60 protein-coding genes, 1 tRNA gene, 1 other RNA gene and 1 pseudogene (1 of these 63 only partly in view) are annotated in these 54,987 nt (G+C 62.7%); 28 read left to right on the top strand and 35 right to left on the bottom strand.

Annotation, left to right across the window (positions count from 1 at the left end; all coding sequences use genetic code 11):
- Window positions 1-75, bottom strand: the 5' portion of a protein-coding gene (locus tag MRY75_RS14065; protein WP_292308633.1) for a DUF302 domain-containing protein. The gene continues 378 nt to the left of window position 1, outside the view; only the first 75 of its 453 coding nucleotides appear in the window; it begins with the start codon at window positions 73-75; its stop codon lies off the left edge, out of view.
- 75 nt (window positions 76-150) lie between these two features.
- Window positions 151-909: an SDR family oxidoreductase gene (locus MRY75_RS14060; RefSeq protein ID WP_292308632.1), complete on the bottom strand. Its 759-nt coding sequence runs from the start codon at window positions 907-909 to the stop codon at window positions 151-153.
- A gap of 88 nt (window positions 910-997) precedes the next feature.
- On the opposite strand from MRY75_RS14060, the gene hisF reads away from it, so the two are divergent.
- Both hisF and MRY75_RS14050 read left to right on the top strand, forming a co-directional pair.
- Entirely contained in the window at window positions 998-1,759 is a 762-nt protein-coding gene (gene hisF / locus MRY75_RS14055) for an imidazole glycerol phosphate synthase subunit HisF (RefSeq protein WP_292308631.1), read from the top strand.
- Complete coding sequence (locus MRY75_RS14050; protein ID WP_292308630.1) at window positions 1,756-2,064, top strand: phosphoribosyl-ATP diphosphatase; 309 nt, start codon at window positions 1,756-1,758, stop codon at window positions 2,062-2,064. Before hisF ends, MRY75_RS14050 begins: the two co-directional genes overlap by 4 nt.
- A gap of 136 nt (window positions 2,065-2,200) precedes the next feature.
- On the opposite strand, the gene MRY75_RS14045 is transcribed toward MRY75_RS14050, so the two are convergent.
- From MRY75_RS14045 to MRY75_RS14030, 4 genes are all read right to left on the bottom strand, one after another.
- Entirely contained in the window at window positions 2,201-2,668 is a 468-nt protein-coding gene (locus MRY75_RS14045; protein WP_292308629.1) for a CoA-binding protein, read from the bottom strand.
- Between the two features lie 188 nt (window positions 2,669-2,856).
- Entirely contained in the window at window positions 2,857-3,915 is a 1,059-nt protein-coding gene (locus MRY75_RS14040; RefSeq protein ID WP_292308628.1) for a DUF2235 domain-containing protein, read from the bottom strand.
- A complete protein-coding gene (locus tag MRY75_RS14035) occupies window positions 3,893-6,190 on the bottom strand; it encodes a xanthine dehydrogenase family protein molybdopterin-binding subunit (protein ID WP_292308627.1) in 2,298 nt (765 codons plus the stop codon). The genes MRY75_RS14040 and MRY75_RS14035 overlap by 23 nt, the downstream gene beginning before the upstream one ends.
- 41 nt (window positions 6,191-6,231) lie before the next feature.
- A complete protein-coding gene (locus tag MRY75_RS14030) occupies window positions 6,232-7,413 on the bottom strand; it encodes a type III PLP-dependent enzyme (RefSeq protein ID WP_292308626.1) in 1,182 nt (393 codons plus the stop codon).
- 103 nt (window positions 7,414-7,516) lie between these two features.
- On the opposite strand from MRY75_RS14030, the gene MRY75_RS14025 reads away from it, so the two are divergent.
- Window positions 7,517-7,957, top strand: coding sequence for an Lrp/AsnC family transcriptional regulator (locus MRY75_RS14025; RefSeq protein ID WP_292308625.1), 441 nt, complete (start codon window positions 7,517-7,519; stop codon window positions 7,955-7,957).
- Here the strand turns inward: MRY75_RS14025 and MRY75_RS14020 are convergent.
- From MRY75_RS14020 to MRY75_RS14005, 4 genes are all read right to left on the bottom strand, one after another.
- Window positions 7,954-8,553: an inner membrane-spanning protein YciB gene (locus MRY75_RS14020; protein ID WP_292308624.1), complete on the bottom strand. Its 600-nt coding sequence runs from the start codon at window positions 8,551-8,553 to the stop codon at window positions 7,954-7,956. The two genes, MRY75_RS14025 and MRY75_RS14020, sit on opposite strands and share 4 nt — an antisense overlap.
- A gap of 3 nt (window positions 8,554-8,556) precedes the next feature.
- Window positions 8,557-9,459 carry an EamA family transporter gene (locus MRY75_RS14015; RefSeq protein WP_292308637.1) on the bottom strand — a complete coding sequence of 301 codons (903 nt, stop codon included), beginning with the start codon at window positions 9,457-9,459 and terminating at the stop codon, window positions 8,557-8,559.
- Window positions 9,460-9,556: 97 nt separating this feature from the next.
- The gene (ftsY, locus tag MRY75_RS14010) at window positions 9,557-10,969 is read right to left on the bottom strand and encodes a signal recognition particle-docking protein FtsY (RefSeq protein ID WP_292308623.1); all 1,413 of its coding nucleotides are present in this window, start codon (window positions 10,967-10,969) and stop codon (window positions 9,557-9,559) included.
- Between the two features lie 63 nt (window positions 10,970-11,032).
- Window positions 11,033-12,718, bottom strand: a complete 1,686-nt coding sequence (locus MRY75_RS14005; RefSeq protein WP_292308622.1) for an NAD(P)H-dependent oxidoreductase subunit E — start codon at window positions 12,716-12,718, stop codon at window positions 11,033-11,035.
- 189 nt (window positions 12,719-12,907) lie between these two features.
- On the opposite strand from MRY75_RS14005, the gene MRY75_RS14000 reads away from it, so the two are divergent.
- Window positions 12,908-13,309 (top strand): hypothetical protein, encoded by a 402-nt coding sequence (locus tag MRY75_RS14000; protein ID WP_292308621.1) that lies wholly within the window; start codon window positions 12,908-12,910, stop codon window positions 13,307-13,309.
- Window positions 13,310-13,564: 255 nt separating this feature from the next.
- Here MRY75_RS14000 and MRY75_RS13995 read toward each other — a convergent pair whose 3' ends face one another.
- Complete coding sequence (locus MRY75_RS13995; RefSeq protein ID WP_292308620.1) at window positions 13,565-14,308, bottom strand: Bax inhibitor-1/YccA family protein; 744 nt, start codon at window positions 14,306-14,308, stop codon at window positions 13,565-13,567.
- 197 nt (window positions 14,309-14,505) lie between these two features.
- Window positions 14,506-14,724: a DUF1127 domain-containing protein gene (locus MRY75_RS13990; RefSeq protein ID WP_292308619.1), complete on the bottom strand. Its 219-nt coding sequence runs from the start codon at window positions 14,722-14,724 to the stop codon at window positions 14,506-14,508.
- A gap of 124 nt (window positions 14,725-14,848) precedes the next feature.
- Between MRY75_RS13990 and MRY75_RS13985 the strand changes: the two genes are divergently transcribed.
- Entirely contained in the window at window positions 14,849-15,724 is an 876-nt protein-coding gene (locus tag MRY75_RS13985; RefSeq protein ID WP_292308618.1) for a LysR family transcriptional regulator, read from the top strand.
- 27 nt (window positions 15,725-15,751) lie between these two features.
- Here the strand turns inward: MRY75_RS13985 and MRY75_RS13980 are convergent, their stop codons facing one another.
- Window positions 15,752-16,717: an NADPH:quinone oxidoreductase family protein gene (locus MRY75_RS13980; RefSeq protein WP_292308617.1), complete on the bottom strand. Its 966-nt coding sequence runs from the start codon at window positions 16,715-16,717 to the stop codon at window positions 15,752-15,754.
- Window positions 16,718-17,012: 295 nt separating this feature from the next.
- Between MRY75_RS13980 and MRY75_RS13975 the strand changes: the two genes are divergently transcribed.
- From MRY75_RS13975 to rpmG, 9 genes are all read left to right on the top strand, one after another.
- Window positions 17,013-17,393 (top strand): helix-turn-helix transcriptional regulator, encoded by a 381-nt coding sequence (locus MRY75_RS13975; RefSeq protein WP_292308616.1) that lies wholly within the window; start codon window positions 17,013-17,015, stop codon window positions 17,391-17,393.
- A gap of 53 nt (window positions 17,394-17,446) precedes the next feature.
- Window positions 17,447-18,247, top strand: coding sequence for a histidinol-phosphatase (hisN, locus tag MRY75_RS13970; RefSeq protein ID WP_292308615.1), 801 nt, complete (start codon window positions 17,447-17,449; stop codon window positions 18,245-18,247).
- A gap of 118 nt (window positions 18,248-18,365) precedes the next feature.
- Entirely contained in the window at window positions 18,366-19,697 is a 1,332-nt protein-coding gene (locus tag MRY75_RS13965; RefSeq protein WP_292308614.1) for an 8-oxoguanine deaminase, read from the top strand.
- A 109-nt stretch (window positions 19,698-19,806) separates the two neighbouring features.
- Window positions 19,807-20,940 (top strand): cobalamin-independent methionine synthase II family protein, encoded by a 1,134-nt coding sequence (locus tag MRY75_RS13960; protein ID WP_292308613.1) that lies wholly within the window; start codon window positions 19,807-19,809, stop codon window positions 20,938-20,940.
- A gap of 3 nt (window positions 20,941-20,943) precedes the next feature.
- Window positions 20,944-21,654 (top strand): alpha/beta hydrolase, encoded by a 711-nt coding sequence (locus MRY75_RS13955; protein ID WP_292308612.1) that lies wholly within the window; start codon window positions 20,944-20,946, stop codon window positions 21,652-21,654.
- A 51-nt stretch (window positions 21,655-21,705) separates the two neighbouring features.
- Window positions 21,706-21,942, top strand: a complete 237-nt coding sequence (locus MRY75_RS13950) for a type II toxin-antitoxin system ParD family antitoxin (RefSeq protein ID WP_292308611.1) — start codon at window positions 21,706-21,708, stop codon at window positions 21,940-21,942.
- A gap of 3 nt (window positions 21,943-21,945) precedes the next feature.
- Complete coding sequence (locus tag MRY75_RS13945) at window positions 21,946-22,239, top strand: type II toxin-antitoxin system RelE/ParE family toxin (protein WP_292308610.1); 294 nt, start codon at window positions 21,946-21,948, stop codon at window positions 22,237-22,239.
- 33 nt (window positions 22,240-22,272) lie between these two features.
- Window positions 22,273-22,647, top strand: an RNA gene (gene rnpB / locus MRY75_RS13940) — RNase P RNA component class A.
- A gap of 122 nt (window positions 22,648-22,769) precedes the next feature.
- Entirely contained in the window at window positions 22,770-22,937 is a 168-nt protein-coding gene (gene rpmG, locus MRY75_RS13935; protein ID WP_028958297.1) for a 50S ribosomal protein L33, read from the top strand.
- 122 nt (window positions 22,938-23,059) lie between these two features.
- Here the strand turns inward: rpmG and MRY75_RS13930 are convergent, their stop codons facing one another.
- The 3 genes from MRY75_RS13930 to guaD form a co-directional block, all read right to left on the bottom strand.
- A complete protein-coding gene (locus tag MRY75_RS13930) occupies window positions 23,060-24,010 on the bottom strand; it encodes a hypothetical protein (RefSeq protein WP_292308609.1) in 951 nt (316 codons plus the stop codon).
- 418 nt (window positions 24,011-24,428) lie between these two features.
- Complete coding sequence (locus MRY75_RS13925; RefSeq protein WP_292308608.1) at window positions 24,429-25,403, bottom strand: quinone oxidoreductase; 975 nt, start codon at window positions 25,401-25,403, stop codon at window positions 24,429-24,431.
- 177 nt (window positions 25,404-25,580) lie between these two features.
- A complete protein-coding gene (gene guaD, locus MRY75_RS13920; protein WP_292308607.1) occupies window positions 25,581-26,870 on the bottom strand; it encodes a guanine deaminase in 1,290 nt (429 codons plus the stop codon).
- Between the two features lie 130 nt (window positions 26,871-27,000).
- Between guaD and mgtE the strand changes: the two genes are divergently transcribed.
- Together mgtE and MRY75_RS13910 are read left to right on the top strand one after the other, a co-directional pair.
- Window positions 27,001-28,395: a magnesium transporter gene (gene mgtE, locus MRY75_RS13915; RefSeq protein WP_292308606.1), complete on the top strand. Its 1,395-nt coding sequence runs from the start codon at window positions 27,001-27,003 to the stop codon at window positions 28,393-28,395.
- The gene (locus MRY75_RS13910; protein ID WP_292308605.1) at window positions 28,392-28,952 is read left to right on the top strand and encodes a 5-formyltetrahydrofolate cyclo-ligase; all 561 of its coding nucleotides are present in this window, start codon (window positions 28,392-28,394) and stop codon (window positions 28,950-28,952) included. Before mgtE ends, MRY75_RS13910 begins: the two co-directional genes overlap by 4 nt.
- 67 nt (window positions 28,953-29,019) lie before the next feature.
- Here the strand turns inward: MRY75_RS13910 and MRY75_RS13905 are convergent, their stop codons facing one another.
- The 13 genes and pseudogenes from MRY75_RS13905 to MRY75_RS13845 form a co-directional block, all read right to left on the bottom strand.
- Window positions 29,020-29,334: a DUF1272 domain-containing protein gene (locus MRY75_RS13905; protein ID WP_292308604.1), complete on the bottom strand. Its 315-nt coding sequence runs from the start codon at window positions 29,332-29,334 to the stop codon at window positions 29,020-29,022.
- A 69-nt stretch (window positions 29,335-29,403) separates the two neighbouring features.
- Window positions 29,404-29,778, bottom strand: coding sequence for an STAS/SEC14 domain-containing protein (locus MRY75_RS13900; protein WP_292308603.1), 375 nt, complete (start codon window positions 29,776-29,778; stop codon window positions 29,404-29,406).
- 68 nt (window positions 29,779-29,846) lie between these two features.
- Window positions 29,847-30,356 carry a GNAT family N-acetyltransferase gene (locus tag MRY75_RS13895; protein WP_292308602.1) on the bottom strand — a complete coding sequence of 170 codons (510 nt, stop codon included), beginning with the start codon at window positions 30,354-30,356 and terminating at the stop codon, window positions 29,847-29,849.
- Window positions 30,357-30,416: 60 nt separating this feature from the next.
- Window positions 30,417-31,385, bottom strand: coding sequence for a cupin domain-containing protein (locus MRY75_RS13890; RefSeq protein ID WP_292308601.1), 969 nt, complete (start codon window positions 31,383-31,385; stop codon window positions 30,417-30,419).
- 21 nt (window positions 31,386-31,406) lie between these two features.
- Window positions 31,407-32,369, bottom strand: coding sequence for a nuclear transport factor 2 family protein (locus MRY75_RS13885; RefSeq protein WP_292308600.1), 963 nt, complete (start codon window positions 32,367-32,369; stop codon window positions 31,407-31,409).
- Window positions 32,366-33,379, bottom strand: coding sequence for a LacI family DNA-binding transcriptional regulator (locus MRY75_RS13880; RefSeq protein ID WP_292308599.1), 1,014 nt, complete (start codon window positions 33,377-33,379; stop codon window positions 32,366-32,368). Before MRY75_RS13880 ends, MRY75_RS13885 begins: the two co-directional genes overlap by 4 nt.
- The gene (locus MRY75_RS13875) at window positions 33,376-34,134 is read right to left on the bottom strand and encodes an SDR family oxidoreductase (protein WP_292308598.1); all 759 of its coding nucleotides are present in this window, start codon (window positions 34,132-34,134) and stop codon (window positions 33,376-33,378) included. Before MRY75_RS13875 ends, MRY75_RS13880 begins: the two co-directional genes overlap by 4 nt.
- Window positions 34,135-34,210: 76 nt before the next feature.
- Window positions 34,211-34,819 carry a hypothetical protein gene (locus MRY75_RS13870; RefSeq protein ID WP_292308597.1) on the bottom strand — a complete coding sequence of 203 codons (609 nt, stop codon included), beginning with the start codon at window positions 34,817-34,819 and terminating at the stop codon, window positions 34,211-34,213.
- Between the two features lie 14 nt (window positions 34,820-34,833).
- Window positions 34,834-35,262 carry a VOC family protein gene (locus MRY75_RS13865; protein ID WP_292308596.1) on the bottom strand — a complete coding sequence of 143 codons (429 nt, stop codon included), beginning with the start codon at window positions 35,260-35,262 and terminating at the stop codon, window positions 34,834-34,836.
- Window positions 35,241-36,241 (bottom strand): annotated as a pseudogene (locus MRY75_RS13860) (ester cyclase). The gene MRY75_RS13865 and the pseudogene MRY75_RS13860 overlap by 22 nt, the downstream one beginning before the upstream one ends.
- A gap of 111 nt (window positions 36,242-36,352) precedes the next feature.
- Window positions 36,353-37,678 (bottom strand): histidinol dehydrogenase, encoded by a 1,326-nt coding sequence (hisD, locus tag MRY75_RS13855; protein WP_292308595.1) that lies wholly within the window; start codon window positions 37,676-37,678, stop codon window positions 36,353-36,355.
- A gap of 91 nt (window positions 37,679-37,769) precedes the next feature.
- On the bottom strand, window positions 37,770-38,510 hold the full coding sequence (locus MRY75_RS13850) for an alpha/beta hydrolase (RefSeq protein ID WP_292308594.1): 741 nt from the start codon (window positions 38,508-38,510) through the stop codon (window positions 37,770-37,772).
- A 60-nt stretch (window positions 38,511-38,570) separates the two neighbouring features.
- On the bottom strand, window positions 38,571-39,818 hold the full coding sequence (locus MRY75_RS13845) for an MFS transporter (RefSeq protein WP_292308593.1): 1,248 nt from the start codon (window positions 39,816-39,818) through the stop codon (window positions 38,571-38,573).
- A 165-nt stretch (window positions 39,819-39,983) separates the two neighbouring features.
- Between MRY75_RS13845 and MRY75_RS13840 the strand changes: the two genes are divergently transcribed.
- Window positions 39,984-40,727: a metalloregulator ArsR/SmtB family transcription factor gene (locus tag MRY75_RS13840; protein WP_292308592.1), complete on the top strand. Its 744-nt coding sequence runs from the start codon at window positions 39,984-39,986 to the stop codon at window positions 40,725-40,727.
- On the top strand, window positions 40,727-41,143 hold the full coding sequence (locus tag MRY75_RS13835) for an MAPEG family protein (RefSeq protein WP_292308591.1): 417 nt from the start codon (window positions 40,727-40,729) through the stop codon (window positions 41,141-41,143). The genes MRY75_RS13840 and MRY75_RS13835 overlap by 1 nt, the downstream gene beginning before the upstream one ends.
- Before the next feature lie 130 nt (window positions 41,144-41,273).
- On the opposite strand, the gene MRY75_RS13830 is transcribed toward MRY75_RS13835, so the two are convergent.
- Window positions 41,274-41,519 (bottom strand): hypothetical protein, encoded by a 246-nt coding sequence (locus tag MRY75_RS13830; protein ID WP_292308590.1) that lies wholly within the window; start codon window positions 41,517-41,519, stop codon window positions 41,274-41,276.
- A 308-nt stretch (window positions 41,520-41,827) separates the two neighbouring features.
- On the opposite strand from MRY75_RS13830, the gene thrS reads away from it, so the two are divergent.
- The 6 genes from thrS (at window position 41,828) to MRY75_RS13800 (ending at window position 47,409) form a co-directional block, all read left to right on the top strand.
- Window positions 41,828-43,807 (top strand): threonine--tRNA ligase, encoded by a 1,980-nt coding sequence (gene thrS, locus MRY75_RS13825; protein WP_292308589.1) that lies wholly within the window; start codon window positions 41,828-41,830, stop codon window positions 43,805-43,807.
- A gap of 235 nt (window positions 43,808-44,042) precedes the next feature.
- Complete coding sequence (locus MRY75_RS13820; RefSeq protein WP_292308588.1) at window positions 44,043-44,348, top strand: DUF2282 domain-containing protein; 306 nt, start codon at window positions 44,043-44,045, stop codon at window positions 44,346-44,348.
- A gap of 67 nt (window positions 44,349-44,415) precedes the next feature.
- Window positions 44,416-45,273 carry a DUF692 domain-containing protein gene (locus MRY75_RS13815; protein WP_292308587.1) on the top strand — a complete coding sequence of 286 codons (858 nt, stop codon included), beginning with the start codon at window positions 44,416-44,418 and terminating at the stop codon, window positions 45,271-45,273.
- Window positions 45,270-46,004 carry a DNA-binding domain-containing protein gene (locus MRY75_RS13810; RefSeq protein WP_292308586.1) on the top strand — a complete coding sequence of 245 codons (735 nt, stop codon included), beginning with the start codon at window positions 45,270-45,272 and terminating at the stop codon, window positions 46,002-46,004. The genes MRY75_RS13815 and MRY75_RS13810 overlap by 4 nt, the downstream gene beginning before the upstream one ends.
- A 25-nt stretch (window positions 46,005-46,029) precedes the next feature.
- Window positions 46,030-46,602 (top strand): DoxX family protein, encoded by a 573-nt coding sequence (locus tag MRY75_RS13805; RefSeq protein ID WP_292308585.1) that lies wholly within the window; start codon window positions 46,030-46,032, stop codon window positions 46,600-46,602.
- 57 nt (window positions 46,603-46,659) lie between these two features.
- Entirely contained in the window at window positions 46,660-47,409 is a 750-nt protein-coding gene (locus MRY75_RS13800) for a folate-binding protein (RefSeq protein ID WP_292308636.1), read from the top strand.
- Between the two features lie 371 nt (window positions 47,410-47,780).
- Here the strand turns inward: MRY75_RS13800 and MRY75_RS13795 are convergent, their stop codons facing one another.
- Entirely contained in the window at window positions 47,781-48,254 is a 474-nt protein-coding gene (locus MRY75_RS13795; protein ID WP_292308584.1) for a GNAT family N-acetyltransferase, read from the bottom strand.
- An 89-nt stretch (window positions 48,255-48,343) separates the two neighbouring features.
- Complete coding sequence (efp, locus tag MRY75_RS13790) at window positions 48,344-48,907, bottom strand: elongation factor P (RefSeq protein WP_292308583.1); 564 nt, start codon at window positions 48,905-48,907, stop codon at window positions 48,344-48,346.
- A 215-nt stretch (window positions 48,908-49,122) separates the two neighbouring features.
- Here efp and MRY75_RS13785 point away from each other — a divergent pair, with 215 nt between their 5' ends.
- Window positions 49,123-49,446 carry a DUF6280 family protein gene (locus MRY75_RS13785; RefSeq protein WP_072776460.1) on the top strand — a complete coding sequence of 108 codons (324 nt, stop codon included), beginning with the start codon at window positions 49,123-49,125 and terminating at the stop codon, window positions 49,444-49,446.
- A gap of 100 nt (window positions 49,447-49,546) precedes the next feature.
- On the opposite strand, the gene MRY75_RS13780 is transcribed toward MRY75_RS13785, so the two are convergent.
- The 3 genes from MRY75_RS13780 to MRY75_RS13770 form a co-directional block, all read right to left on the bottom strand.
- A complete protein-coding gene (locus MRY75_RS13780; RefSeq protein ID WP_292308582.1) occupies window positions 49,547-50,881 on the bottom strand; it encodes a hypothetical protein in 1,335 nt (444 codons plus the stop codon).
- Between the two features lie 70 nt (window positions 50,882-50,951).
- Window positions 50,952-52,361, bottom strand: coding sequence for a TolC family outer membrane protein (locus tag MRY75_RS13775; protein ID WP_292308581.1), 1,410 nt, complete (start codon window positions 52,359-52,361; stop codon window positions 50,952-50,954).
- 53 nt (window positions 52,362-52,414) lie between these two features.
- Window positions 52,415-53,068, bottom strand: coding sequence for a protein-L-isoaspartate O-methyltransferase (locus MRY75_RS13770; RefSeq protein ID WP_292308580.1), 654 nt, complete (start codon window positions 53,066-53,068; stop codon window positions 52,415-52,417).
- Window positions 53,069-53,230: 162 nt separating this feature from the next.
- Between MRY75_RS13770 and MRY75_RS13765 the strand changes: the two genes are divergently transcribed.
- From MRY75_RS13765 to MRY75_RS13755, 3 genes are all read left to right on the top strand, one after another.
- Window positions 53,231-53,304, top strand: a tRNA-Cys gene (locus MRY75_RS13765).
- 391 nt (window positions 53,305-53,695) lie between these two features.
- Window positions 53,696-54,580 (top strand): zincin-like metallopeptidase domain-containing protein, encoded by an 885-nt coding sequence (locus MRY75_RS13760; RefSeq protein ID WP_292308579.1) that lies wholly within the window; start codon window positions 53,696-53,698, stop codon window positions 54,578-54,580.
- A gap of 13 nt (window positions 54,581-54,593) precedes the next feature.
- On the top strand, window positions 54,594-54,860 hold the full coding sequence (locus MRY75_RS13755; RefSeq protein ID WP_292308578.1) for a hypothetical protein: 267 nt from the start codon (window positions 54,594-54,596) through the stop codon (window positions 54,858-54,860).
- The last annotated feature ends 127 nt before the right edge of the window (window positions 54,861-54,987 follow it).

The following is a 54,987-nucleotide window of genomic DNA, read 5'->3' as shown; positions in this document are numbered from 1 at the left end:
CATCATTCCATTGTCGCCTGCCGTGACGCTTGTGGCCGCAAGGGCCAAACTGGTGGCGAAGATCAGGTGTTTCATAAGTTTCCCCCTCTGGCTGATCCCATCAGCCTCCGCGAGATGCAGGTCACTTGAAAGGCACGTTGCCGTGACCGGTCAGATCGACCCGGCTTCCACCATGAAATTGTTGGCCGTGCACATCGCCGCGTCGTCGGAGGCGAGGAACAGCACCATCCGCGCCACATAGACCGGCTCGATCAGGTCGGGCAGGCACTGGTTCTGTCTGTGCGCCTCCAGCGCGTCGGGCGTGGCCCAGAGCTCTTTCTGCCGCTCGGTCATGATCCAGCCCGGCACCACCGTGTTGACGCGGATGCGATGCCCACCCAGATCGCGCGCCATGGTGCGGGTCAGCCCATGCACGGCCGCCTTGGCCGTGACATAGGCTGGCATGTTGCCGACGGCTTCCCACCAGCTGTTGGAACTGAGATTGATGATCGACCCACCACCGGCTTCGATCATGTCGGGGGCCACCGCCTGAATGGCAAAGAACATATGCCGCAGGTTGGTCGCCTGCCGTTCATCCCAATACTCGGGCGTGACCTCGCGCCAATCGTGGCGGTCGTCGCGAGCGGCGTTGTTGACCAGGATCTCGGCTGGACCAAAGCGGTCTTTCAATCGGGCAAAGGCGGCCTGCAGCGCCGGGATGTCGCGCAGATCGGCCTCTTCCCAGGCCACGTCTCCCTCTGTCGCCTCCACCAGCGCCTGCGCCCGGGGGCCGTCCAGATCGACAAAGCCCACCTTGGCCCCCTGCGCGGCGAACGCCGTGACGATTTCGGCGCCGATGCCCGACGCACCGCCGGTGATGAACACGGTCTTGCCGGACAGGCTGGGATAGCGCGCAAAACTGTCGGACATGGGAAACCTCCTTCTTTTCGATGGGTCCCACGCATAATGCGACATGCGCAGGCTTCACAAGCGGCGATCTTCGGGGTACGCGACAGGCATGTTGAAGACCCGCATCATTCCCTGTCTCGATGTCGCTGATGGCCGTGTGGTCAAGGGCGTCAATTTCGTCGACCTGCGCGACGCCGGTGATCCCGTGGACGCCGCCCGCGCCTATGACGCGGCAGGGGCGGACGAGATCTGCTTTCTCGACATCCACGCCACCCATGAAAACCGCGGTACGATGTTCGACGTGGTGACGCGCACGGCGGAACAATGCTTCATCCCGCTGACCGTGGGTGGCGGCGTGCGTACCGTTGCGGATGTGCGCGCTCTGCTGCTGGCGGGGGCCGACAAGGTGTCGTTCAACTCCGCCGCTGTCGCCAAGCCTGACGTTGTGGCCGAGGCGGCAGACCAGTTCGGCAGCCAGTGCATCGTGGTCGCCATCGACGCCAAGACGGTGGAGCCAGGTCGATGGGAAATCTTCACCCATGGCGGCCGCAAACCCACGGGCATCGACGCGGTGGAGTTCGCGAAGACCGTGGTCGCCAAGGGCGCAGGGGAGATCCTTCTGACCTCGATGGACCGCGACGGCACCAAGGCGGGGTTCAACCTGCCGCTCACCCGCGCGATTTCCGATGCGGTGGATGTCCCGGTGATCGCGTCCGGCGGCGTCGGCACGCTGGATCACCTTGTCGAAGGTGTGACCGAAGGCGGTGCCAGCGCCGTGCTGGCCGCCTCGATCTTCCATTTCGGCGAATACACGATTGGCGAGGCCAAGGCCCACATGGCCGCCGCTGGCATCCCGGTGAGGCTGACATGACGCTGGAAGAGCTAGAACGGATCGTCGCCGCACGCGCGAGTGCCTCTACCGAGGAAAGCTGGACCGCCAAACTGCTGGCCAAAGGCCCCGAGAAATGCGCCGAGAAATTCGGTGAGGAATCCATCGAGGCGATCATTGAAGCCATCAAGGGCGACCGCGACCGCCTGACATCGGAAGCGGCCGACGTGCTGTTCCACCTGCTGGTGTTGCTGAAATCCCGCGATGTGGCTCTGGCCGACGTGATGGCGGAACTCGCCCAGCGTCAGGGGCAGTCCGGCCTGCAGGAAAAAGCAAACCGGTCCTGAACTTCTCGGGTTCGAAAACACTTCGGGGTTTGGGGCGTCGTCCTTTGGGCTTGAACCAAGGGCGCACCAACGGACGACCCTAGCCGTTTCCGTCAACGGAAACGCCGCGATGCGTCGACGCATCGCCCGCCCGGCCTCAGAGCTTGGAGGAGATGATCCCAGTATTGAACCCACCCATGCGCAGTTCGCCGAACAACCGCTGATACTCAATCTTGGGACAGCGGTTCATCACCACATCCACGCCGCGCGCCTCTGCTTTCGCGGCCGCCTCGGCGTTCTCGACACCGATCTGCATCCAGACGGTCTGCAAGTCCGGGAACCGCTCCAGCGCCTCGTCCACGATGGGCGGCACCGCGTCAGAGCGGCGGAAAATGTCCACCATATCGACCTTGGCGTCGATATCCGCCAGCGACGCCTTGACCTCGGCCCCAAAAAGCCGGGCACCGGCATGGCCCGGGTTGACCGGGATCACGGTGAATCCCTTGAGCGACAGGTAGCGGGCCACGTAATAGGACGGGCGCACCGGATTGAGCGACACGCCCACCACGGCAACGGTCTTGGTACGTTTGAGGACGGTGCGCAGGAAATCGTCGGAATAGGTCATGACCGTTCTCTACCCTGCCGCGCGAGAAAGAAAAAGCGCCCAAGGAGGCCTTGGGCGCAAGTGTTGGAACGAGGGACAGTGTAGGTGCTGCGGGTGTTCCATGCCCGCGCTCCTTGAGAATCAAATAGGTACGCTGCAGGGGTTTTAAAGGGCGAAAACCGGGGCTCCGGTCACAGATTCGTCAGAATTCACGGCTGCATCGGTTCGGGCACGCCCACCGGTTCGCTAACATGCAGCGATTCATGAATGCGCTCGGAGGGATCGGCACCCACCCGGCGGTGCCTGCGATAGAGAAAGAGCTTGCCCCACCCGCTCCAATTGCCGCTCGACGGCGCGTGAGGGTCCAGTTCGAACCGGCTGCGCCAGGCTTCGGGCAGGGGCAATCCAGCGTGTTCCGCGCGCTCCAGCATCCAGACCAGCGGGATATTGGCCAGCGGCCGCGCCTCTTCCCGACCGCGCAACTGACCGCCGATGTCGCTGTGCACACCCTTGAACCAGACCTGTTCGACATGACCCGTCCAGCCCGGCGGGCAGGACCAGAGCACCGGTTCGTAGGCCATGCGGCGTTCGTGATAGGCCAGCGCATGCAGACCGCACTGGATCGACGGGCCAAGCTGGTCATTGTGAAACGCGTGTTTGTCATTGGTGAACCGCCAAATGATCGGCAGCCGCATCCCCAGCGCCTTGACCGTGTCCCAGACCCCGACCACCGCGATCTGCGTCCGGTCATGACAATAGAGGCGGGCAAAATCCTGCGCCGCCGAACTGTCGGAAGCCTGTCGATAATGCGCATAGACCTGACGGATGTTGCGTTCGGTAGCGTGTTCGGCCTTGACCAGCCCCACACGGTCGATCACCCCCGCGAGCGAACGCACGGCATAGGCACCCCGGGAATACCCGAACAGGAAAATGCGGTCCCCCGGCCGGTAGCGCGAGGCCAGAAATCCATAGGCGCGGCAGATCTGGCGGTTGATGCCGCGCCCCACTGCGATGTCCGACGCGCTGCGCCAGTCGGACCATTGCAGCCCGGACTCGTAGTACAGCGACAGGTCGCCTCCCACCTCCTGCAACAGTCGGAACAGGCGCCCCGCATTGGTCTCACATCCCGGTTCGAGCGACGACATCGTCCCGTCGAGGATGATCACATGGGTGCGGGCGCCCCGGCGGACCGTGATCCGCGACTGGTCCGCCGCGAATTTCCGGCGGAACCAGCCAAGAACGGTATCACTCAGCCGCGATGCGCGCATCCTGCAACATGCCCCAGACCCGCTGCGGCGTGAACGGCATGTCGGCCTGCCGCACGCCGCGCTGCCACATCGCGTCCTGCACCGCATTGGCGACCGCGGCCAGCGCGCCGACGGTGCCCGCCTCGCCGCAGCCTTTCATGCCCATCGGGTTGGTGACCGACGGTGTCGCTTCTGTGGTAAACCCAATCATGGGGATATCATCGGCGCGCGGCATGGCGTAGTCCATGAACGTTGCCGTGAGGAGCTGCCCGTCCTCGTCATAGACCACCCGTTCGGTGAGCGCCTGACCCAGCCCCTGCGCCACCCCGCCATGCACCTGACCTTCGGCCAGCATCGGGTTGATGAGGTTGCCGAAATCATCCACCACCGTGTAGCGGTCGACGGTCACGTGGCCGGTATCGGGGTCGATCTCGACCTCGGCCACATGCGCCCCGTTGGGGAAGCTGCGCGCATCGAGGGTCGCCGTGGCGTCGAAGGTCAGAAGATCCGTCCGCCCCGCCTCGCGCGCCATCTGGGCGACTTCGAGCATTGTCGGTGTGACGTTCGATGTGCCGACGCGGAACTGTTCGTCATCAAAGCTGATCTCGGCCTCGTCGACGCCGTTCTGTTCGGCAAGGAAGGCCGTGAAGGCCGTGATGATCTTTTCGACCGCCGCAAGTGTGGCCGTGTTCTGGATCGTAACCGAACGTGACCCCCCCGTGCCACCGCCCCGCGCGATCAGGTCGCTGTCGCCCTGCACGAAGCGGATCATATGAGCCGGGATGCCTGTCTGGTCGGACAGGAACTGCGTGAACACGGTTTCGTGCCCCTGCCCGTTCGATTGCGTGCCGACATAGATCGACGCGCCACCATCCTCGTCGAAGGTGACCTTCACATCCTCGACCGGCGCGCCAAGGATGCTTTCGATGTAGTAACACAGCCCCAGCCCGCGCAGCTTGCCCTGCGCCTCGGACGCGGCGCGGCGGGCGTCGAACCCGGCACGGTCGGCAAAGCTTTCGGCGCGGGAGAGCACACGGTCGAAATCGCCCACGTCGTAGGTCTCGCCCGTCGTCGTCTTGTAGGGAAACTGGTGCGGCTTGATGAAGTTGATCCGGCGCAATTCCCACGGGTCCAGACCCAGTTCGCGCGCGGCGCGGTCCATGACGCGCTCCAGCAGGTAGATCGCCTCGGGACGCCCGGCCCCGCGATAGGCATCGACTGGCGTGGTGTTGGTGTAGACGCCTTCGACCTGCAGCCACGAGGTCTGCACGTCATAGACCCCCATCAGCACCTTGGAAAACAGGCTTGTCTGGATGGCCTGCGCAAAATGCGAGTTGTAGGCCCCCATATTGGCCACGGTCTGCACCCGGTAGGCGGTGATGCGGTTGTGTTCGTCAAAGGCCAATTCGGCGGTGTGGCGCAGATCGCGGCCCGCGTTGTCGGACAACATGCCTTCGGTGCGTTCGGACATCCAGCGCACCGGCTTGCCAAGCATCTTGCAGGCGATGGCGGTCAGGAAATTCTCGGGGTGGGGCATCGCCTTCATCCCGAACCCGCCGCCGGTGTCGGGGTTGGTGACGCGGACGTCTTCTTCGGCCATGTTCAGCACGCGGGCGATATGTTTCTTGTGCTCCCACACGCCTTGCGCATTGACGGCAAAGTGCAGGCGGTCACCCTCCATCTCGGCGTAACAGCCGCGCGGCTCCATCGCGTTGACGATGATGCGGTTGTCCTCGACCTCGAGGCTGACGGTGCGGTGCGCGGTCTTGAACGCCTCCGCTGTCGCGGCCTCGTCCCCCATGCCCCAGTCAAAGGCCACGTTGCGCGGGGCTTCGGGATGCAGCGGCTCTCCACCCGAGGTGAGGCCCAGATGCGCCGGCTTGTCGGTGTAGTCAAATTCGATCAGTTCTGCCGCATCACGCGCCGCCTGCAGGCTGTCGGCGACGATGAACGCCAGCGCTTCGCCCACGTAGCGCACGGTGTCCGTGGCCAGGACCGGACGGAAGGGCGAGGCGCCCATGCTGCCGTCCCGGTTCGGGATCGTGGTGCCCCAAAGCCCCTCGGTATAGCCCGCCTCGGCCAGATCGGCAGCCGTCAGCACCAGATGCACACCGGGCGCGCTGCGCGCCGCGGTCACGTCCAGCGTTTCGATGCTGGCATGGGCCACAGACGAGCGGACCACATATCCCCGCAGCGCATCTGCAGGAGCGATGTCGTCGACATAGCGCCCGGCCCCGGTGAGAAATCGCACATCTTCAACCCGTTTGACCGGTTGCGACTTGCCAAATTTATCCATGTTTTCCTCGCGCGTATGACCATGGTCTTTCGGCAGGAACACTAGCCTGCGAGGCGGCACTGTCCAGCAGGTTCGGGCAGAGAGTCGAGGTTCATCACTTGGCGTGTGCCATAGCCGTTGAACGGGGTGACCAGCGCAAGACTGTAGGCGCCCGCCCCGGTGATCAGGATATAGTCCCCCTCTGCGATTGCGGCCGGCAGACGCCACGGGTCAGGCACCCGATCAAGACTGTCGCAGGTGGGGCCGAAGATGGTGAAGGGTTTGGGTGGTCCCGCCAGTGGCTGGCCCTGCGCATCAAACGCGATCAAGCGGCTGGGCACCGGCATGTCGCGCCATTCGCCCAAAGCTCCGTAGAGCCCGTCATTCAGGGTCAGAACACCGTCGCCCCGCGCCTTGACGCGCAGCAGGAGCCACGTCGCCTCGGCCACCATCGCGCGCCCCGGTTCGCACCAAAGCTGCGGCGTGCCGTCCGGGAAATGCGCCTTTGTTGCAGCGTCGATCGTGTCGAACAGGCGTTGGCGCAAAGCCGCCCCGCCGCGCGGCAGGGACGGAAAGCCGCCACCGACATTCAGGGAAGTCAGCGTCACACCGGCAGTCTTGGCCACGCTGGCGGACGCGGCGATGTAGTCGGCCCAGCTTGTCGGATCCGTGCATTGCGTGCCGGGATGGAAGGTCAGCGACGGGGTCAGGCCCCGGGCTGCAACCGCGCGCAGAAGGTCGGCGGCGACGTCAGGCGCGGCCCCGAACTTGCTGCCGAAATCATATGCTGCCCCACCGCGCCTGAGCGACAGGCGCACCGCGACCTCGGTGCCTTTGGGCAGGTCGCCCAGTTTGTCGAGTTCGGACATCCGGTCCACCGACCAGGACGCAACCCCCTGCGCCTTGGCCTGCGCGATTTCGGACCGGGAGCGAACCGGGTTATGGTAATGCAGCCGCGCCGAGGGGCAGATGGCGCGGACGGCCAACATCTCGGGCACCGAGGCCACGTCGAACACGGTGATGCCGGACTGCACCAGAATGCGCAGGATGTCGGGTGCGGGATTGGCCTTGACCGCATAGCTCACCTGTCCGGGAAACCCGCGCCGAAAGCTTTGCGCCGTACGCCGCAGGACCTCGGGCCGCAGGATCGCCAGCGGATCATCCGGCTCTGTGCTCTGGATCAGCGTCGCGACGCGTGCGCGGTCGAACCTTGCATCCGTGTTGTCTTGTGCCCCTGCAACCATGACTGCCTCATGTGGTTCTGTTTTCTCAACTGTGCCTGCGAATGTCGTCGGTTTGCGTCGGCAGTTCTTGCAAAACAGACTCATTTGCGCTCAGACTGACGGAATGAGCCTACAGATCGACGAAACAGACGCCGAATTGATCGCTCTCCTGCGCCGCGACGCGCGGATGCCGGTGGCGGAAGTGGCGCGCAAGCTGGGTCTGGCCCGCACAACAGTGCAGACGCGCATCGACCGGTTGCTGGAACGGGGCGTGATCGCCGGGTTCACCCTGCGCGGGGGCGATGCGCTGGCCGCGCCCATCCGGGCGACCGTGCTGGTGTCGATCGCGCCGCGCACGGGGCCTGCGGTGCTGTCACGGCTGCAGTCGCTGACGAATGTGGAGGCGGTGTTCACCGTGTCCGGGCGGGTGGATCTGGTGGTCGAGATCAGTGCGAAGACGACGCAGGATCTGGACCGCACCCTGGACAATATTGCCGAGGCGAAAGGCGTTCAAAGCTCGGAGAGCTTCATCCACCTGACGACCAAGATCGACAGGCGGGGTTAGTCTTCCTCGGCTGTGCTATATTTCTGGATCAGCCCGGCCTGCGCGATGAAGAACACGAAGGTGGCCCCGGTCAGAACGAAGGTCTCGAAATAGACCCAGACCTCCGTACTTTGCGTGCGCCAGATGATCTCGTTCGACGCAGCCAGCAGGAAAAAGAAGCCGGTCATGCGCTTGGTCAGGATCATCCAGCCCTCCTGCTCCATCGGTAGAAGTTCTCCCATCACCACGCGCAGGTAACTTTGACCACGCAGCAAACCGAGCGCCAGAATGCCCCCCAACAGCGAATAGACCATGGTTGGTTTCATCTTGATGAAGCGGTCATCGTTGAGCCAGACGGTCAGCCCGCCGAACACCACCACCAGAACGGCCGTGACGATCTGCATGCGGCTGATATGCCCGGTCAGCCACCAAAGCAGCCCCATGGACGCAAGGATCACCGGGATGAAGACGGCGGTGGCGACGATGAAGCCGTCATACTCGGTGCCGCCGAAGGTGAACACCTCGTCCTTGACCCAGAGATAGGCGACGAAGAACCCGATCACCGGGCCCAGTTCCAGTGCCGATTTCACCCATTGCGGGACATGCCGTTGTGCCAAGTCTCAGCCTCCGAATTCCACGATGACAGCCCCTAGCGCGATCAGGGCCATGAGCGCAATCCTTCGCGGACCCACGGTTTCCTTAAGGAACACCCAGCCGATGATCGCGGCAAAGACGGTCGATGTCTCGCGCAGCACCGCCGCTTCGCCCACCTGGTCGAGGCGTGTGGCCACCATGATGGAGCCGAAACTGAAAAAAGCCACCAGCCCGCCGATCACGCCTCTGACAGCCAGCGGGCCGAGGGCGGGTTTGTGGGTCATGTTGCGATAGCGCAGTGCGGCGATGATCGGCATGGCGATGCCGTCGATCATGAAGAACCACGCCAGAAAGGTGAACGGATCGGCAGTGGCGCGGATGCCGTATGCGTCATAGGTGGTGTAGAGCGCGACGAAAAGGCCAGTGGCCACGGCCAGAGCCAGCGCGGCAGGCAGCGTGTCGCGGGCTGTTTTGAGAAAGATCAGGTTGTAGACCGCAAGGCCGAAGATGCCCGCCAGCAACACGGCAAGGCCCAGCCATTGCGTGCCGGTGAAGACCTCACCGAAGATCAGATAGGCGCCGATGACCGCAAAAAGCGGCCCCGTGCCGCGCACCACCGGGTAGACCACGGTGAAGGCACCCTTGGTATAGGCCTGCGCCTGAAGGAGCTTGTAGCCCAGATGGATGATGAACGCGCCCGCGAAGATCGGCCACATATGGGGTTCTGGCCAAGGGACGACGAAAAGCGCAAAGGGGGCCGCCATCAGCCCGTAGCTGATGTCGATCGCCCCGCGCGACATCCACGGGTCATGTTTGCCTTTCTGCAGAGCGCCGAACGCGGCGTGCAGCACGGCGGCCAGAAGCGCCAGCCAGAGGGCAAGCTGCTGCCCGGCTTCGGTGCCTTCGATGGAAACAAGCCAGTCGCTGATCATGGGAGGCGGACGGATTTTGCAAAATCCGTCTCAGGGGCTCTGCCCCTCGGCGCTGCGCGCCTCACCCCGAAGTATTTGGAAACCGGAGAAAGTCTCATTCGGTGCCAAGCCCCGTCAGGGCGGCCGCAAATTCCTCGGGGTCGAAAGGTTGCAGATCGTCGATCTGTTCGCCAACGCCAATGGCGTGGATCGGCAGGCCGAACTTGTCCGCGAGTGCCACCAGAACCCCGCCCTTGGCGGTGCCGTCGAGTTTGGTCATCACGAGGCCTGTGACATCGGCAAGTTTCTGGAAGGTCTCGACCTGGCTGAGTGCGTTCTGACCTGTCGTGGCGTCGAGCACCAGAAGCGTGTTGTGCGGCGCGTCGGGGTCTTTCTTGCGGATCACGCGGACGATCTTGGCCAGTTCCTCCATAAGGTCCTGACGGTTCTGCAGGCGTCCCGCGGTGTCGATCATCAGGAGATCCGCACCTTCGGCCTGTGCCTTTGTCATGGCATCAAAGGCAAGGCTGGCGGGGTCCGAGCCTTCGGGAGCCGTGAGAACCGGCACACCCGCACGGTCGCCCCAGACCTGCAACTGTTCGACGGCAGCGGCGCGGAACGTGTCGCCTGCGGCGATCACCACCTTTTTTCCGGCGGCGCGGAACTGGCTGGCGAGTTTGCCGATGGTTGTCGTCTTGCCCGAGCCGTTCACACCCACGACCAGCACCACCTGCGGCTTGGTCGGGTAAAGCGGCATCGGCTTGGCGACCGGGTCCATGATGCGGGCCACTTCGCCTGCGAGCAGTTCCTTGATTTCGCGCACGCTGAGTTTCTTGCCAAAGCGGCCTTCGGCGATGTTGGCGGTCACGCGCAGAGACGTGTCGACGCCCATATCGGCCTGGATCAGCAGCTCTTCGAGCTGTTCCAGCATGTCGTCATCCAGCTCGCGCCGGATTTCGGTGGGGGCGGTCGTCCGGCCCAGAAGGCGGCCAAGGAAGCCGGGTTTGCGCGCCTCGGCGACCGGGGTTTCGTCGACGAGGCCGACCGATTGCACGGGTATTTCCAGCGGCGCAGCGGGCTGCATTTCGGTGGGCGGGGACGGGATCGGGTCGCTGGGGCGTGGGGTCTCCACCGGAGGAGGTGGCGGGCTGACCGGGGTCGGCTCGGGCGCGGGCATATCCGGGCCGGGTGAAGGCGGCGTGTCCTGCGGCAGATCGGGCTGCGGGATTTCCTGCGGGGCTTCCGGCTCCGGCAGGTCGGGCTGCGGCACTTCGGAGGGCGCGTCGGGTTCGGGCAGGTCCGGCGCAGGGGTCTCCGGTTCAGGCACCTCTTCCGGCGTCGGCGGTGCGGGCACGTCCGGCGGCGGCGTTTGCGGCTCTGGCCGGGATGGCGGGTTCGGGTCGCTGGGTGGCGGCGCTTCGGGGGTCGGGGTTTCCTCACCACCGTCGGAAACGATGGCGTCCAACCCCTCGTCCAGCTTGGACGAGGATTTGAAGAGCTTGGATTTCAGCTTGCCGAAAAAGGACATGGGGACCGTCCGTGTCTGGGTCGTTCCCCTTCACCTAGTCCTTATCCGGGCAAGATGGAAGGCTCAGACCTCGTCGGGGAAATGCTTCATCGTCAGGCAGATCGGGTTCGGCGCGGCCTGCCCCAGCCCGCAGATCGACGCATCGGCCATTGCCGTGCAGAGTTCCTCGAGCAGCGGTTGGTTCCAATGCTCGGCCTGCATCAGCTTGACCGCCTTTTCGCAGCCCACGCGGCAGGGGGTACACTGGCCGCAGGATTCATCCTCGAAGAAGCGCAGCATGTTGAGTGCGGCATCGCGGGCGCTGTCTTTGTCGGACAGAACGACGACGGCGGCGGAGCCGATGAAGGAGCCGTGCGGTTGCAGCGTGTCGAAGTCGAGGGGGATGTCGTTCATCGTCGCAGGCAGGATGCCGGACGACGGGCCACCGGGTTGGTAGGCCTTGAAGCTGTGGCCCTCGGCCATGCCGCCTGCGGCCTCGATGATGTCTGTGATCGTGCTGCCCGCAGGCAGCAGGTAGACACCGGGATTGGCGACACGGCCCGACACCGAGTAGGAGCGCAGGCCTTTGCGGCCGTTCTTTTCGGTGGTGTTCAGGCATTCCGGCCCTTCCCGGCACACCCGCGCGACCCAGTAGAGGGTTTCCACGTTATGCACCAAGGTGGGGCGGTTGAAGATACCGACCTGCGCCACGAAGGGCGGGCGGTGGCGCGGCATGCCGCGTTTGCCTTCGATGGATTCGATCATCGCGGATTCTTCGCCGCAGATATAGGCCCCTGCCCCTCGGCGCAGGTCGATATAGCCGGGGGCGACCATGCCGGTGGCTTCCAAGGCGGCGATCTCGCGGCGCAGGATTTCGAGCACCGCCGGGTATTCGTCCCGCATATAGATGAAGCAGGTCTCGGCCTCGACCGCCCAGGCAGCGATCAGCATGCCTTCGAGGAAGAGATGTGGCACGCGTTCGAGGTAGAAGCGGTCTTTGAACGTGCCCGGTTCGCCCTCGTCGCCGTTCACGGCCAGATAGCGCGGGCCGGGATTGGCGCGCACGAAGCCCCATTTCCTGCCCGACGGGAAGCCTGCGCCACCCAGACCGCGAAGGCCGGACGCCAGCACCTGTTCCTGCACGTCTTCCCAGTTGCCATTGGCGCGCAGTTGGGTCAGGGCGGAATAGCCGCCGGTTTTCAGGTAGGCGTTGAGGTCCTGATAGTCGGGGAGATGCGCATGGGTGTCGCCCGCCGCGATGGCGGCCTGCACCTTGTCCGGGGTGGCGTGGTCGATGTGGTTGTGGCCCAGTTCCAGCACCGGCGCGGTGTCGCAGCGGCCCATGCAGGGGGCCCGGACAACGCGGACCTGCTTGGGGTCAAGCCCCTCTTCCAGCGCTGCCATCAACTGTTGCGCACCCGCCAGTTCGCAGGAGAGCGAGTCGCAGACGCGGATGGTCAGCGCGGGCGGCGGTGTCTCGCCCTCTTTCACCACGTCGAAATGGGCGTAGAAAGTGGCGACCTCGTAGATTTCGGCCATGCTCAGGCGCATCTCTTCGGCCAGCGCGCGCAGGTGCGCGGCAGACAGATGGCCGTACGCGTCCTGAATCAGATGCAGGAATTCGATCAGCAGATCCCGGCGGCGGGGGCGGTCGCCGAGCAGCGCCTGCACCTCGGCCAGTGCCTCATCGGTATATTGGCGGCCCTTCGGCGTCTTGCGGCCTTTGCCGCGTCCGGATTTCCAAACACCTTTGCGTTCGTCCAATGCCATCTGGGTCGTCCTCTGTTCGCATGTGGCGGCAAACTTGCACAGGCGCGACATCGCCACGAGCCTGAAAACGACGTTCAACATGGGTGAACCGCCCTGCAGGAGGCGCGGATGGGCAACCGCTGTGGAATTTCGGAAATCTTACGCCGATGTCATTTGTGCAGAGCTCCGGGTTTGGATAGGCTCGCGGACATGAGACAGAGATTTGCATCTGCCGCGCTGGCGGTTCTGTTGGCGGCGCCGTGCTTTGCGGCAGAGCCGCTGAATGGCGCGCAGTTCGAAGCCTATGTGACCGGCAAGACGCTCTATTTCGGCCAGAACGGACAGGCCTACGGGGTCGAAGAGTATCTGGAGGACCGCCGCGTGCGTTGGTCGTTCCTTGATGGTCAGTGCAAGGACGGTGTCTGGTACGAAGACGGCGACATGATCTGCTTTGTCTACGAGGACAATCCGACGCCGCAATGCTGGACCTTCTTCAAGGAAGCCGGTGGGTTGCGGGCGATCTTCGAGAACGACCCAAATGCGACGACGCTCTATGAAGCGCAGCAGAATGATGAGCCGATGATGTGCCTTGGACCCGAGGTCGGCGTCTGATCCATCCCTGGGGTTGACGGAGCGCATCAAGAACCGAATAGAACCGAAGCGCCTCGGGCAGCGCACACGTTCTTATGTCTGCCGTTCTCAATATTTCTTTAAGGGTTTTACAGAAACTTCGTACGAAGTTTCTGGGGCCGCGCCATAAAATTCTGGAGGGTCCGCCCGCTCTTCGGGACTGACATGAGGCGGAATGACCCGCAACGAAAAAGGCCGGTCATAAGACCGGCCTTTCCAGTTGGAGAGACGTGCCGCTTATTCGCGATTGCCGAACAGCTGCAGCAGGAACATGAACATGTTGATGAAGTTCAGGTACAGGCTCAGCGCGCCCATGATGCCCGACTTCGCCATCCACTCGCTGTCGCCATGTGCGGCGTGCTGCAGATAGGTGTTCTTGATGTTCTGCGTGTCATAGGCGGTCAGACCGGCGAAGATCAGCACACCGAGGATCGAGATCGCGAACATGATCGCCGGCGAGGCGAGGAAGATGTTCACGATGGACGCCACGATCAGACCGATCACACCCATGATCAGGAACGCGCCCCAGCCCGAGATGTCCTTCTTCGTGGTGTAGCCGTAAAGCGACAGACCCGCGAAGGCGATCGAGGTTACGAGGAAAATCTGCGCGATCGACATGCCGGTGAAGGCCACGAAGATCCATGCAAGGCTCAGGCCCATGACCGATGCGAAGACGTAGAAGAAAAGCTGCGCGCCGGCGGCGGACAGCCGGTTGATGGCAGCGCCAAAGGCAAAGACCATGATCAGCGGCGCGAACATGACGATCCAGCCCAGGATGTTCGGCTGAAGCGTTGCAGGATCGCGGAAAACCGCCAGCAGGTCGGGGCTTGTGCCCACGGCCCAAGCGACAGCAAAGGTGAGCAGCATGCCGATCGACATGGTGCCATACACCTTGTTCATGTGCGCGCGCAGACCCTCATCAATCTGGGCGGCTCGGGCGCCAGCAACGCCGGTCGTCCGGATTGTGTTATACTCAGCCATTTATCCCTCCGAAATAAACTGGAAACCCACCGCACCTGCGGGGGAGATGGGACAAATATCGGGTCTACATTTCTGCATTTCAAGCTTTCAAGCCGCGACATCGGCGCAAAAAATGCATGGCATATGCATTTTTAGGCAGCTTGCGGCGGACAGGTCCGGCCACGGGCCATGCTTGGAGGTGGGCCGGACCGTCCGGGTCAGCCACGCCAGAAGTCGGGCGCATCCCAGATCGGGCGCCGTGCCTCGGCTTGGGCCGCGCCTGCGTCCACCCCGATATCGTCCAGAAGATGCGCATCAAGCGTTGCCAGACGGGCACGGCTGCGATGCAGCGCAAACGCCGTGGCGATCCGGGCGAGGAGCGGTCGACGTGCCGAAGCCCGGCCATGTCCGCGGACGCTGTCGATGTAGTAAGCCATGTCGTATCCTTTCCGGTTCGTGATGGTTTTGCAGAGAACCATCGCATTGCATGATGCATATGCGCCTGCTATCACCATATGTGAAACGAATGTTTTTGAACCCATCCATCAAGGATCGTGATATATGCGCAATCTCGACATCACCACGCTGCGGTCGTTCATCGCGGTGGCCGATGCGGGCGGTGTCACACGCGCCGCGTCCTTTCTGAACCTCACGCAATCGGCGGTGTCGATGCAGATCAAGCGGCTCGAGGACAGCCTCGATCTGACCCTGCTCGACCGGCAGGGGCGCGGCGTAGTGCTGACGGCGGCCGGCGAACAGCTGCTGGCCTATGCGCGACGCATCGTCGATCTCAATGACGAGGTGTACGGCAAGCTCACCAGTACTGTCTGGGAAGGTGAGATCCTGCTGGGGGTTCCCCACGACATCATCTACCCGGCGATCCCCAATGTGATGAAGGCCATGCAGCGCGACTTCCCGCGCGTGAAGCTGCAGTTGCTCAGCTCCTATTCGAGCGATCTGAAGGAGAAGTTCGCACGCGGCGATGTGGACGTGATCCTGACCACCGAGACCCGTCCCGAGGCCGCGGCGGAAATCCTGATGAAGGTGCCGCTGCGCTGGTATGGCGCGCCGGGCGGACAGGCCTGGAAGGCAAGCCCCCTGCCCGTCGCCTTCTGCAACCATTGTTCCTTCCGTCCGGTGGCGCTCGGCACGCTGGAACGGACCGGCACGCCCTGGGATCTCGTCCTCTCCTCGGACAGCGACCGGGCAATCGAAGTGGCGGTCTGCGCGGACATCGCGGTGACCTCCGTGCTCGAAGGGCATGAACCACCACAATTCGCGCCGATCCCGGCAAGCGCGAACCTGCCCGATCTCGGTCATCAGTCGGTGGCGCTGTACCGGGGAACGGCACGGCCGCAGATCATAGAGCCACTCTGCGACCTGCTGCGCCGGGAATTCGCCGCGATCTCGGGCGTCGATCTGCGCGCCGCCGGATAACAAAGCGCCGCGTTTGCCGGGTTCGGATCAAGTCGCGATTTCGATCACCACCTTGCCGGTCGAGGCGCGACTGCGCAGCAATTCCAGCCCGTCCGCAACCTCCTCAAGCGCCAGCACATGGCTGACATGGGGCTTGAGCCGCCCCTGACCGTACCAGTCCATCAATGTGGTCAAGCTCCCGGTCACGACCTCGGGGCGGAATTGCAGATACCCCCCCCAATAGACACCAAGCACGGACAGGTTCTTGACCAGCAGGTGGTTGGACTTGATCTGCGGGACGTCGCCGCTCGCAAACCCGATGGGCAGCAACCGAGCCTCGGGCTTGCAGGCGCGGAACGCGGCCATGAATTGATCGCCGCCTACTGGGTCATAGACCACATCCGCCCCGCCCAGCGCCTTCATCTCGGCCCGGATGTCCTGCGTTTCCGCGTCGATCAGATGATCGGCGCCGGCCGCGCGCGCCACATCGAGCTTTGCCGCACCATGGGCACAGGCCACGACCTGCGCCCCCATCAGCTTGCCGATCTCGACCGCCGTCAGCCCGACACCCCCCGCCGCCCCGAGCACGAGCAGCGTTTCGCCCGGCAGCAGCCGCGCCCTGTGCTCAAGCGCGACATGGCTGGTGCCATACGCGATCTGGAATGCCGCCGCGTCGATCATCGACATCCCATCAGGCAGACGCACCACGCGACGCGCATCGAAACAGCCGAATTCCGCAAGCCCCCCCTGCCCGCCGAACACCGCCACCCGGTCCCCGGGCGCCAATCCATCGACGCCCTCGCCCAGCGCATCCACAGTGCCCGCAACCTCCATGCCGAGGGTGAAGGGCAACCTGGGCGTGTCCTGGTAGGTGCCCTTGACCATCAGCAGGTCGGCAAAATTCAACCCACAGGCGTGGATTCGGACGCGAATCTCTCCCGTGCCGGGTTCCGGGATGGCCACATCGACCACATTTGGTGCGACATCGTGACTTTGTACCTGAAATGCCTTCAAGACGGGCTCCCATATTAAATTTTGACGATATGACTTTGGCTTAGGTCGCGCAGCCTGTCACGGGGGGCAAACAAAGTTTGTGGTCAGATGATTACAAAACCGGCGCTCTGATCGGAAATTATGAACGGTTTGCCCATGATCTCTCCCAATTATCTTGCCCTCATACCTGTCATGCTATAGCGTCGCGCCATCAATAACCGGATAGGTTGTTCAGCTTAAGACTTGCTAAAGCAACCTTGCCTATCATCCTGTCCGACACAAAAAGACGTAGTTGCGTTTGGCGAAAGGGAGCAAGATGGCACATCCTGTTGACGTACATGTGGGAAAGCGCGTGCGACACCGCCGGTGGCTGGTGGGTATGACCCAGCAGCAGTTGGCTGAAAAAGTCGGAATCAAATTCCAGCAGATCCAGAAATACGAGACCGGTGCCAACCGTGTCAGCGCGTCCCGCCTCTGGGACATCGCGGATGCGCTTGATGTGCCCGTGGCGTTCTTCTTCGAAGGCATCGAAGATGCGGAAAAGAAGCCCGCAGCCAATGTCGCGACAGAATCGATCCCGGCCGATCTGCTGGGCGACAAGGAAGCGCTGGATCTGATCCGGTCCTACTATGCGATCCCCGAGAACCAACGCCGTCGCCTGTTCGAACTGGCCCGCGTGCTGTCAGACGTCGCTTGAGCGCGCCCGTCGCCTGAGGTAGCCCTGTCCGGGCTGCGATCAGGAGGCCTTTCATGACAGAATTTTCCACGGATGATGCCGCTGACCTCTGGTCAGTGGCGGAACGCATGGCGGATGCCGCCCGCGCGGCGATCCTGCCGCATTTCCGGTCCGTTGGGCTGGCTGCCGATAACAAGCTCGCTGGCGGGTTCGACCCCGTCACCGTCGCGGACCGCGCCGCTGAAACCGCCATGCGCGACGTGCTGGCCCAACTGCGCCCCGAAGATGGCATTCTGGGCGAGGAGCACGGGACGGTTGCAGGCACCAGTGGTCTCACCTGGGTGCTCGACCCGATCGACGGCACACGATCCTTCATCAGCGGCACGCCGACATGGGGTGTGCTGATCGCGCTTTCGGACGAAACCGGACCCGTGCTGGGCATGATCGACCAGCCCTATGTCGGCGAACGCTTCATGGGCGGCCTCGGGCGCTGTGACTGGACGGGACCGGGCCGGTCTGGACCTCTGGGCACCAAGTCCACAACCCGCCTGTCGGACGCGATCCTTTTCTCGACCTTCCCCGAAATCGGCACACCTGAGCAGCGCCGCGCGTTCGAGCGTGTGACCCCCAAGGTCAAGCTCACGCGTTACGGCTGCGACTGCTATGCCTATGCGCTTCTGGCCGCCGGACAGATCGACCTCGTGATCGAGGCGGGGCTGAACGCCTATGACGTACAGGCCCCGATTGCCGTGATCGAAGCGGCGGGCGGTGTCGTCACCCAATGGGATGGAAGCCCCGCCCATGATGGTGGCACGACGCTTGCCGCTGCCACGCCGGACCTGCATGCGGCGGCGATGGCGCTTCTGAACGGCTGACAGACGCAACGATCCGCGCTACACCTGACCCCGCCCGGGCGAGTCCTTCCGCTCCTTTTCTGTCGCCCCGGCGGGTTATCCTCACCGAAAAGGGCACGATTTGTGTGGAGGGAACGGCATGACCATCCTGATCAAGAACGCAACCACCATCGTCACGATGGACACCGCATTGACGGAATTGGCACAGGCGGACATCCGCGTCGAAAACGGTGTCATCACAGAGGTTGGCACCGGGCTGACCGGCGCGGAAGAGACCATTGACGCCACAGGCTGCGTGGTAACGCCCGGGTTGGTGAACACCCATCACCACCTGTACCAGACGCTCACCCGCGCGGTGCCCGGTGGGCAGGATGCGCTGCTCTTCGGCTGGTTGCAGACGCTCTATCCAATCTGGTCGCGCTTCGGTCCGGAAGAGATGTTCACCTCGGCCCAGATCGGATTGGCAGAACTGGCGCTGTCGGGCTGCACGCTGACCTCGGATCATCTTTATCTCTACCCCAATGGCGCAAGGCTGGATGACACCATTGCCGCCGCGCAGGAGATCGGGATGCGGTTCCATCCCACCCGCGGCGCGATGAGCATTGGCGAGAGCGATGGCGGCCTGCCGCCGGATTCGCTGGTTGAAGACGAAGCAGCGATCCTGAACGACTGCATCCGCGTGATCGACACCCATCACGACCCGCGCGAGGGCGCGATGGTTCGGGTGGGCGTGGCCCCCTGCTCGCCTTTCTCTGTCAGCCGGGACCTGATGCGCGACGCGGCGCTGCTGGCGCGCGACAAAGGCGTGATGCTGCACACCCATCTGGCCGAAAACGACGAGGATATCGCCTATTCCCTCGAAAAATTCGGTTGCCGCCCCGGCCAATATGCCGAAGACTTGGGCTGGACAGGGCCGGATGTCTGGCACGCCCATTGCGTGAAGCTCGACGGGCAGGAGATCGACCTTTTTGCCAAATCCCGTACCGGGGTGGCGCATTGCCCCTGTTCAAACTGCCGGCTTGGATCCGGCATTGCGCCGGTGCGCGGGATGCGGGATGCCGGTGTTCCCGTTGGTCTGGGCGTCGATGGGTCGGCCAGCAACGATGCCGGCAATCTGGTCGCCGAAGCACGTCAGGCAATGCTGCTGCAACGGGTGGTTCAGGGCGCCGACGCCATGAGCGCACGCGAGGCGCTTTACATCGCGACACGCGGCGGAGCCGAGGTGCTGGGCCGTCCCGATTGCGGCCAGATCGCCGTGGGCAAACGCGCAGACATCGCGATCTGGGATGTGTCCGGCGTGGACAGTGCCGGAAGCTGGGATCCGGCAGCATTGCTTCTGGCCGGTCCCACGCGGGTGAAACACCTGCTGGTCGAGGGACGCCAGATCGTGCGGGACGGGCATGTCACCACCATCGACCTGCCCCGCGTCGTCGAGCGACAGAACGCCCTGGCGCGCGCGCTGATGGGTTGAGCCGCCAAAGCTTTTGGAAAAGCTTTGCCAGATGCTTAGAAGCATCTGGCACCCGGCGGTCGATTTGTTAGTGTCGCTGCAAACCTATGCAGGACAAGGGGCCGAGCCGATGACACGCATCAAGACCACCCATGTCGGATCTCTGCCGCGCACGCAGAAGGTGGTGGATTTCATTTTCGCGCGCGAAAACGGCGAGGAGTATGACGCAGCCGCCTTCGACGCCGCGATGGCCGAAGCCGCGTCCGAAACCGTCCGGCTTCAGACCCATGCCGGAATCGACATCGTCTCGGATGGCGAGACCTCCAAGATCAGCTACGCCACCTACGTGAAGGACCGCTACACCGGCTTCGACGGTGACAGCCCGCGCAACGCGCCCGCAGACTTGAAGATGTACCCGTCCTTCCTCGAACGGCTCAAGGAGGATGGTGGCACACCGAAATACGCGCGCCCGATGTGCGTAGGTGATGTGAAATCCAAGGGTCAGGGCGAGTTGGAAACCGACATCGCCAATCTCAAGGCCGGGATGGCCGCCCATGGCGCGACCGAGGCCTTCATGAACGCGGCCTCCCCCGGTGTGATCTCGCTTTTCCTGCAGAACGATTACTACCCCACCCGCGACGCCTATCTCGCCGCACTGGCCGACGCGATGCGTGACGAATACCGCACCATCGTGGACAGCGGCCTGATGCTGCAACTCGACTGCCCTGACCTGGCCCTCTCGCGGCATATGATCTTCACCGATCTCACCGATGCTGAATTCGTCAAGATCGCCGATGCCCATGTGGAGGCGATGAACCACGCGTTGGACGGGATCGACCCGGCCCGCGTGCGCGTGCATATCTGCTGGGGCAATTACGAAGGCCCGCATGTCTGCGACATCGACATGGACACCGTATTTCCGACGCTGATGAAGGTGCAGGCCGGACAGGTTCTATTTGAGACCTCGAACCCCCGCCATGCGCATGAATGGACCGTGTTCCGCGACCGCAAATCCGAGATCCCCGACGACAAGATCCTCGTCCCCGGGGTCATTGATTCGACCACCAATTTCGTCGAACACCCCGAAGTCGTCGCTCAGCGGATCGAACGCTTTGCCGACATCGTCGGAGCCGACCGCGTGATCGCCGGCAGCGATTGCGGCTTCGGCACCTTCGCAGGCTTCGGCGCGGTGGACCCCGAGATCGCCTATGCCAAGCTCGAAACCCTGGCCAAAGGGGCCGCACTGGCGTCGGAGCGCCTCTGATCCATGATCGAACCCGTCGTCTTTCTGCCCGGCATGATGTGCGACGCGCGGCTGTTCGAGCCGCAGATCCGGACCTTTTCCGCCACCCATCCGGTGATGGTCGCGCCCATCACCCACGGGCAGCGGATCGAGGAGATCGCATCGGCCATCCTGCCGCTTCTGCCGCCCAAATTCGCGCTGGCGGGGCTGAGCATGGGCGGCATCGTGGCGATGGAGATCCTGCGCCGCGCGCCCGAACGGGTCACACGTGTGGCGCTGATGGACACCAATTGTCTGGCCGAAACACCGCAGATCGCCGCCAATCGCGAGCCGCAGATCGTCAAGGTCAAGTCCGGCAAGCTGACCGAGGTGATGCGGGACGAGTTGAAGCCCAATTACCTCGCCCCCGGCCCGCGCCGCCCTGCCGTGCTGCAAACGGTGATGGATATGGCGCACACTCTGGGACCCGAGGTGTTCATCGCACAGTCCCGCGCCCTGCAACGCCGCCGCGACCAGCAGTCGACCCTACGCAAGATCCGCCAGCCCGCTCTGGTGCTCTGTGGTGCGCATGACGCGCTCTGCCCGGTCAAGCGACACACCTTCATGGCCGAGCTCATCCCGCACGCGCGGCTGGTTGTGCTGGACGACGCGGGCCACCTGCCGACGCTGGAAACCCCGGACGAAACCAATGACGCGCTGTGGGAGTGGTTGCATCAGCCTTACGTGCTGCGCTGACCTCTTGTCATTTTGGCAAACTTTGCCAATATCGGCACAAAGGGGTACGCTATGGCGACGATGAATGTCTCACTGCCGGATCAGATGAAGTCCTGGGTGGAAAAGCAGACGGAATCCGGGCGTTACAGCAATGCAAGTGACTATGTCCGAGACCTGATCCGCCGGGATCAGGAACGTCGGATGGCACTGGACGACTTGCAGCAGATCATTGACGACGCGCTGGCAAGTGGTCCTGCACGCCCTTTCGATCGTGAGGCGTTCCTGCAGAAGATGCGGCGCAGTGACTGAGACATGGCGGTCACGCTGAGGCCAATTGCGCTGCGCGACATCGACGCCATTCGCGACCACTCCATCGAATCCTGGGGCGTCGAGACCGCAGTCGACTATATGACAGGTCTGTTCGACATGTTCGACCTGCTGGCCGAGACACCACAAATCGGGCGTTTGCGCAGCGAAACGTCCCCGCCCGTTCGACTGCATCCGTACAGATCGCACAACATCCTTTACACGGACAGCGGGTCCGGTGTCGAAATCCTTCGCATCCTGCACAGCCGCCGGAACTGGGCGATCCTTCTTGAGGATTGACCGAATGCACGCCATCGCCTAGGGCAGCAAGGCGCGGAGGGCCGGATGGCCGCCCCTGTATGGGGGAGGAAAGTCCGGACTCCCTGAAGCAATGGTGCCGGGTAACGCCCGGGCAGGGCAACCTGACGAAAAGCGCCACAGAGAACAGACCGCCCCGGTCCGCCGGGGTAAGGGTGAAACGGTGGGGTAAGAGCCCACCGGGGGGCTGGCAACAGCGCCCGCATGGCAAGCCCCACCGGGAGCAATGCCGAATAGGGGGATCGCGCCGCGCGTCGGCAGGGTCGCTTCAGCCCAGATCCCCGGGTTGGCAGCACGAGGCCGGTGGCAACATCGGTCCCAGAGGAATGGTCATCCAACCTTGGGGCAGCCCAAGGGGGACAGAATCCGGCTTACAGGCCCTCCGCGCGTTTTTCTTCACCCTTTGTGCAAAGACCTCAGCAAGAAGGGTTGACTCAGTCGCGGACACGGGTAGAAGGCAGCCTTCAAGAAGACATTCACGGGCAGTCCTTGCCCGGTGCAGGAGACGACCCATGGCGAAGCCGACCACAATCAAAATCCGCCTGAACTCGTCTGCGGGAACGGGTCATTTCTATGTGACCAAGAAAAACGCGCGGACGATGACGGAAAAGATGTCTGTTCGGAAGTACGACCCCGTCGCGCGCAAGCACGTCGAGTACAAAGAAGGCAAAATCAAATAAGCCTTCCGTTCACACGGACAGTGACTGAAAACCGCGCCGGGGTGATCTGGGCGCGGTTTTTTATTTCACCGTTTTGCCTACAAAAGCGGACTGCCTTGCCTGACAGGCGTTGGCGTCTGGTGTCACGTGACGAACTTCCACATCGCATAGCGCGGGTCTTCGCCCGCCTGTCGGATGAAACGCGTGTGGGTCCGGCGTTTCAGGATGGCTGTCTTCGTCCGCTTCTCTTGATCCGAGGCATTGGGCGAGTAGTAGCGTTCTGCCTTCGCCGGTGAATAGGACCCGCGATGCCAGAGAGGCGCTGGCCTGTTGACCGTCAGCCAATTCCCGGCAACCCACGGGTTTTTCACCCATGCCAGGTCGGGCGGTGCCATCAACGTCCATTCATCCCTTTCAAAGACACAGATCTCTTCGCCGCGTAACTTCATGCAGAACCGGTGCATCTTCATGAATTTCTTGCTGAATTCATCGGGTTCGATGTTGTTCTCACCGAAGGCCTGCAGAAGTTTGCCAAGTTCGACCATGGCCGCGACATGTGCCTTGCGTCGGCCTTTCATCGCAATCGGACTTTCGAAATCCAAGGAGTCGCCCGGATCGAAAAGGCGATCGTTGCCCAACGGCCCAACGATCAAATTGCGCTTGGCCCAACAGATGGCGCCCGGTTCGGGCATGATCCGGCCTTCGCTTTCGGTCAGCATCCGGACCAGAATGGCACAGACGGTGTTCAACTTGGTCAGGACAGCCCGGTTCCAGGCGGTTCGCAGTATCTTCCAGGAGATGATGTGATGTCGGGCAAGCTTGATTTCGAGTTTGCGTGCCCGCATCACGGCCTCCGGCGGAAGAGTGCCGTCTGCAACATATGAGGACGACGTGTCAAAATCCTCCTTCTCCGCGGGACGGTGCAGAATCTCGTCGGGGCGATAATACGCCGGAGGAACGGGAAAACTGTCCTGGCGTTCGGAGTCGGGGAAAATAGTATAGAATTCAGCCATGGAAATGGAAATCCTAAAAAATTTGGCAGTTCCGCAAAATAAGCGAGCGTCTACAGTAAAGCTTAGGCAATCTGAAGGCATGCGGCAATGTCGGAGATCGACAGAGGCCGCAACGCCCTGTTGGAGCGGTTTTAATTAAACTGCCGATGCGCGGGGCGTTTGACCTCAAAGCCGAACCGCCTCGTTGGTCTCACGCATGCCCCGTCGGAGAGGTCAGGGACATCGCCTTAACGATATCTGACGCCTCCAAGCAAAATTAAACGATGTGAGGCATCAGTAGAGGCCCGCGTGATGGACTGCGCGCCACCCATCACGACAAGAAACCTCGCAGGCCTTGGTGGCGGGCAACAGACGTCACTGCACCCTCCAAATGTCACTGAAGCACAGTCGCATTCAGGTTCCGAAGGGCGCGCCAACCTGTCGTACCGCAGCGATCCGATGTCTTTGTTGCGTCCGTGGTGACCAAGGACGCAACAGAGTTGGATGGAGCGCGTCGCGCTCAGATCTCCAGAACCGTTGACCCTGTTGTCTGCCGCGCTTCCAGTGCCGTGTGGGCCGCGGCCACATCCTTCAGGGCAAAGCGCTGGCCGATGTTGATCTTCACATCGCCCGAGAGCACCTTTTCGCCCAGATGCTGCGCCATCGCCTGGCAGGTCGCGTGATCCGCAATATGGGTGAAGAGCGTCGGGCGGGTGATCTTCAGCGACCCCATTTTTCCCAGCAACCCGATCTCGAACGGTGGCACTGGCCCGGAGGCATTGCCGAAGGAAATCATCATGCCGAGCGGTTTCAGGGATTTCAGCGATCCGTCGAACGTGTCTTTGCCGACCGCGTCCATCACCACGTCAACACCGGCGCCGCCCGTCAGCTCCCGTACCTGGGCGACCCAATCGCCGCTGCGGTAGTTGATGCAGTGCGTGGCCCCATGCTCGAGCGCCAGCTGGCACTTGTCGTCGGTGCCGGCAGTGCCGATCAGGGTGATCCCTTCGGACCGCGCCCACTGACACGCCAGAAGACCGACCCCGCCTGCCGCGGCATGGAACAGGACGGTATCACCAGCCTTCAGCGGCGTTGTCCGGTGGAACAGATATTCGACGGTCAGCCCCTTGAGCATCATCGCAGCACCTTCCTCGAAGGAAATGCCTTCCGGCAGCGGACAGACCTGCGCGGCAGGCATGACGCGCGCCTCGGTATAGGCACCGGGCGGATTCGCGGCATAGGCGGCCCGATCCCCGACCTTGAGATGCGTCACCCCTTCGCCGACCGCCTCGATCACACCAGCGGCCTCCATACCCATCGCATGGGGCAACTGCATCGGATAAAGCCCGGTGCGCTGGTAGACGTCGATGAAATTCAGGCCAACGGCCTTGTGGGCAATCCGGACTTCGCCCTTGCCCGGCTCTCCCACCTCGAGATCGACCAGTTTGAACTGGTCCGGTCCGCCATGAGCTTCGATGATTGCAGTCAGTGCCATATTTCGATCCTCCCCGTTTTCGTGCAGCTTGAAGTCATTTGTTCGGATATGTCCATTGCCCATTCCCGCGATTTCACGGGCACATCCAAGGTCACACCGTTGCGCTGCTCCGCTATTTGAAACCACATGTGCAAAGGTCAACTGGGGTCTGCGCATGGCGCCGACAGAGTGGCCCCCTCAGACGCGCTTCTCGCCCATGACCCAAACGCCCGACACCGCGCGGTCGTCGCCCATCATGATCGTCGGGAACACCGCCTCCCAGATGTCCGCTGCCCGGGCGCTGCGTTGTGCGATGGCGGGCGTTGATCCGAGGTCAATGGTGATGAAATCCGCCTCTGACCCCGGGGCCAAAGTCCCCACGCGGTCCGCGATCCGCAAGGACCGGGCCGAGCCTTCGGTGGCGAGCCACAGCAAGGCGGACGGATGCAGCGCGACGCCCCGCAATTGCGCCACCTCATAGGCTGCCGCCATTGTGCGCAGCATCGAAAAGGACGACCCGCCGCCGGTATCCGTGGCCAACCCGACGCGCTGACCTTCGGCCATCAGACCCGCCATGTCGAACAACCCCGACCCGATAAAGGTGTTGGAGGTCGGGCAATGTATCAGAGCCGCGCCCACCTCCAAAAGGCGGTCGCGTTCGCGCGGCTCCAGATGGATCGCGTGACCATAGAGACCGTTGGCCCCCAGCAACCCATGCGCCTCGTACGTATCCAGATAATCCCGCGCCTCGGGATAGAGCCCCCGCACCCAGGCAATCTCGTCGGTCTGTTCGCTCAGATGGGTTTGCATCAGGCAGTCGGGATGTTCTGCCCACAAGGCCCCGAGCGCGGACAGTTGGTCCGGGGTCGAGGTGGGCGAAAAGCGCGGCGTGATCACGTAGGATGCCCTGCCCTGCCCGTGCCAGCGCTCCAGCAGCGCCTTGCTGTCGTCATAGGCCGATTGTGCGGTATCCCGCAGCCCATCGGGCGCGTTGCGGTCCATGCAGGTCTTGCCGCCCAGAGCCCGCATCCCGCGCGCTGCGGCTGCAGTAAAATAGGCGTCCACGCTTTCGGGATGGATCGTGCAATAGCTGCACATGGTGGTCGTCCCGTGCGCAAGTGCGAGGTCCAGATACCGCCCCGCGATCTCGGCGGCGTAGCCCGGATCAACGAACCGCATCTCCTCGGGGAAGGTATAGGTGTTGAGCCAGTCGATCAGCCGCTTGCCCCAGCTCGCGATCATGGCCGTCTGCGGATAATGCACATGCGCATCAACAAACCCCGGCAGGATCAGGGCCTGCCCGTGATCCTCCACCACCGCTTGCGGGTACGCCCTGCGCAGATCGTCCGCCGTCCCGCGCGCCAGAATGTGTCCGTCCCGCACTACGATGCCGCCATGGGCGTCGACCCGGGCAGCCTCGGGCCCCTCGATCATGGGATTGCCGTCGAACCAGAGGGTCTGGCCCAAATGAAGCGTGAGATTTGTCATGGGAGGCTCTTTTTGACACTGGCCCTGCGAACCTATCTTGAGATCCGGAGTTGGTAAATCGCGCGGTTGCTCTGTTTTCTTGCGAGCCGATTGCGTAAAGGTGACAGGAACGGCACGGCAAGGGGGCAAGATGAGCGAAGATCAAACCATCGAGGCACCCGAGGTCGAAGAGTCGGAGGCTGCCTACAGCCTCGACCGCAAGGCGGTTGCGCAAATCCTCTATGCCGTGGACCGGGACGACCGCGAACAGCTTGTCGAGCTGATGGAGCCGCTGCACCCCGCTGACATCGCCGACCTTCTCGAACAGATCAACGCCTTCGACCGGATGCGTCTGATAAAACTCTACGACCGGGAATTCGACGGCGACATCCTGTCCGAGCTCGACGAATCGATCCGCGAAGAGGTGATCGGCATCCTGTCGCCGCAGGTGCTGGCCGACGCGGTGCGCGATCTCGACAGCGACGATGTGGTCGATCTGCTCGAGGATCTCGATCAGCCGCAGCAGGACGCGATCCTCGATGCGCTGGAAATCAGCGACCGGGTCGCGGTCCAGCAATCGCTGACCTACCCGGAATATTCCGCAGGCCGCCTGATGCAGCGCGAGGTCGTGATGGCCCCCGAGCATTGGAACGTGGGCGAAGCGATTGATTACCTGCGGAATTCCGATGATCTGCCGGAACAGTTCTACCATATCGTGCTGGTCGATCCGCGCCTGCGCCCGGTGGGCAATGTCACGCTGGGCAAGCTCATGGCATCGCGCCGCGAGGTGATGCTGCAATCGCTGGTCGAAGAGACGTTTCACGTCATTCCGGTGACACAGTACGAAGGCGACGTGGCCTATGCGTTCAACCAGTATCACCTGATCTCGGCCCCCGTGGTCGATGAGAACGAACGGCTGGTGGGCGTCATCACCATCGACGACGCAATGGCGGTACTGGACGAGGAACACGAGGAAGACGTGCTGCGCCTTGCCGGTGTGGACAGCGAAAGCTCGCTCTCGGACCGCGTGATCGAAACGACAAAGCGGCGGTTCCCGTGGCTGTTCGTCAACCTGATCACCGCCATTCTGGCCAGCCTCGTGATTGCCCAATTCGAAGAGGCGATCGCAACCGTGGTGGCCCTTGCCGTGCTGATGCCGATCGTCGCCTCCATGGGCGGCAACGCGGGCACGCAGTCATTGACGGTCGCGGTCCGCGCGCTGGCCACAAAGGACCTCACCGGTTCAAACGTCTGGCGGGTGATCCGACGCGAGGTGCTGGTGGGCCTGATCAACGGGCTGGCCTTTGCCGTGATCATGGGCCTTGTCGGGCTGGTCTGGTTCGGCTCTCCGCAACTGGGCTACGTGATCGCCGCCGCGATGGTGATCAACCTTGTCGTGGCCGGGCTGGCCGGAACGGGCATTCCCATCGTGCTGGAAAAGCTGGGCATCGACCCGGCGCTGGCCTCGGGCGCCTTCGTGACCACCGTCACGGACGTGGTCGGCTTCTTCGCCTTCCTCGGCCTTGCCGTCGTGGTGCTGCTGTGACCCTGGAAGAGCGCAAGGCCGCAGCGCGCAAAGCGGCCTTCGCCCGGCGCAAGGCGGCCCATGAGGCCGGACATCGCGGTGCGGCGGGCCATCTGAGCCAAGTGCTGGCGGGTTATCGCGGTGTTCCGGTGTCCGGCTACCTGCCGATCCGCACCGAGATCGACCCCCTGCCCGCGATGGCAGAGGCCGCAGCCCACGGGCTGGTGGGCGTGCCGGTGATCCGCGGCGCGGGACAGCCCTTGGTGTTCTCGCAATGGGAGCCGGACTGCGCGCTGGTCGACGGCCCCTTCGGCGCGTCGGTGCCAGCGGTGGAGCGGCTTATAACCCCCGAAGTGCTGATCGTCCCGCTGGTCGCCTTTTCCCGCGCGGGTGGGCGTCTGGGCTATGGCGGCGGCTTCTATGACCGCACGCTCGAAGGTCTGCGCGCCCAGCGCCCCACACTGGCCATCGGCTTTGCCTATGCCGCACAAGAGGCGGACGACCTGCCGCTTGAGCCGACGGACCAGCCGCTCGACATGATCGTGACCGAGCGGGAAGTGATCGAGATCAGGACGTGACGCAGCGAAGATGGCCGTCGCCCGACGCCGTCTTCGTCATGTTCAGACGTCCACGCCGACCATAGGCCTACCGCGCCTGAGGCGGGACATCCCGAAGCAACGTGCTCAACTCTTCCACCTCTTCCACCGTCCACCGCGACTGCACGCGGGCGGTGCTTGCCGGCTGATGGGCCAGCCCCAACGTCTTGCCCGCCCGGTACGCGCCCTTGGGCCGGATCGGACGCGGAGTGAACCCACCGCCACACGTGGCGCAGACATTGTGAAGCACGGTCTCCACACATTGCGCACAATAGGTGCATTCATAGGAACAGATACGCGCGTCTTCGGCGTCGGGCGGCAAGTCCTTGTCGCACCATTCGCAATTGGGTCTGAGTTCAAGCAAAGCGGCACCCTGCAAAAGGAAAGGATGCCGCGACTAGACCTTCTCGGCCCCGAAGCCGCAAGCGCCAAGTCAGGCCATGCCGGTTTTGAGCCACGCCTCCGCCGCTTCCCGCTCTCCCAGATCGAAGGCCTTGATGTCGAAACCGGGAATGAACGCCCCCTCCACCTCGGCGGCGGTGCGCAGCCACGCGGCATCGCTCAGCACGGCGCAGCGGTCGAACCTCCCCAGCAGACCAAAGAGCTTGGGCAGCCGTGCCATCTCGACCGCAATCGCGCCAAGATCGGGAAAGGCGAAGGACGTAATGGTATAAAGCATCGTGCCCTTGTTCACGTCCTGGGACATCTCAAGCAGGTCATCGAGCCCCTGCGCCATCTCTTCCGACGAAATCTTGCCGGACAGGTCGATATCCACTCGGTTCGGTTCCGGTTTGGTGATTGTCAGCATGGGCCCCTCCTTTGGCTGGAGTTCGACTCCACACCAAAAGCCACGATCATGCCATGACGCAGGTCAACCTAGGCAAGAAACCGCTTCATGAAAACGGCGGGAAAGGTGACCCCCGGGCGCAGGTCGATGTCGGTCTCACCTTCTGCGACAAAGCCCATCGCCTCATAAAACGGAACAGCCGTCCGCGTGCTCTGGCAGTGCAGTTGCATCATGCCGCAGGCATGGGCGTGCAGGATGATGTGCTCCATCAGCCGCCGCCCGATCCCTTCGCGGGTGCGGCGGTGATCCGTCACGACATGGCGGATATGGCCTACCCCGCGCGTGCCGGGCTTGCCGCCGGGCGCTTGCATGGTCCAGCCGCCAGCCCCCACGATGTCGGGCCCGTCACAGATGACGAAAAACGTGCCCGACGCGATCAGCGCCGGTTGCGCCTTCGAGATCAGCGGAACCGCCGTCACCAGAACCGAGGGCGGATAGTCGGGCTTGAGCAGGATCGGGTAGCTTTGCCCGAACAATCGATCAAGCGCTTCGGTGTCCGCCGCCTCGGCCGGGCGCAGGGTCAGGGTGTCTTGGGTCATCCGGGCCTCCGCTCTGGGTGTCTGGCGGTCAACCTAGCGCCGGACACCCGAACGGCCAGATCAGGCGGCTTTCCAGGTCGGCCCTGCCGGATCGTCGGTCGACCGCACCCGGTACATCGACGCCTCGCCGGTCATGGCAGGCACAACGCTGTGCGCCAGCCCCGGCGGCACCGCGACCGTATCGCCGGGATTGAGCGCGGTGGTACCGCCGTCCCAACTCAGCCGCCAATGCCCGCGCATGGGCATCAAGACCTCGTGGCTTGCCACCGTGTACATCTCTTCCGGGATCGACCCGCGCGTGATGAAATCCACGTCAAAGCCCGGACGGTCCTTCAGCTTGCCCTCTGGTCCGATCACCCGTGCCGGCTGTCGGTCGGCCAGCGCCATCAGGTCCCAATACCGCGCCACATAGCCGGGGATCACATCCGCCGTGCTGGGTTCGGGGAACGCCTTCAGCTCCTCATCGGTCAGCAGCGGCATCGGCTTCACTCCCTCGGGCAGCGATTGCCCCTTCTTGGTATCGTAAAGCTTGCCGTTCTCGCCCAGAACCAGCCCGTGATCCTTGGCATCCTCGATCACCTGCGGCGCCCAGATCACGCCACCCCCAGCATCGTCGCCGCCGAGGATCGCCATGATCATCCCGTAATCGGTGCCAATATTCTCGAACCCACGAAAGATGCCCGTCGGAATGTTGAAGATGTCGCCCTCTTCCAGCACGACCTCACCCGCATTGCCCCAGCGCCCCCAGAAAAACCTCCAGCGGCCCTTGAGCACGAAGAACACCTCGGCCGTGCGATGGCTGTGCAGCGAGTTGCGGCACTTGGGCGGCTGGCCTGCCGCGCCGATATTGAACCCCGGCGTTTCGGTGATGTGCACGTGCTGGTCGGCGCTTTCCGACACGCCACCACCGATGATGGTAAAGTTTTCCTTCTGGTTGCTGCCCGGCGTGTGGGCGTCGATGAAGGCGGTGCGACAGGGGCGCAGATCGCCGTAGCGGACGATGCGGGCTTCCATCTCTTGCGGGGTCATTGGTCAGTTCCCTTGGTGTTGTCAGCCCTGATGGGCCAGAATTTGCATCCAGATCGCGGTCTCGTCGTACAGCGTCCATTCCCGGCGCAACCCGCGCGGGCCGAACTCGGCATGAGAGATACCCATGACATGCACCTCGGCCCCGGTGGGCGCACCGAACGTGCCCCAGCCCGCATGTGTCCCAGTCAGCGACCAGCGCACCGCCGCACGGGGCGGCATGCGCGGCTCATCCAGACCGATCTGGTGGTGAACCTCGAACCGGGCCGATGGAAGGGCCGACCGCAGGCCCAGCCAGAAGGCATCAACGCCCGCTGTCCCGTGCACGGTCTGCCCGCCGGGATATTCCGCCTGCACCGCACGGTCGTATTGCGCCGGAATGACCGAGAATTCGGCCTCCATGATCCGGGTCAGCAGCGATGCAAAAGCCGCACCCCATTCGTTGTCATTGCCACGCCCGGTATAGGGCCCCTGCACATCGACCGCCGGGCGGAAGGGCTGGCTTTCGGGGTCGAGCCCCGCGACACGCGCCTGCGCCCATTCCTTCGGATCAAACCCTAACTGGCGGACGATCGCGCCATTGTCGCGGATCAGCCATTCGTCGCTGATCATGTTGTTCTTGGCATAGCAATCCGCCATCGCCCTTGTGGCGATCCTGCGCCCCGTGGCCGGGCCGAACTGGCCGTCATTCACATGGGTCGCGGTCGACAGGATGCGATGCGACGACAGCATGCCGACTTCGGGCGTGCCCGACCAGATCACGTCCTCGCCCAAAAGCTGCCGATCCGGAAACTCGTGACAGGTCGCCATCGTCGCCGCCGTCATCGCGGGCTCACCAAAGCCGATGCCACCGGGCGTGCGGACAATCACCTCGGGGTGGTAATAGTCCTTCATCCGCGCCCCAAGCCCGCGATCCTCCCAAATCTCCTTGGTGATCCCGAGGATGTAATCGGGGAAATCCGCGAAGCGGTTGTCGAACCCTCTCATGCGAAGCCTTCCGGTTTGCGGGCCGATCCGCGCAGGATCAGCGGCCCGTCGATTTCTGTCACCTCCGCTTGCGCGGATTTGTCTTCGATTTGGTTAATGAGCGCCGCAACAGTGGTCCTGACCATGCGCCCCACGGGCTGGCGCACCGTGGTCAGGTCATAGGCCGCAAAGGACGCCATCGGCACATCGTCATAGCCCACCACCGACACGTCATTCGGCACCGACAGACCAAGCGTGCAGCGCAGATGGTCCATGACCGCAAAGGCCATATGGTCATTGCCGACGAACAGCGCGTCGACACCCTTGGCCAGCAAAAGGTCCGTCAACCGCACCGCCTCGCCATGGTCATAGCGCCCGTCTTCCACGCCAATGCAGTCCTGCCCCAACTCGGCAAGCCGCGCGACGAACCCCTCGGTCCGGTCGCGCCCGGTGGAGGACCCTTGCCAGCCTGCGACATGGCCGATGCGGGCATGCCCCCCCGCCACCAGAAAATCCGCCACCTTGGCCCCGCCCAACCGGTTGGCCGATGTGACCTGCGCCAGACCGCTGCCCGCCTGCCCCCGGTTGAAGAGCACCACCGGGATGCCCGCCGCCTCGCAGCGTGCCGCCAGCGCGTCGCCCAAACCCACACTGGCCAGCACGATCCCGTCCACCTGATGGTCGAGCATCTGCTGAATGATCCGATCCGTATCGGTGTCTCCGGCCCCTTCGGGCACGGTAAAGACCAGCGTGTGATAGCCCTCGTCCTGCAGATCGCGGCTGAACCGCTCAAGCGCATCCGGGTAGAACGGGTTGCCCAGATAAGCGACCACCAGCCCGATGATCCGGCTCCGCCCGGTGATCAGCGACCGCGCCAGCACATTGGGCCTGTAGCCCAGCGCCTCGGCGGCCTCGCGCACCTTGTCCACCGTCGCCTTGCTGGCCGAGGCACCCGAGAACACCCGGCTCACCGCCGACTGGCTCACCCCGGCGCGGGCCGCCACATCAAAGGAGGTGACGCGCCGTGTCATCCCGCCGTCCATCCCCCGTCGATCAGCAGAGAACTGCCCGTCACCAGCGCACTCGCGTCCGAGGCCAGAAACAGGCACGCCCCCATGATGTCCTCGACCTGACCAACGCGCGGCAGTTTGATCTTGCTTTCAATCCAGGCGCGCTTGTCGGGATCGTCAAAGGTCGGTTTGGTCAATTCGGTCAGAATGAAGGTCGGACAGATCGTGTTGACGCGGATCCGCTCCGGCCCCCATTCGATCGCCATCGCCTTGGTCATCCCTTCAACCGCGTGTTTCGTGCCGCAATAGACTGCTCGGTCGATCCCGCCGACATGCGCCATCTGGCTGCTGATCTGGATGATCGACCCACCACGCCCGACCATCTGGCGCGCCACCGCCTGCGCCAGAAAATAGGCCGCCTTGATGTTGATCGCCGCCACCGCATCGAAATCCTCGGGCGTGGTCTCAAGCGCAGGGCTGTGCCGCGCAAGCCCCGCCGAGTTCACCAGAATGTCGAGCAGCGCCAACCCCGCCACCGCGTCGCGCATCGCGTCGGTCTCGGTCACGTCGAGCACCAGCGCCTCGGCGCTCATGCCCTCCTGCGCCATCTCGTTGACAGCAGCCTGCACCTGCGTCGCGTTCCGCGCGGCAACGATCACATGCGCGCCCGCCTCGGCCAGTGAAACGGCACAGCCCAGCCCGATCCCGCGCGACCCACCCGTGACGAGCGCCCGTTTGCCATCAAGCCGGAAAGACGGGGTTCTGGGCAGGGGCATGAGGGGGGCTCCGTCACTTTGCATAGGTGTGCAAAATCACGCTACTCCGGGCAGGAGCCTCTGTCCAGCCCCCGCATCACGGGTAGGAAATTCCGCGAAACGGCGGGAAATCGACATAACGCATCGCCCGCATTTCCAAAGGCTCGGACGGCTCCTGCCCAGCGCGGATCAACGTCCCCTTCGGCGCGATATAGCTGTCGATCCGCCGCTGCGGCTCCGGTCGCCACGCGATGTTGAACGCACAGAGCTTGGGAAAGAACCAGACTTCGGCAAAGGGCAGATGGTCATACAGCCACCACGCCAGATCGCGCCAGTCCCGACCCTGATCATACTGATCCGCAAACCACGGGATCACGATGCTCGCCCCCGCCACCTCGACGTCGGGCAAATCCCAGATATGGCACTCGAGCGGATAATCATTGCGCGCGCAGTTCAGCCCGTTATCATTGCCGAACCGGTTGAGCGCCGCCGACCGAAACCCCGACCGCACCGCGATCCGGCCAAAGGTCTCCTGCAAAGGATCGAGCAGGGTCTCGCAAAACGCCCGCCCCCGCGAGATGGCCAGATCCGGATGGTCGGGGATGTTCTGAAGCGCGTGAAAATTCCCGATCTCGGAATAGAGAAACTCCCGCATGTAGAAATGCTTCGACAACCGGACCCGGCCCAGCGTCTCAAGGCTCCACATGCTTTGCGGGCGTCTCAATACCCGTTCCAGCGAAATGCGCCATCACCGTCGCGCAAAGGCGAAAACGGATTTTGCGCCACTTCCCAGATATGGCCCTCGGGGTCGCTGAAATAGCCGTGATATCCACCCCAGAACACCTCCTGCGGGGTTTTCAACACGGTCCCACCGGCACCGTCGACCCGGCCCATCACGTCATCCACGCCCGCACGTTCCCGTGCATTGTAGCCCAAAGTCAGCGCCCCGCGCCCAAGCTGCGCCACGTCGATGCCAATGTCCTCGGCCAGCTTGTCCAAAGGATAAAGCCCCAATGTCTGCCCCAGCAGATCATAGGCGATCACCCCGTCCTGAGTCTCGACCCTCTGCCAACCCAGCGCGTCATAGAACGCCGCCGCCTTCTCCGCATCCATCACGCCCAGCGTGATCAGCGATACCCTCTGCTCCATGCCAACTCCTTCATCCGGGCGAACACATCCACCCCGATCTGAGCGTACACATCCAGAAGGTCCACGAGAACCCAGTTTTCCCGGATCAGCCCATCCTCCAGCCGCCAGAAATCCAGACTGCGCAGGGTGATCCTCTGCCCCGTCGGCGGCAGGCCCAGCCAGCCATCGCCCGACAGCGTCTGCTGCATGTTGGGCCAGCCGGTCACACCCACATAAGCACCTTCCGCCATGAAGTGATGCACCGTGCCCTCGGGATGCTGCCCCCGGTCCGGCATCGCGTTCAGGAACGGGATCTGGTGGAAGCGCCGAAACTCCTCCACCCCGCGCGCCGTGCCGATGCCCGCAGGCCCGTACCACATGAAGTCCGGATGCCAGAACCGCTCCAGCTCCATCACCTCCGGCCCACCCTGCGACGGATGCCGCACCATCGCGGTGAGCATGTCGATCACATGCTGCGCACTGACCGCCGACAAAGACGGATCATGCGGCCCCAACCCGTCCTGCGTCATCGGCGCCGGCGCATGACAAAACCGCCCCAATTGCGGCACCATCGGCCAGACGCCCGCCTGCATCATCATCTCCGGAATGTCCCAGATCGCCTGCATCTCGACGCACTGCCACCCTCGATCCGGTAGAACTCGTGAAACCGCATCACCGCAGACCGCCCGGTCGGCGGGATGCCCAGCCAGGGCGCGACCCACCGCCCGGAATAAGACCCACCCGAGCCAACCCAAAGCGCGCCCTCCGCATCAAAGCCTGCGATGCGAATAAACTCCTGCCGCTCCAGATCCGGCAACGCCACCTGCAACGGCGCAAGGCACTCCCGCATGAACGCGTCTGCGCCTTGCAGGTCACCAAACGGATGGCACATCCGAAACAGCGCCTCCGGCGCAACCCGCGCCAGCGCCTCAAAATCGCCAGATCGCATCGAGGCAAACACCGGCGCCATGACCGCTTTTGCGCTATCGACCTCAGACATGAGGCTCCCCTGCTTCTTCTTGCCAAAAATATCCCGGGGTCTGGGGCAGAGCCCCAGTGTTTCCGTCCACGGAAACAGACGATGCGTCACCGCATCGTCCCGCTCCCAAGCTCACTCCGCCGCGTCCCGATAAGGCGCACCCTTCCCGTAAGGCACGTTCACCCCGCCATAGCGCCGCACCCGCACGTTGCACTGCTCGGCATGCCCGACGAACCCCTCCAGCATACACAGCCGCGAGCCGTATTCCCCGATCAGCGTCGCCGCCTCGTCAGTGGTGATCTTCTGATAGGAATGGGTCTTGAGGAACTTGCCCACCCAAAGCCCGCCGGTATAGCGCCCCGCCTTCTTGGTCGGCAAAGTGTGATTTGTCCCGATCACCTTGTCGCCGTTCGACACATTGGTCCGCGCCCCAAGGAACAGCGCGCCGTAGCAGGTCATGTGCTCGAGATACCAGTCGTCCCGGTCGGTCATCACCTGCACATGCTCGGAGGCGATGTCATTGGCGACCGCGAGCATCTCGTCATGGTCGGCACAGAGGATCACCTCACCATAGTCGCGCCATGACACAGACGCCGTGTCCCGCGTCGGCAGGATCTCCAGCAGCCGGTCGATCTCGGCCAAGGTCTCTTCCGCCAGCTTCCGCGAATTCGTCACCAGCACGGCGGGCGAATTGTACCCATGCTCCGCCTGCCCCAGCAGGTCCGTCGCGCAAATCTCGGCATCGACCGTGTCATCGGCGATCACCATGGTCTCGGTCGGCCCGGCGAACAAATCAATGCCCACCCGCCCGAACAATTGCCGCTTCGCCTCGGCGACAAAGGCATTGCCCGGCCCCACCAGCATATGCACCGGCTCGATGGTCTCGGTCCCGATGGCCATCGCGCCCACGGCCTGAATCCCGCCCAGCACGTAGATCTCATGCGCCCCGCCCAGATGCATCGCGGCGATCACAGCCGGGTTCGGCTTGCCCTGCCAGGGCGGCGTGCAGGCGATGATGCGCGGCACACCCGCGACAGACGCCGTCGCCACCGACATATGGGCCGAGGCGACCATCGGGAACTTGCCCCCCGGCACGTAGCAGCCCACCGACTGCACGGGGATGTTCTTGTGGCCGAGGATCACCCCCGGCATCGTCTCGACCTCGATGTCCAGCATCGAGTCGCGCTGCGCCTGCGCGAAGTTGCGCACCTGCTCCTGCGCAAACTTGATATCCGCCAACTCGCGCGGGCTAAGCTCCGCAATCAGCGCATCGATCTCGGCCTGCGTCAGGCGGAAACTCTCGGGCGTGTAATTGTCGAACTTCGCAGCCAGATCCCGCACCGCCGCATCGCCGCGCGCTTCGATGTCTGCCAGCGTCGCCTCGACCACCGCGCGGGTCTTGGCATCATCCTCGGCACGTTCGGTTTCGGGTTTCCCCCGCTTGAGATACTCGGCCATCGCCACCTCCCCAGATCCTCTGTCCGGTTCAGCATAGCGGGGCGCGCGGGCCTCTCAAGCGGTTTTTGCATACGATTGCAAAATCCAGCGATCAGGCCAGCACCTCGAGGATCGCGTCTTCGATATGGCGCAGGTTCTGCGGTTCGGAAAAGCGGTGATCGGTGCCCTTGACCAGCGTCAGCCGCAGGTCGGGGCTCTCGATGTGATCCAAGAGTTTCAACGCCGTGTCGCGGCTGACCGCGGTGTCCTCGGTCCCCTGCACCAACCGCACCGGATAGGGCATGTGCAGCGGCGAGCGCAGCACGAGATTCTCGCGCCCATCCTCGATCAGCCGACGGGTGACGATATAGGGATCACCATAATCGGACGGGAAAACGACCTGCCCGTCCTGCATGATCTGCGCGCGTTGCTCGTCGGTGAACCCGGCCCAGAACCCGTCCTCGGTGAAATCAGGCGCTGCGGCAATGCCCACAAAGCCCACCACATGCTTGAGCCGCTGCGTCATCAACGACGCGATCCACCCCCCCATGCTTGATCCGACCAGCACCACCGGCCCCTCGCAGGTTGCCTCGATCACCGCCTGCGCATCCCGCGCCCAGTCGCCGATGCAGCCGTCCTCGAACACACCGCCCGACACACCATGCCCCGAATAGTCGAACCGCAGGAACGCGCGTCCGGTCAGCTTGGCCCAGGCCTCCAGATGCACCGCCTTGGTGCCTTCCATGTCGGATTTGTAGCCCGACAGGAACACGATCACCGGCCCCTCGCCCGCGGTCCGTGCATAGGCCAGTCGGTGCCCGTTTGGTCCGTCCAAATACTGTATCTCTGTCATGCCTGCCTCCGTTCCGGTTTGGCACGACTTTACGCAAAGCCCGCCGGAACCCAAGAGGCGTCAGCCCTTTTCCACCTCATCCAGCCGCAGCGCCAGCAGCCCGCCCGCCAGCGACAACACAGCAAAGCCAATGAGCGACGCCACCGGCCCCGCCAGTGCAAGCAGCCCGCCGAACGCCCCGGTGATCAGCAAGAGCACGCCAATCGCGGTGTTGGCCAAAGCGGCGTAGGAGGACCGCGCGTCCTCGGGCGACATGTCCACCAGATAGACCGACCGCGCCGAGCGGACGCCCTGATAGGACAGCATGAAGAAGAACAGGATCACCGGGATCGCCCATGCCGTCCCGGCCCAGCCGCTCACCTCCGCCAGCACCGCCAGCGTGGCGAACCCGGCGGCCAACATCCCCGACAGGAACAGCACCTTGCGCGAGGATTTGTCCGACAACCGTCCCCAGACATAAGACCCCGCAAAGGCCGCCGCCGCCGAGGCCAGAAGCAACGCGCCCAAGCCCTGCAACGCCGATTGCCCTCCGCCCAAGAGCACGAAATAGGGCGGTGCCAAAGCCGTCACCGTCAGCAACCCGCGCACGGCGATGAACAACCGGAACTGCCGGTTTTCCTTCAACGGGGTGAAGTCGACTGTTGTATCCTCTGTGTCCTCGGACGCTCGTTCCTCGAGAAACGAAAACAGGATCGCCGCAGCCCCCCACAGTGCGGCCGCCAAGGTGATCGCCACCACGACCGGCATCACGTCGCGCAAAAGCCCCGACATCAGCAGCGCCGCAAAGCCGATCACCGCGACCGAGGCCACCGACCCGGCAACCCCCGTCACCGCGCCCCGGCGCGTCTTGCCGACCGTCTTGCCCAGAATGTCCTTGTAGCTGACGGAACAGGCCGCCCGCGCGACCGCCAGCACGGCCAAGGCAGCACAGAGCGCGACCCCAGCGGCAAAACCCTCCATCGTCAAAGCGACAAACACGATGGCCAGCGCGGCGATCCCCTGCCCGGCCGAGCCAATAACCCAGGCCCATTTGCGATGCCGCAGTGATTGCACCCACCCCGCGAACACGATCTGCGGTAGAAGCGCCCCTGCCTCACGGATCGGCACAAGAAGCCCGGTCACCGCGGCCGGCGCGCCCAGGGCACCGGCCAGCCAGCTTAACACAAGCTTGGGATCGATCAGCCCGTCCGCCACCTTGGTCATCGACAGGCTGATCATGTGCCGAAGCCCGTTGCGCGCCTCGCGGTCCCGAACCGAATCGTCCGCCCCGGTGATGTCTTCATAGGCGTTGGTGAGCGGCTCGGACATGCAGTCCTCCTGTATCTGGGATGGCCGCTCATGAACGCGGTTCGTGGCAGAAGAGTTCCCCGAAATACGGAAAAAATCCGCCAAACCAGAGGCTTGGCACTCGATAGTGAGACAGATAAGTTACCATATTGTCACGTGACTAATAAGTAACCTATAATCGACTCCATGGACACGATCTTCAAAGCCCTCAACGACCCCGCCCGCCGTGCGCTGCTTGACAGTCTGCGGCGCAAGGACGGGCAGTCACTCAGCGAACTGGAAGAGCAGCTCGACATGAGCCGGTTCGGCGTGATGAAGCACCTCAAGGTTCTCGAAGACGCCCATCTTGTCATCCCGCGCAAACAAGGGCGGTTCAAATACCACTACCTGAATGCTCTTCCCCTGCAGGAGATGCTCGACCGCTGGGTCGCGCCCTTCCTGCGGCCCCAGGCGCAGATGATGAGCGATCTGAAATCCCGATTGGAAAGAGAGACCCGCATGGGAAAACCCGATTTCATAATGCAGACCTTCATCCGCTGCTCGCAGGATGCGCTCTGGGATGCGCTGACCAAGGCCGACCAGATGGCCGCCTATCACTTCATGTGCAACGAGGTCCGCGGCGACGCGCGCCCCGACAACGTGACCGAGTTCATCAAACCCGATGGCGATCCGATGCTGCGGCAGGTCACCACCCAGATGGATCCCAAGACCCGCATTGCCATGACGTTCGAGCCTCTGTTCATGGGGCCGAACGCACCCGCGTCCCACATGGTCTACCTGATCGAACCGCAGGGCGAGACCTGCAAGCTGACCATCGAACATTACGACATGGCCCCAGGTCAGGAAGGCTTTGCCGAAGGCTGGGCGCGCCTGGCCTCGTCGCTCAAGTCGTACCTGGAAACGGGCAAAGCGATGAAGGGAGCCGCGTGATGGAGACCTTCCCCACCGAACTCGGCATTCTCACCTGCCTGATGATCCTCGCCGCGAGCCTGTGGATTCCCTACATCGTCGGCGTCAATAAACACGCGATTGCCGGAACGGACCCGTTTGTGCGCCCCACCCCGCTCGACCAGTTTCCGGCATGGGTGCATCGCGCGCACAGGGCGCATCTGAACCTGCTGGAACAGGCGCTGCCGTTTTCGGTGCTGGTGCTGATCCTGAACGCGATGGACGGGTTTACAGGACTGACCTACTGGACCGCCATCGTGTTCTTCTGGGTGCGTGTGATCCACGCCATCGGTATGATTTCGGGCTTTGCCAAGATGCCGATCCGGCCGATGCTCTTCCTGATCGGATGGGCGTGTTGCCTGATCATGGCCTACGCGGTGTTTGCCGCGCGGTTTTAGGAAGATTGGTTGGCATTGATCGCCTGTCACGCATGTGACAGGCACGCGTCCGCCCGCCCCAAGGCGGGCGCGTTCCGCGCCCACCCGGGCGAACGCTTAATGCCCAAGGCTCATGCAGCTCTGTGTGGCGTTACCCGCCGATATAGGCGCCATTCTTGGGGCGGTAAAAGTTCTTCTGGTTGTGAAGACGCCCCAACAGATCGTTGATCCGCTTCATCGACGCATCTACGGCGCGGGTGCTTTCGCAGGGGCGCAGCGGGTCTGCGTCCTGGCTGAGAACTTCCGAGTTCAGGGACCGCTTGGTGGTCCGCAGCGCGTCCTCGATCAGCTCCATGTCTTCGACGGACAGTTCGAATGTCTTGTTGTAGCCGGGCATTGTCTGCTCTCCCGTGTCGCGTGACGCAAAAGGTTTCCGATAGCGGAATGTCGTTATACATAGCAATTGCGTCGCTTTCGTCCATAGGGAAAGAAATCGGCAACCCATTGTTAAAAAACGATTTCCAATAATACATTGGTATACCGCGCAAGAATCTTGCGTGCCCGATGGCAAAACACCCGACTCACCGGGTCGTTTCCAACCCGCCCTGTCTTGACGCGCCCCGCCCCCCCTGCCAAAAGCCGCGCACGATACATAACCCGCAACCGGGCGTTCCGTGGGCGCCAAACTGACGAGGAGCTGGGCCAATGAGCCAGATTTCCCTGACCTTCCCCGATGGCAATGCACGCAACTTCGACGCAGGTGTCACCCCTGCCGAAGTGGCCGAGAGCATTTCCAAATCCCTCTCGAAAAAAGCCATCTCCGCCACCGTGAACGGGGCGCACTGGGATCTGCAATGGCCGATCCAGAGCGACGCGCAGATCGCCATCAACACCATGGCTGACGACGCGCCCGCGCTCGAACTGATCCGGCATGACCTTGCGCATATCATGGCGCGCGCCGTGCAGGAGATCTGGCCCGACGTCAAAGTCACCATCGGCCCGGTCCGTGACAATGGCTGGTTCTACGATTTCGACCGCAAGGAGGCCTTCACGCCCGAAGACCTTGGTGCCATCGAAAAGCGGATGAAAGACATCATCAACGCCCGCGATGCGGTCCGGACCGAGCTCTGGACCCGCGATCAGGTGCGCCAGTACTACACCGACAACAATGAGCCGTATAAGGTCGAGATCCTCGACAGGATCCCCGAGGGCGAGGACATCCGCATGTATTGGCATGGCGACTGGATGGACCTCTGCCGCGGTCCGCACCTCCAGCACACCGGTCAGGTGCCTGCGGATGCGTTCAAGCTGATGAACGTCTCGGCCGCCTATTTCCTTGGCGACAACACCCGCCCGATGCTGCAGCGCATCTACGGTGTGGCGTTCAAGAACCGCGATGACCTGAAACAGTACCTGACCTTCCTCGAAGAGGCCGAAAAGCGCGATCACCGCAAGCTGGGCCGCGAGATGGATCTCTTCCACATGCAGGAAGAGGCCCCCGGTCAGGTCTTCTGGCACCCCAACGGCTGGACCGTCTACACATCCCTGCAGGACTACATGCGCCGCAAACAGCGCGCCGGCGGGTATCTCGAGATCAACACCCCGCAGGTGGTGGATCGCAAGCTTTGGGAAGCGTCGGGGCATTGGGAAAAGTACCAGCACCACATGTTCATCGTGGAAGTCGACGAAAGCCGTGACGGCGAAAACGACGATGCCAGCGCCAGGAACAAGGATCAAACCCGCATCAACGCACTCAAGCCGATGAACTGCCCCTGCCACGTGCAGGTGTTCAATCAGGGCCTGAAATCCTATCGGGACCTGCCCTTGCGGCTGGCCGAATTCGGATCGTGTGCCCGGTTCGAACCCTCGGGCGCGCTGCACGGCATCATGCGGGTGCGCGGCTTTACCCAGGACGACGCGCATATCTTCTGCACCGAAGACCAGATTCAGGCCGAGTGCGCACGGTTCATCGACTTCCTTGCAAACGTCTACCAGGAGCTCGGTTTCCCCGAGTTCGAAATCCGCTTTGCCACCCGCCCGGAAAAACGCGTCGGCAGTGACGAAAGCTGGGACTATGTCGAAGGCGCGCTGGAAAACGCGATCAAGGCGGTGGGTCGGGACTACACCCTCGAACCCGGCGACGGTGCGTTCTACGGCCCGAAACTCGACTTCTACCTGACCGACGCAATCGGCCGCGTCTGGCAGTGCGGCACCTTCCAAGTCGACCCGAACCTGCCGGAGCGCCTTGGGGCCAGCTATATCGGTCAGGACGGCGACCGGCACCGGCCGTTCATGCTGCACCGGGCGTGCCTTGGGTCGTTCGAACGGTTCATCGGCATCCTGATCGAGAACTGGGAAGGCAAACTGCCCTTCTGGCTGGCCCCGCGTCAGGTGGTTGTGGCCTCCATCGTGTCAGAGGCTGATGACTACGTGCAGGAGGTTGTGGCGGAACTGACCAAGGCGGGCGTTCGCGCCGAGGCGGACATCCGCAACGAGAAGATCAACTACAAGGTCCGCGAGCATTCCGTCGGCAAGGTCCCGGTGATCCTTGCCATCGGCCACCGCGAGGTCGAGGAGCGCACCGTGACCGTCCGCCGTCTGGGCGAGAAGCAAACGTCTGTAACATCGCTGGCGGATATCGTGAGCAGCCTGTCCAAAGACGCGACTCCCCCCGATCTTCTGTAACATTCCAGTCCCGGAACGTTTCGAAAAGGCCCCGTTTTTGTTACGGGGCCTTTTTCATTTCCCTGAAAATCAAGGAAATTTCTGCTATGCTTGGTTCACCTAGCGTCACGCGCGCGTGAAACACACCGCCGTGAATGGCGCGGCAGCCTGCCGCAGGTCATGGTTGGGTCATCGGCGCTGGACACGACACGCCGACCCAGTTTAACTCGAAGTGAAACACAAAAAGGACCCTCTCATGTCGAAAGCTCTCAAGACCGTTGCAATCGTTGGCGCAGTCGCGGCAAGCCTCGCGGCACACACCACCACGGCCACTGCCCAGGCCAAGGAAAAGTGCTTCGGTGTGTCGCTCGCCGGCAAGAACGATTGCGCTGCAGGCCCGGGCACAACCTGCGCCGGCACCTCGACCGTGGACTATCAGGGCAACGCATGGACGCTGGTCGATGCAGGCACCTGTGGCGAGATCGAACTGCCCGCGATGGCAGACGGCACAGCCCGCATGGGATCGCTCGAAGAACTGAGCCGCGACCTGCCGCAGGGCTGATCTGACCCGACACTCCCTCAAAGCGTAAGCCGGGCATCTGCCCGGCTTACCACTCACGAGACCTGATATGCCCGACGCGTCACACAGTTTCCCGCTTTTGCCAAACCTGCCCGGTGTCGGGTACAAACCCCAGCACTTCTGGCGCATCCTGAGCGATCCTTCCCCTGTCGGCTGGTTCGAAATCCACGCCGAGAACTACATGGGCGACGGTGGACGCCCGATTGCCCAACTCAATGTTCTGGCCGAACGGTTTCCGATCTCGGTGCATGGCGTGGGTCTCTCGATCGGCGGCGAAGGCCGCTTGGACCGCGAGCATCTGTCCCGTTTGAAACGTCTCTGCGACTGGCTGAAACCGGCAAGCTTTTCAGAGCATCTGGCATGGTCGACCCATGACAGTCACTTCCTGAACGACCTGCTGCCCCTGCCCTATACCAACGACACGCTGACCCGCGTTGCCGATCACATTGACGAGGTGCAGACGGTTCTGGGCCGCCAAATGCTGCTCGAAAACCCGTCCTCCTATCTGGCCTTTGCGGAAAGCACCTGGTCGGAAACCGATTTTCTGGCCGAGGTCGTGCGCCGCACCGGATGCGGTCTGCTGCTCGATGTAAACAACGTCTTCGTGTCGGCCACCAATCTCGACTATTCGCCGCAAGCCTATATCGACGCCTACCCGCTGGACGCTGTCGCAGAAATCCATCTGGGCGGCCATGACGAGGACGAAGACGACCATGGCGCGCCATTGCTGATCGACAGTCACGGGCGCGAGGTTGTGGATCCCGTGTGGGCGCTCTTGGACCATACGCTGGCGCGCTCAGGCCCCAAGCCCTTGCTGGTGGAGTGGGACACCGATGTCCCCGACTGGCCGGTTCTGGCCGACGAGGCCCGTCGCGCCGCAGGCGCCCTGACGCGGGTGCTCGCGTGACACGTCAGGCAGAGTTTCGCGGCGGGTTGCTCAACCCGTCCGCGCCAGAGCCGGAGGGCCTCACCGACGGCCGCAACCGTCCCGCCGGCCGGCGCTATGGCGTCTACCGCAACAACGTCACCGTGTCCCTTCGCGAAGCGCTGGCCGAAGGCTTCCCGTCGCTGGTGAGCCTGATCGGGCGCGAGAATTTCGACCATGTCGCACGGGCCTTCCTGCGCCAGTCTCCCCCGAAATCGCCGCTCATGATGCATTACGGGGCGGGCCTGCCCGAGTTCGTCGCCACCCTCGACCAGCTCAAACACCTGCCCTATCTCGCAGATGTCGCGCGCATCGATCTTGCCATGCGCCAGAGCTATCACGCTGCCGACAGCACGGGCATCAACCCAGCCGAGCTGCAGGCGCTGGACGAAGACGCGCTTCTGGCGACCCGCTTTGCGTTTGCCCCCTCGATGATCCTGCTCCGGTCGCCCTGGCCTGCAGGCTCGATCTGGCGCTACACCTTGCGGGGCGGCGACAAACCGACAGGCGGGGGCGAAGATGTCCTGATCCTGCGCGCCGAATATGATCCCGAACCCCATGTCCTTGGCCCCGGCGCAGGTGACGTGCTGACTGCACTGCTGGCAGGTGCGCCGTTCGGCACTGCAATCGACGCCGGTGGCGACAGCTTCGACCTTGCTGCGCTGCTTGATCTGCTGCTCTCAAACAACGCCGTAATTGCCTTGAACACCTGACTTTTCCAGACCGAAGGACCACATCATGGATCGCCTTGCCTTTCTCCACGAAACCGTCTTTGCCGAGGTCGAACGCCGGTTGGATGGGCTAATCCCGTTGCTGGCCCGCGTCGTCTTTGCGGCCACGCTGCTGGTCTATTTCTGGGCATCCGCAGCCACGAAGCTTGGCGATGGTCTGATGGGGATCTTTCTCCCCTCGACTGGGGCCTATGCGCAGATCTTCCCGAAACAGATGGAAGCGGTGCTCTATGATGTCTCGCAGTTGGGCGTCTTCCACTGGGCGGTGGTCGTCGCCGGCACATGGGCCGAGTTCATTCTGCCACTGCTCTTGGTGATCGGGCTTTTCACCCGTCTGGCCGCGCTCGGCATGATCGGGTTCGTGGTCGTGCAATCGCTCACCGACCTCTATGGCCATGGCGGCATTGCCCATACCGAAACGCTGGGCGCGTGGTTCGACCGGGTGCCCGACAGCGTCATCCTCGATCAGCGGGCCTTCTGGATGTTGATCCTTGTCACCCTCGTGATCAAGGGAGCCGGCGCCCTGTCGGTCGACCGGATGCTCTCGCGGTTGGTGCTGGGCGCGCCCGCCACCGCCTGACCCCTTGCAGAGCCGGGCTTGCCGGTTATCTCTGTCATGCAGGACAACGAGGCAGAGATGACTGAGCGGACGGTATTCGAAATCACGGGCGCAGATGCGCGGGACTTTCTTCAGGGGCTGGTCAGCAACGATGTGCGGAAACTGGACCAGGGTCTGGTCTATGCCGCCATGCTGACCCCACAGGGCAAGTACCGGGCAGACTTCTTTCTTGTGCCCATGGGTGATGCGATCCTGCTGGATGTCGACAGGGCATTGGCGCCGGGTCTCAAGCAGGCGCTCACGATGTACAAGCTGCGCTCGAAGGTCGGGATCGAAGAAACCACCCGGTCCGTGACACGCGGGCTGGGCCCGGCACCCGAGGGCGCCTTTGGCGATCCGCGCGATCCGGCGATGGGCTGGCGTGGCTATGACGGGCAGCCCGGCGATGACAGTGTTGACTGGGACGCGCGGCGCGTCGCCGCTGGCGTACCGGAAAGCGGGATCGAACTCACGCCTGACAGTTTCATCCTTGAAATGGGGTTCGAACGGCTGAACGGCGTCGATTTCCGCAAGGGCTGTTATGTCGGTCAGGAGGTCACCGCCCGGATGAAGCACAAGACCGAACTGCGCAAGGGGCTGGCCCGGGTGTCGGTCGACGGTGCCGCCCCGGTCGGCACGGAGCTCCTCGCCGAGGGCAAGGCGGCGGGAACGCTTTACACGCAGTCGGGCGGCCAGGGTCTGGCCTATCTGCGCTTTGACCGCGCGCAGGGCAAGATGACAGCCGACGGCGCAGAGGTGGCGTTGATCGAGGAAGCGGCGACGGTCTAGATCTGTCCGCAGCGCACGCGCCCCGAACGGGACAGAGCCCGCCGGGGTGGTGTCTTGTGGCTCGGGCATCGCCCGGCTGCTGTGACTTCTGCAATGTTCCGGAAAGCGGCGCCGCCCCTCTTGGGCCTGACGGGCTCTCATGTGCCGGGGTGTCCCCCGGGACCTTGGTGAAACCGGTTTCTCGCGGTCAGCCCCGAAAGGCATTCGAGAGATCGTCAGTTCATGTGTCGCGGCATGGGAGTGACCCTTCCCGCTCGGTGCGCACCGTGGGCAGGGGTATGCGATACATGATGTTAACAAGTCAGAAACCGGCCGAACGGTGCAAAGACCTTTCGAAAATGCGGCCACGCCTGTTTTGCCAGGCTTGGCCCTTATCCAGACCCTGTCAGAGGTTTCGCGACCCGCACAAGGTCAGGTCGCGCCCCTGCCGCTGAAAATGTCCGTTCGACGCCCGTGTTGAAAGCGTAATGCGACGCCGTCCATAAGGTGATCCCTTGCGCGGCAAGCCGATCTTCCATGGCGGCAATCATCGCTTTGGCATGTCCGGCCCTTCGGTGATCCGGACCCACGAAAAGATGGTCGAGATAGGCGCGTCTTTCAGCGTGGCGGAACACATCCGCCGGACGCGTCTGAATGAGAAACAGCGCATAGCCGACCAGACCTCCGTCTTGCCAAACGCCGACTGCCGCTCCGTCGCTGTCGAGGAGCTGCGCCAGATGCTCTGCGAACTGCGCATCGGTCCCGTCGTCGTGAAACACCTCTGGCAAGGCCGTCACGTGATGGCGATGCAGCGCGCGAAACAGCGGCACCATGTCGGGTATGTCGTCTTTGGTAAGATCTCGCATGTAAAAAGGCCTCCGGGCAGATGCCGGAGGCCTTTTGATCCATATGCGTCCCCCGGCGGTTTCGGGGGATTTGCGCGCGGGTCCCGAGGTCAGGCGCGCTCGGAATATTCCATGGTTTCGGTGTTCACGATGATCATCTCTTCCTGCCCGACGAAGGGCGGAACCATCACCTTGACGCCGTTGTCGAGGATCGCGGGCTTGAAGCTGTTGGCCGCGGTCTGGCCTTTGACGACCGGCTCGGTCTCGACCACCTGGCAGGTGACCTTCTGCGGCAGGGTCGCGTTCAGCGCTTCGGCGTCGTGGAATTCCACCACGATGGTCATGCCGTCCTGGAGGAACGGACGACGTTCGCCCAGAATGTCGGCTGGAAGCTCGACCTGATCGTAGGTGTCTGTGTCCATGAAAACGAGGTTGCCGTCGGTTTCATAAAGGAACTGCATGTCCTTCTGTTCCAGACGCACGCGCTCGACCTTGTCGGCAGAACGGAAACGCTCGTTCAGCTTGGACCCGTTGCGCAGGTTCTTCATTTCGACCTGGGCAAAGGCGCCGCCCTTGCCGGGTTTCACATGGTCGACTTTCACAGCGACCCAGAGGCCGTCGTTATGTTCCAGCACGTTGCCGGGGCGGATTTCGTTACCGTTGATCTTGGGCATGGCAAAACTTCGTCAAAAGGTTGATCCAACTTTGACCGTCCCTATATCTGGGTGATGGTACGCTGTCCAGACAACCAGATTTCGTTTCGCACCCGCGAAAAGCCATGCATGTTTTGCATAAAAGGTATGCAAAACTAGGGTATCCGAATCGTCAGGAATACGCCATAAGCAACTCCACGCCGGAAAACACAAGAGCAATAATCACAGGACGGATCATGAAGGATTTCGTTGACGGTACCGCCTTCAACGCAGAGCAAGGCAATCGCGCGCGCAAGCTTTTTGCTGCCGTGGTTCTTGCTGCATTGGATGACGCGATCGCAGATGACAAGAAATATGGCAACGGCCCCGAGCAGATTGCCCGCTGGGCGCGCTCGCGCGATGGTCGCGAAGTGCTCAGCTGCGCCGGGATCGACCCGAACGAGCGCGTTGTTGCAGGGCTGATGGAATTCGTCGGTAAAGGTGTGCGCACCTCGGTTGCGCTGTCGCGCGAAGAGAGCGAGCGCCGGAACGCTGCTGCCCAGCAGGCCGAAGCCGCCTAAGCCGTCGATATCTTTAAGGAAAGCGCGTCCTTCGGGGCGCGTTTTCTGTTTTGGACCTGACCTTTCGCGCGTATGGATATCCGCGCGTCCTTGTCGTGGGTCAGTCGAAGTCCTGCGAAATCAGCATGCGGTGGATCTCGCGGCGCACGAGTTTGCGCACATTGCGGGTGATCCGTTCGCCAAGCGCGCCCTGCAGTTCCTGCCGGACAATGTCGATCACCATCTGGCGAAGCATCTCTTCGTCCATGTCGAGCGTTCCGACATCGTCGGTCTCGACCGTCTGCACGGCATGGCTTTCCGTTGGGGCCTCCTGCCGCACCTCGGTGTGATAGGTCTGGGCCTGCGGCCATGCGTCTGCTGCATGCACCACGTTCGAGGCGTCCTCGACAGGCTGTTCCTCGACGGCGTCCTCGAACGGCGCTTCCGGCCAGACCATCGGCTCGGATGCGGCTGCCGCAAGATCGTCAGCATCCGGGCGGTCCCGCTCTTCCTCGAATTCGGGATTGTCCCGCGCCACCAGACGGCCCAGCGCGGCAACCTTATCCTCGAGTGTGAGAAGCGGCGCGGCGGCGGGCGGCGCGGGCATGGGCTCGGTCCCATCCGGCTGCGAATGCCGGGGGTCCGACGCTTCAGCCTCTGAGGCCTCCCGATCGTCCACACCATATGCGTCTTCCGACGAAGGCTCATCCTCGGGCAATTCCCAGAACAGCGCCTCGTCAGCGGCTTCTTCCGCGCTCTGTTCGTCCGGGTCTTCCGACGCGGACAGGGTGTCGTCCGACGGCGACCCGTCGTTCCGGCCACGGTGTTCGGACAGGTCCTGCTGTTCCTCCGCATCGTCCTCAGCCGTCAGGGCAAGCGCGGCAGAGACCTCTTCTTCGATCAGGCGATTGAGCTCACTGCGCGCGGCATCTGTCACGGGGTCGGTTAGGTCACCGCCAGACTCGTCCTGTTGGTCAGGCGACAGGGCCTCGTCCCCGGGGTGATCGGAACAGTCATCTGCCGCGGCCTCCTGATCGGCGGGGTCAGCCCATGCGTGCTCTTCAGCCTCGTGGTCGGCTGGATCGGCCCATCCCTCCGCCTCGTGATGCCCTGTCTCGGACGGGGCATCCGGTTGGCTGTCCCATTGCTCCACCGCGTCGAGGTCGGGAAACGCGCCTTCGACTTCACCGAACTCGGCCAGACGGGCGTCGCGCGGAATGTCGTCGAGCGCACGTTCCTCTGCGGGTGACTCTCCGGGAAGAATCGGCTGCGTCAGAAGCACGGGTTCGGACGGCGGCGGCGTGTCTTCGCGGACGCGATGCGCCGCGGTCAGGATCAGGCGTCCCGGCTTTTCCGGCTTGCGCGCCACCGGAGACGACCGAACTTCTTCCGCAACAAGCTTGCGGATGGACGACAGGACATCCTCGATTTCCACGTTCGTCACGGGATCAGACATGGTTCACCACTGCTACCTCGATCACCAGAGTAGCTTGGCATGGACAATCGCACAACAGATGCGAAAAAACTTAGTTTTTCCCTAGGGACTTCAGAACACGGTCAAGCTGCTGACCCTGCTTGCTTTTCTGAATTGGCGCGTCTTTGACCAGGTTATAGTAGTTGACCGGGTCATATTGCTGAACATTGAGGCGCAAGTCGGTCGCGGTGAGCCGACCAATGGTCGACAGCACGCGATAGGCTGCGATCCCCTCGTCCACCTGCGCGGAAATCCGTGCAGAGCGCGCATTGAGCAATTCCTGTTCGGCGTTCAGAACGTCCAGTGTTGTCCGCGCGCCCAGTGCCGCTTCTTCACGCACGCCGCGGAACGCAACCGTGGCCGCGCGCACCTGACGCTCGGTCGATTCGAGACTGGCCTGCGCGATGCGCAGCTGTGCATAGGCATTGCCCACGTTCTGCGTCACCTGATCGACAGCCTGAAGCAACTGTCCGCGTGCCGAGTCGCGATTCGCCATGGATTGCCGGACCAGCGAGGTCAGTCGCCCACCCTGATAGATCGGCCCACCGGCTTCGAGCCCGATGGACCCTCCGCGCGTGAAGCGTTCATTGTCGAAGCTTTCGGTAACGCTCAGACGCCCCGACAGGCGCACCGTCGGTTTCATCGCGGCCTCGGCGCGCAGGATGTTCAGTTCTGCCGCCGCGACCTGATGTTGGATCGCCTTGACCTGCGGGTGATTGCGCACCGCAATCGCCTTGGCCTCATCCACGGATGCCGGAAGTTGCGGAAGGCTGCGCAGCGGATCGAGCGCGCCCGGCAGACGACCGACAATGGCAAGATATTGTTCGCGCGCGATTGTCAGCGCACCTTGGGCCGCGGCCAGCTGGCTGCGGGCGGCGGCCAGCCGCGCTTCGGCCAAAGAGGTGTCGGTGCGGGTGACTTCACCCACGTCGAACCGCTCCTGCGCGGCGCGCAATTCCTGCGTGATGAGGCGAACGTTGTTTTCCCGCAGCGCCACGTTTTCCAGTGTACGGCGCACTTCGAGATAGGCCTCCACCGCCGAGAGCAGGACCTGCTGCTCGACCGAGACCAGCTGCTGGCGGGTCGCCAGAACCGCCTCTTTCGCGGTTTCGATGCTCAGCTTGCTTTGACCGTTGTCGTAGACGGTGAGATCGGCCGTCAGACTGGCGGACACGGTGTTCGACACCGTCGGCGCCACCAGATTGCCCGTATTCGCGCTGCGGGTCGTGCCGAACTGGCGGGTGGCATCGGCAGACCACGCAATCACCGGACGAAGGGCGGCCACGGCCTGGGCGACATCCTCGTCGGCGGCGCGCAACACGGCCCGGTTCTGCTCCAACAGACCGCTGGTGTTATAGGCCCCGATCATCGCGTCGGCGAGTGTCTCGGCCCGCGCCATCGGTGCCGCGATCACCAGACCCAGCGCCACAGCCAGTCCCGTCAGTTTCAACCGTTTCACCATGCCTGCTGCCCTTTGTTGACCTGTCTGCTCTTACCTGTATCCGCGCGCGACGATTACAATGCGAATGTCGCCGTCTTTTCAAACCCCGGCAGCACTGGCGCCGACGCATTGAAGGCAAAGCGCCATGTCATCTCACCATCGATCTTGTAACCGATTCTGACAACGCCCAGCGCGCCTTCCATGACCACACAACCGATCCGGCCCCCGTCCTTGAGCTGGTCAAGAAGGCTGTCGGGCACCTGCTCCACCCCGCCCTGGATCAGAATGGCATCATACGGACCATGTTGTGCGGCACCTTCCGTTAACGGGCCCACATGCACCACAACGTTGTCGGCACCCTGTTCCGACAGAATGGACTGCGCTTCGGCAGCCATGCTCTCGTCCTCCTCGACGGCGATCACCGCTTCGGCCATCCGCGCCACGAGCGCGGAGGAATAGCCATAGCCGGCGGCGACATCGAGCACGAGTTCATTGCCTTCAATGTTCAGCGCATCGAGCAGCTTGCCCAGCGTACGCGGCTCCAGCACGACCCGACCGGGCGCGATGGGCACATTCTCGCTGATATAGGCCGCTTCGGCCTGCTCGCGCGGCACAAACGCTTCCCGCGGGACCGACAGCATGGCGTCGATGATCGGAAACTTGGTCACATCGGAGGGGCGTACCTGCGTGTCGACCATCATGGTCCGGCGGGCGGCAAAGTCTGTCATGGGCTAAACTCATCCGTTCAGTTCGCTCTAGGACTTCTGCCACAGCTGTCCGCGTTCAGCAATGTGCAGAACGCGCGAAATACTGCCACATCGTGTGATCGCCCGCACAGCAGTTAACCGCTTGACGCGCATCGCCCAAGCGCCTAATCAGGCCTCCACTCTGGCGAGTTGGCGGAGTGGTGACGCAGCGGATTGCAAATCCGTGTACACCGGTTCGATTCCGGTACTCGCCTCCAATTTTTTCATTAACTATCTGATATTTAAGAACAATTTAGAAACGTGGGCCTTCAGCCCGCACACTAGCCCGCCATACATCATGTGATTGAATGCGACGTGTTGAGACAAATCGCACCATGAAAAAGCCCATGCCGCGTTGTTTGATTTGCCGCTATAGCGGCGTTTAGGGGACCGCCGGTCCCCCACCTCAACAAGAAAATACTGCGCTTACTGCGGGACCGTGCCTCGCTGTGCTGCGGCCGCACCACTCCCTTGTGCGCTTGATTTTCCAATTGCGGCGGTTCCCCCCCTGCACTCGCCGTGAGGCAGGGTTTCAGGAGAGGGCCGCGTTCGCGGACCTCGCCAGAAGCCCCGCCCGATTTTGGGGAGGGCAAGCCGAGGGAGGCCCAAATGGCTAAAGAAAAGTTCGACATCCAGCAGCATGTGACAAATGCAATCATCAAAGCGATAGAGGATGGCGTAGCGCCATGGCGACAGCCGTGGACCGGCGGCAGCGGCGCGGTGTTCCCACTTCGGGCAAATGGTGAGCAATACAGAGGGATAAACACCCTCATGCTATGGATGACGGCGCAACAAAAAGGCTTTGAAGCCGCGCATTGGTTCACGTTTAAACAAGCCAAGGAGAAGGGCGGCGCGGTCAGGAAGGGCGAGAAATCTACCCTCGTTGTTTTTTATAACACGCATGAAACAGAAGACAGAGTGACAGGCGAAGAAATCAAGGTACCGTACTTGCGCGGATACAGAGTTTTCAATGCCGATCAAATCGATGGCCTGCCCGACGAATATTACCAGACCGCAGCGGCGGAGGCACACGACTTTGGAACGCTTACTAATCCAATACTTGAGGCTTTCTTCGCAGAAACGGGAGCGAAAATCGAGACAACAGAACAGCCGAAGGCGTTCTACCATCATTCGAGAGATGTTATTCACATGCCGCCTGTTTCCACGTTCTTTGACGCGGACAGCTACTACGCAACACTTGCACACGAAACGATCCATTGGACAGGACACAAGAGCCGACTTGACCGCTTGGGCAATGGACGCGACCGCGAGGAATACGCAAAAGAAGAGTTGGTCGCCGAAATCGGAGCTTGTATTTTGTGCGCAACGATCGGACTAACGCCAGATTTTGAACAAAGCGGAACTTACATTGACGGTTGGTTAAATGCTTTGCGCAATGATAAACGGTATATATTCAGAGCAGCAAGCGCAGCACAGAAAGCCGTTGATTTCATTACCGTTGCACAGGATGCAATCCAACAAATAGCAGCTTAAGGAGGCAGGGAAAATGCAGGATTACGTTAGCCCGTGGGCACCGTTGACACGTGACGAAGTGCGCGAGGATTATTGCCATGAAGCAGTATATGCGTTGCATTGTTTGCTCACAGATCGTCAGGTTGACTTAGACAAAATAGACGAAACGTTGAAAAGGTATTTCTTTGAAGAAACGGAAGAGCTTGAAGCAAACGGCAGAGATATTCTTGATGTTGCGCTTGCAAATTTCAGTGCAGTTATGAATTCTGGATTGCGACCAAAGCTCAAGCTCGTGAAGTGAATATGCTAGGGGCTTCCAAATTTTGGGAGCCCTTTTCTTTTTACGTATCCCTCATTTCGTTTCACATTTTTGAGCGCCCAGTTTCAGCAATGTGAAACGGAAAAGAAGTAACAGAACCTTTAACATT

This window comes from Marivita sp. (assembly GCF_022763305.1).
GTDB lineage: Bacteria > Pseudomonadota > Alphaproteobacteria > Rhodobacterales > Rhodobacteraceae > Marivita.
The sequence above is the reverse complement of the archived record's forward strand: the minus strand, read 5'-3'. Positions and strand labels throughout refer to the sequence as shown.

Coding starts and splice junctions, on each gene's coding strand:
- MRY75_RS13945 (WP_292308610.1), top strand. CDS start 21,946: ATGGCGGTCACGCTGAGGCCAATTGCGCTGCGCGACATCGACGCCATT.
- MRY75_RS13925 (WP_292308608.1), bottom strand. CDS start 25,403: ATGGCACTGACTGCAATCATCGAAGCTCATGGCGGACCGGACCAGTTC.
- MRY75_RS13895 (WP_292308602.1), bottom strand. CDS start 30,356: ATGACCCAAGACACCCTGACCCTGCGCCCGGCCGAGGCGGCGGACACC.
- MRY75_RS14050 (WP_292308630.1), top strand. CDS start 1,756: ATGACGCTGGAAGAGCTAGAACGGATCGTCGCCGCACGCGCGAGTGCC.
- MRY75_RS13965 (WP_292308614.1), top strand. CDS start 18,366: ATGACCATCCTGATCAAGAACGCAACCACCATCGTCACGATGGACACC.
- hisD (WP_292308595.1), bottom strand. CDS start 37,678: ATGGCCGAGTATCTCAAGCGGGGGAAACCCGAAACCGAACGTGCCGAG.
- MRY75_RS13865 (WP_292308596.1), bottom strand. CDS start 35,262: ATGGAGCAGAGGGTATCGCTGATCACGCTGGGCGTGATGGATGCGGAG.
- MRY75_RS13815 (WP_292308587.1), top strand. CDS start 44,416: ATGCCCGACGCGTCACACAGTTTCCCGCTTTTGCCAAACCTGCCCGGT.
- rpmG (WP_028958297.1), top strand. CDS start 22,770: ATGGCGAAGCCGACCACAATCAAAATCCGCCTGAACTCGTCTGCGGGA.
- MRY75_RS14030 (WP_292308626.1), bottom strand. CDS start 7,413: ATGGTTGCAGGGGCACAAGACAACACGGATGCAAGGTTCGACCGCGCA.
- ftsY (WP_292308623.1), bottom strand. CDS start 10,969: ATGTCCTTTTTCGGCAAGCTGAAATCCAAGCTCTTCAAATCCTCGTCC.
- MRY75_RS13780 (WP_292308582.1), bottom strand. CDS start 50,881: ATGTCTGATCCCGTGACGAACGTGGAAATCGAGGATGTCCTGTCGTCC.
- MRY75_RS13875 (WP_292308598.1), bottom strand. CDS start 34,134: ATGCCCCTGCCCAGAACCCCGTCTTTCCGGCTTGATGGCAAACGGGCG.
- MRY75_RS13835 (WP_292308591.1), top strand. CDS start 40,727: ATGGAGACCTTCCCCACCGAACTCGGCATTCTCACCTGCCTGATGATC.
- MRY75_RS13785 (WP_072776460.1), top strand. CDS start 49,123: ATGAAGGATTTCGTTGACGGTACCGCCTTCAACGCAGAGCAAGGCAAT.
- MRY75_RS13870 (WP_292308597.1), bottom strand. CDS start 34,819: ATGTGGAGCCTTGAGACGCTGGGCCGGGTCCGGTTGTCGAAGCATTTC.
- MRY75_RS13950 (WP_292308611.1), top strand. CDS start 21,706: ATGGCGACGATGAATGTCTCACTGCCGGATCAGATGAAGTCCTGGGTG.
- MRY75_RS13960 (WP_292308613.1), top strand. CDS start 19,807: ATGACACGCATCAAGACCACCCATGTCGGATCTCTGCCGCGCACGCAG.
- MRY75_RS13800 (WP_292308636.1), top strand. CDS start 46,660: ATGACTGAGCGGACGGTATTCGAAATCACGGGCGCAGATGCGCGGGAC.
- MRY75_RS13990 (WP_292308619.1), bottom strand. CDS start 14,724: ATGGCTTACTACATCGACAGCGTCCGCGGACATGGCCGGGCTTCGGCA.
- MRY75_RS14000 (WP_292308621.1), top strand. CDS start 12,908: ATGAGACAGAGATTTGCATCTGCCGCGCTGGCGGTTCTGTTGGCGGCG.
- MRY75_RS14005 (WP_292308622.1), bottom strand. CDS start 12,718: ATGGCATTGGACGAACGCAAAGGTGTTTGGAAATCCGGACGCGGCAAA.
- MRY75_RS13840 (WP_292308592.1), top strand. CDS start 39,984: ATGGACACGATCTTCAAAGCCCTCAACGACCCCGCCCGCCGTGCGCTG.
- MRY75_RS13900 (WP_292308603.1), bottom strand. CDS start 29,778: ATGCTGACAATCACCAAACCGGAACCGAACCGAGTGGATATCGACCTG.
- MRY75_RS14025 (WP_292308625.1), top strand. CDS start 7,517: ATGAGCCTACAGATCGACGAAACAGACGCCGAATTGATCGCTCTCCTG.
- MRY75_RS13845 (WP_292308593.1), bottom strand. CDS start 39,818: ATGTCCGAGCCGCTCACCAACGCCTATGAAGACATCACCGGGGCGGAC.
- MRY75_RS13930 (WP_292308609.1), bottom strand. CDS start 24,010: ATGCCTTCAGATTGCCTAAGCTTTACTGTAGACGCTCGCTTATTTTGC.
- MRY75_RS13995 (WP_292308620.1), bottom strand. CDS start 14,308: ATGGCTGAGTATAACACAATCCGGACGACCGGCGTTGCTGGCGCCCGA.
- MRY75_RS13775 (WP_292308581.1), bottom strand. CDS start 52,361: ATGGTGAAACGGTTGAAACTGACGGGACTGGCTGTGGCGCTGGGTCTG.
- efp (WP_292308583.1), bottom strand. CDS start 48,907: ATGCCCAAGATCAACGGTAACGAAATCCGCCCCGGCAACGTGCTGGAA.
- MRY75_RS13880 (WP_292308599.1), bottom strand. CDS start 33,379: ATGACACGGCGCGTCACCTCCTTTGATGTGGCGGCCCGCGCCGGGGTG.
- MRY75_RS14060 (WP_292308632.1), bottom strand. CDS start 909: ATGTCCGACAGTTTTGCGCGCTATCCCAGCCTGTCCGGCAAGACCGTG.
- MRY75_RS13975 (WP_292308616.1), top strand. CDS start 17,013: ATGGCACATCCTGTTGACGTACATGTGGGAAAGCGCGTGCGACACCGC.
- hisN (WP_292308615.1), top strand. CDS start 17,447: ATGACAGAATTTTCCACGGATGATGCCGCTGACCTCTGGTCAGTGGCG.
- MRY75_RS13770 (WP_292308580.1), bottom strand. CDS start 53,068: ATGACAGACTTTGCCGCCCGCCGGACCATGATGGTCGACACGCAGGTA.
- MRY75_RS13885 (WP_292308600.1), bottom strand. CDS start 32,369: ATGAGAGGGTTCGACAACCGCTTCGCGGATTTCCCCGATTACATCCTC.
- MRY75_RS13805 (WP_292308585.1), top strand. CDS start 46,030: ATGGATCGCCTTGCCTTTCTCCACGAAACCGTCTTTGCCGAGGTCGAA.
- MRY75_RS13755 (WP_292308578.1), top strand. CDS start 54,594: ATGCAGGATTACGTTAGCCCGTGGGCACCGTTGACACGTGACGAAGTG.
- thrS (WP_292308589.1), top strand. CDS start 41,828: ATGAGCCAGATTTCCCTGACCTTCCCCGATGGCAATGCACGCAACTTC.
- MRY75_RS13795 (WP_292308584.1), bottom strand. CDS start 48,254: ATGCGAGATCTTACCAAAGACGACATACCCGACATGGTGCCGCTGTTT.
- MRY75_RS13985 (WP_292308618.1), top strand. CDS start 14,849: ATGCGCAATCTCGACATCACCACGCTGCGGTCGTTCATCGCGGTGGCC.
- guaD (WP_292308607.1), bottom strand. CDS start 26,870: ATGACAAATCTCACGCTTCATTTGGGCCAGACCCTCTGGTTCGACGGC.
- MRY75_RS13760 (WP_292308579.1), top strand. CDS start 53,696: ATGGCTAAAGAAAAGTTCGACATCCAGCAGCATGTGACAAATGCAATC.
- hisF (WP_292308631.1), top strand. CDS start 998: ATGTTGAAGACCCGCATCATTCCCTGTCTCGATGTCGCTGATGGCCGT.
- MRY75_RS14040 (WP_292308628.1), bottom strand. CDS start 3,915: ATGCGCGCATCGCGGCTGAGTGATACCGTTCTTGGCTGGTTCCGCCGG.
- MRY75_RS14045 (WP_292308629.1), bottom strand. CDS start 2,668: ATGACCTATTCCGACGATTTCCTGCGCACCGTCCTCAAACGTACCAAG.
- MRY75_RS13850 (WP_292308594.1), bottom strand. CDS start 38,510: ATGACAGAGATACAGTATTTGGACGGACCAAACGGGCACCGACTGGCC.
- MRY75_RS13820 (WP_292308588.1), top strand. CDS start 44,043: ATGTCGAAAGCTCTCAAGACCGTTGCAATCGTTGGCGCAGTCGCGGCA.
- MRY75_RS13955 (WP_292308612.1), top strand. CDS start 20,944: ATGATCGAACCCGTCGTCTTTCTGCCCGGCATGATGTGCGACGCGCGG.
- MRY75_RS14035 (WP_292308627.1), bottom strand. CDS start 6,190: ATGGATAAATTTGGCAAGTCGCAACCGGTCAAACGGGTTGAAGATGTG.
- MRY75_RS13830 (WP_292308590.1), bottom strand. CDS start 41,519: ATGCCCGGCTACAACAAGACATTCGAACTGTCCGTCGAAGACATGGAG.
- MRY75_RS13890 (WP_292308601.1), bottom strand. CDS start 31,385: ATGACCCCGCAAGAGATGGAAGCCCGCATCGTCCGCTACGGCGATCTG.
- mgtE (WP_292308606.1), top strand. CDS start 27,001: ATGAGCGAAGATCAAACCATCGAGGCACCCGAGGTCGAAGAGTCGGAG.